Origin of the sequence: Sphingomonas sp. BK235 (assembly GCF_004345855.1) — a bacterium.
Lineage (GTDB): Bacteria > Pseudomonadota > Alphaproteobacteria > Sphingomonadales > Sphingomonadaceae > Sphingomonas.
Genome location: NZ_SLXN01000004.1, coordinates 114,352 through 171,845, shown reverse-complemented (window position 1 = coordinate 171,845; position 57,494 = coordinate 114,352). Strand labels below are relative to the sequence as shown.

Annotated in this window: 50 protein-coding genes (2 of these 50 only partly in view); 32 read left to right on the top strand and 18 right to left on the bottom strand. The window is 71.6% G+C overall.

Annotated features, from left to right (window positions below; genetic code table 11):
* The 3 genes from EV292_RS12640 to EV292_RS12635 all read right to left on the bottom strand — a co-directional run.
* Positions 1–599, bottom strand: the 5' portion of a protein-coding gene (locus EV292_RS12640; protein WP_132909580.1) for a heparan-alpha-glucosaminide N-acetyltransferase domain-containing protein. Its footprint begins 532 nt before the window's first position; 599 of the gene's 1,131 nt are visible here — the first part of the coding sequence; the start codon lies at positions 597–599; its stop codon lies beyond the left edge, outside the window.
* A gap of 563 nt (positions 600–1,162) precedes the next feature.
* A complete protein-coding gene (locus tag EV292_RS22655; RefSeq protein ID WP_165927099.1) occupies positions 1,163–1,312 on the bottom strand; it encodes a hypothetical protein in 150 nt (49 codons plus the stop codon).
* 11 nt (positions 1,313–1,323) lie between these two features.
* Complete coding sequence (locus EV292_RS12635; protein ID WP_132909579.1) at positions 1,324–1,692, bottom strand: PRC-barrel domain-containing protein; 369 nt, start codon at positions 1,690–1,692, stop codon at positions 1,324–1,326.
* Between the two features lie 124 nt (positions 1,693–1,816).
* Here EV292_RS12635 and EV292_RS22650 point away from each other — a divergent pair, with 124 nt between their 5' ends.
* Positions 1,817–2,386, top strand: a complete 570-nt coding sequence (locus EV292_RS22650; RefSeq protein WP_165927098.1) for a hypothetical protein — start codon at positions 1,817–1,819, stop codon at positions 2,384–2,386.
* 396 nt (positions 2,387–2,782) lie between these two features.
* A complete protein-coding gene (locus tag EV292_RS12615) occupies positions 2,783–3,487 on the top strand; it encodes a class I SAM-dependent methyltransferase (RefSeq protein WP_132909577.1) in 705 nt (234 codons plus the stop codon).
* A 12-nt stretch (positions 3,488–3,499) separates the two neighbouring features.
* Here the strand turns inward: EV292_RS12615 and EV292_RS12610 are convergent, their stop codons facing one another.
* The 3 genes from EV292_RS12610 to EV292_RS12600 form a co-directional block, all read right to left on the bottom strand.
* Complete coding sequence (locus EV292_RS12610; protein ID WP_132909576.1) at positions 3,500–5,578, bottom strand: TonB-dependent siderophore receptor; 2,079 nt, start codon at positions 5,576–5,578, stop codon at positions 3,500–3,502.
* A 197-nt stretch (positions 5,579–5,775) separates the two neighbouring features.
* Positions 5,776–6,078, bottom strand: a complete 303-nt coding sequence (locus EV292_RS12605; protein WP_132909575.1) for a hypothetical protein — start codon at positions 6,076–6,078, stop codon at positions 5,776–5,778.
* Positions 6,075–7,592, bottom strand: a complete 1,518-nt coding sequence (locus EV292_RS12600; protein WP_132909574.1) for a fumarate hydratase — start codon at positions 7,590–7,592, stop codon at positions 6,075–6,077. Before EV292_RS12600 ends, EV292_RS12605 begins: the two co-directional genes overlap by 4 nt.
* Before the next feature lie 605 nt (positions 7,593–8,197).
* Here EV292_RS12600 and EV292_RS12595 point away from each other — a divergent pair.
* The 4 genes from EV292_RS12595 to EV292_RS12580 all read left to right on the top strand — a co-directional run bounded on the left by EV292_RS12595 (position 8,198) and on the right by EV292_RS12580 (position 16,842).
* A complete protein-coding gene (locus EV292_RS12595) occupies positions 8,198–10,831 on the top strand; it encodes an EAL domain-containing protein (RefSeq protein WP_132909573.1) in 2,634 nt (877 codons plus the stop codon).
* 119 nt (positions 10,832–10,950) lie between these two features.
* Entirely contained in the window at positions 10,951–13,545 is a 2,595-nt protein-coding gene (gene pepN / locus EV292_RS12590; RefSeq protein ID WP_132909572.1) for an aminopeptidase N, read from the top strand.
* Positions 13,546–14,193: 648 nt separating this feature from the next.
* Entirely contained in the window at positions 14,194–15,513 is a 1,320-nt protein-coding gene (locus EV292_RS12585; RefSeq protein WP_132909571.1) for a dicarboxylate/amino acid:cation symporter, read from the top strand.
* Positions 15,514–15,957: 444 nt separating this feature from the next.
* Positions 15,958–16,842 carry a hypothetical protein gene (locus tag EV292_RS12580; protein WP_132909570.1) on the top strand — a complete coding sequence of 295 codons (885 nt, stop codon included), beginning with the start codon at positions 15,958–15,960 and terminating at the stop codon, positions 16,840–16,842.
* Between the two features lie 15 nt (positions 16,843–16,857).
* Here EV292_RS12580 and EV292_RS12575 read toward each other — a convergent pair whose 3' ends face one another.
* The 5 genes from EV292_RS12575 to rpiB all read right to left on the bottom strand — a co-directional run bounded on the left by EV292_RS12575 (position 16,858) and on the right by rpiB (position 20,681).
* Positions 16,858–17,937 carry a TrmH family RNA methyltransferase gene (locus EV292_RS12575; protein WP_132909569.1) on the bottom strand — a complete coding sequence of 360 codons (1,080 nt, stop codon included), beginning with the start codon at positions 17,935–17,937 and terminating at the stop codon, positions 16,858–16,860.
* Between the two features lie 298 nt (positions 17,938–18,235).
* Positions 18,236–18,700, bottom strand: a complete 465-nt coding sequence (gene nrdR / locus EV292_RS12570; protein WP_132909568.1) for a transcriptional regulator NrdR — start codon at positions 18,698–18,700, stop codon at positions 18,236–18,238.
* Between the two features lie 32 nt (positions 18,701–18,732).
* Positions 18,733–18,930 carry a hypothetical protein gene (locus tag EV292_RS12565; protein ID WP_132909567.1) on the bottom strand — a complete coding sequence of 66 codons (198 nt, stop codon included), beginning with the start codon at positions 18,928–18,930 and terminating at the stop codon, positions 18,733–18,735.
* A 12-nt stretch (positions 18,931–18,942) separates the two neighbouring features.
* Positions 18,943–20,250 (bottom strand): serine hydroxymethyltransferase, encoded by a 1,308-nt coding sequence (gene glyA / locus EV292_RS12560; RefSeq protein ID WP_132909566.1) that lies wholly within the window; start codon positions 20,248–20,250, stop codon positions 18,943–18,945.
* Positions 20,247–20,681 (bottom strand): ribose 5-phosphate isomerase B, encoded by a 435-nt coding sequence (rpiB, locus tag EV292_RS12555; RefSeq protein WP_132909565.1) that lies wholly within the window; start codon positions 20,679–20,681, stop codon positions 20,247–20,249. The genes glyA and rpiB overlap by 4 nt, the downstream gene beginning before the upstream one ends.
* Positions 20,682–20,855: 174 nt before the next feature.
* Between rpiB and EV292_RS12550 the strand changes: the two genes are divergently transcribed.
* Positions 20,856–21,356 carry a hypothetical protein gene (locus tag EV292_RS12550; protein ID WP_207913421.1) on the top strand — a complete coding sequence of 167 codons (501 nt, stop codon included), beginning with the start codon at positions 20,856–20,858 and terminating at the stop codon, positions 21,354–21,356.
* A gap of 630 nt (positions 21,357–21,986) precedes the next feature.
* On the opposite strand, the gene EV292_RS12545 is transcribed toward EV292_RS12550, so the two are convergent.
* Together EV292_RS12545 and EV292_RS12540 are read right to left on the bottom strand one after the other, a co-directional pair.
* Entirely contained in the window at positions 21,987–22,853 is an 867-nt protein-coding gene (locus EV292_RS12545; RefSeq protein ID WP_132909564.1) for a CoA ester lyase, read from the bottom strand.
* A complete protein-coding gene (locus EV292_RS12540; protein WP_132909563.1) occupies positions 22,850–24,049 on the bottom strand; it encodes a penicillin-binding protein activator in 1,200 nt (399 codons plus the stop codon). The genes EV292_RS12545 and EV292_RS12540 overlap by 4 nt, the downstream gene beginning before the upstream one ends.
* Here EV292_RS12540 and rsmI point away from each other — a divergent pair.
* Positions 24,048–24,905, top strand: a complete 858-nt coding sequence (gene rsmI / locus EV292_RS12535) for a 16S rRNA (cytidine(1402)-2'-O)-methyltransferase (RefSeq protein ID WP_132909562.1) — start codon at positions 24,048–24,050, stop codon at positions 24,903–24,905. The genes EV292_RS12540 and rsmI overlap by 2 nt on opposite strands.
* A 335-nt stretch (positions 24,906–25,240) precedes the next feature.
* On the opposite strand, the gene EV292_RS12530 is transcribed toward rsmI, so the two are convergent.
* On the bottom strand, positions 25,241–26,170 hold the full coding sequence (locus EV292_RS12530; RefSeq protein WP_165927097.1) for a hypothetical protein: 930 nt from the start codon (positions 26,168–26,170) through the stop codon (positions 25,241–25,243).
* 249 nt (positions 26,171–26,419) lie between these two features.
* On the opposite strand from EV292_RS12530, the gene EV292_RS12525 reads away from it, so the two are divergent.
* The 8 genes from EV292_RS12525 to pal all read left to right on the top strand — a co-directional run bounded on the left by EV292_RS12525 (position 26,420) and on the right by pal (position 33,941).
* Positions 26,420–27,721 (top strand): UDP-glucose/GDP-mannose dehydrogenase family protein, encoded by a 1,302-nt coding sequence (locus tag EV292_RS12525; protein ID WP_132909560.1) that lies wholly within the window; start codon positions 26,420–26,422, stop codon positions 27,719–27,721.
* 104 nt (positions 27,722–27,825) lie between these two features.
* Positions 27,826–28,821: an MBL fold metallo-hydrolase gene (locus EV292_RS12520; protein ID WP_132909559.1), complete on the top strand. Its 996-nt coding sequence runs from the start codon at positions 27,826–27,828 to the stop codon at positions 28,819–28,821.
* A gap of 59 nt (positions 28,822–28,880) precedes the next feature.
* Positions 28,881–29,381: a YbgC/FadM family acyl-CoA thioesterase gene (locus EV292_RS12515; protein WP_132909558.1), complete on the top strand. Its 501-nt coding sequence runs from the start codon at positions 28,881–28,883 to the stop codon at positions 29,379–29,381.
* Complete coding sequence (gene tolQ, locus EV292_RS12510; protein ID WP_132909557.1) at positions 29,378–30,070, top strand: protein TolQ; 693 nt, start codon at positions 29,378–29,380, stop codon at positions 30,068–30,070. Before EV292_RS12515 ends, tolQ begins: the two co-directional genes overlap by 4 nt.
* Before the next feature lie 12 nt (positions 30,071–30,082).
* Entirely contained in the window at positions 30,083–30,514 is a 432-nt protein-coding gene (tolR, locus tag EV292_RS12505; RefSeq protein WP_132909556.1) for a protein TolR, read from the top strand.
* A 7-nt stretch (positions 30,515–30,521) separates the two neighbouring features.
* On the top strand, positions 30,522–31,496 hold the full coding sequence (locus EV292_RS12500) for a cell envelope biogenesis protein TolA (protein WP_132909555.1): 975 nt from the start codon (positions 30,522–30,524) through the stop codon (positions 31,494–31,496).
* Between the two features lie 383 nt (positions 31,497–31,879).
* Positions 31,880–33,358 (top strand): Tol-Pal system beta propeller repeat protein TolB, encoded by a 1,479-nt coding sequence (tolB, locus tag EV292_RS12495; RefSeq protein WP_243693753.1) that lies wholly within the window; start codon positions 31,880–31,882, stop codon positions 33,356–33,358.
* Between the two features lie 67 nt (positions 33,359–33,425).
* On the top strand, positions 33,426–33,941 hold the full coding sequence (gene pal, locus EV292_RS12490) for a peptidoglycan-associated lipoprotein Pal (protein WP_132909553.1): 516 nt from the start codon (positions 33,426–33,428) through the stop codon (positions 33,939–33,941).
* Between the two features lie 128 nt (positions 33,942–34,069).
* Here pal and EV292_RS12485 read toward each other — a convergent pair whose 3' ends face one another.
* The gene (locus EV292_RS12485; protein WP_243693752.1) at positions 34,070–34,930 is read right to left on the bottom strand and encodes an oxygenase MpaB family protein; all 861 of its coding nucleotides are present in this window, start codon (positions 34,928–34,930) and stop codon (positions 34,070–34,072) included.
* A 24-nt stretch (positions 34,931–34,954) separates the two neighbouring features.
* Complete coding sequence (locus EV292_RS12480; RefSeq protein ID WP_132909552.1) at positions 34,955–35,458, bottom strand: MucR family transcriptional regulator; 504 nt, start codon at positions 35,456–35,458, stop codon at positions 34,955–34,957.
* A gap of 224 nt (positions 35,459–35,682) precedes the next feature.
* On the opposite strand from EV292_RS12480, the gene EV292_RS12475 reads away from it, so the two are divergent.
* The 13 genes from EV292_RS12475 (at position 35,683) to EV292_RS12415 (ending at position 50,754) form a co-directional block, all read left to right on the top strand.
* Positions 35,683–37,104 (top strand): amidohydrolase, encoded by a 1,422-nt coding sequence (locus tag EV292_RS12475; protein ID WP_207913420.1) that lies wholly within the window; start codon positions 35,683–35,685, stop codon positions 37,102–37,104.
* A 38-nt stretch (positions 37,105–37,142) separates the two neighbouring features.
* Positions 37,143–38,399: an amidohydrolase family protein gene (locus tag EV292_RS12470; protein WP_132909780.1), complete on the top strand. Its 1,257-nt coding sequence runs from the start codon at positions 37,143–37,145 to the stop codon at positions 38,397–38,399.
* A 313-nt stretch (positions 38,400–38,712) separates the two neighbouring features.
* A complete protein-coding gene (locus tag EV292_RS12465) occupies positions 38,713–40,668 on the top strand; it encodes a heme lyase CcmF/NrfE family subunit (RefSeq protein ID WP_132909551.1) in 1,956 nt (651 codons plus the stop codon).
* A complete protein-coding gene (locus EV292_RS12460; protein ID WP_132909550.1) occupies positions 40,665–41,258 on the top strand; it encodes a DsbE family thiol:disulfide interchange protein in 594 nt (197 codons plus the stop codon). The genes EV292_RS12465 and EV292_RS12460 overlap by 4 nt, the downstream gene beginning before the upstream one ends.
* Positions 41,255–41,656, top strand: a complete 402-nt coding sequence (locus EV292_RS12455; RefSeq protein WP_132909549.1) for a cytochrome c-type biogenesis protein — start codon at positions 41,255–41,257, stop codon at positions 41,654–41,656. Before EV292_RS12460 ends, EV292_RS12455 begins: the two co-directional genes overlap by 4 nt.
* Before the next feature lie 507 nt (positions 41,657–42,163).
* The gene (gene cysQ / locus EV292_RS12450; protein ID WP_132909548.1) at positions 42,164–42,982 is read left to right on the top strand and encodes a 3'(2'),5'-bisphosphate nucleotidase CysQ; all 819 of its coding nucleotides are present in this window, start codon (positions 42,164–42,166) and stop codon (positions 42,980–42,982) included.
* Between the two features lie 13 nt (positions 42,983–42,995).
* On the top strand, positions 42,996–43,892 hold the full coding sequence (cysD, locus tag EV292_RS12445; RefSeq protein ID WP_243693751.1) for a sulfate adenylyltransferase subunit CysD: 897 nt from the start codon (positions 42,996–42,998) through the stop codon (positions 43,890–43,892).
* 43 nt (positions 43,893–43,935) lie between these two features.
* On the top strand, positions 43,936–45,843 hold the full coding sequence (gene cysN / locus EV292_RS12440) for a sulfate adenylyltransferase subunit CysN (protein WP_132909546.1): 1,908 nt from the start codon (positions 43,936–43,938) through the stop codon (positions 45,841–45,843).
* Between the two features lie 151 nt (positions 45,844–45,994).
* On the top strand, positions 45,995–47,410 hold the full coding sequence (locus tag EV292_RS12435; RefSeq protein ID WP_132909545.1) for an MATE family efflux transporter: 1,416 nt from the start codon (positions 45,995–45,997) through the stop codon (positions 47,408–47,410).
* A gap of 129 nt (positions 47,411–47,539) precedes the next feature.
* Positions 47,540–47,827 carry a co-chaperone GroES gene (gene groES / locus EV292_RS12430; protein ID WP_132909544.1) on the top strand — a complete coding sequence of 96 codons (288 nt, stop codon included), beginning with the start codon at positions 47,540–47,542 and terminating at the stop codon, positions 47,825–47,827.
* A gap of 55 nt (positions 47,828–47,882) precedes the next feature.
* On the top strand, positions 47,883–49,526 hold the full coding sequence (gene groL / locus EV292_RS12425; protein WP_132909543.1) for a chaperonin GroEL: 1,644 nt from the start codon (positions 47,883–47,885) through the stop codon (positions 49,524–49,526).
* Between the two features lie 192 nt (positions 49,527–49,718).
* Positions 49,719–50,276 carry a Uma2 family endonuclease gene (locus tag EV292_RS12420; RefSeq protein WP_132909542.1) on the top strand — a complete coding sequence of 186 codons (558 nt, stop codon included), beginning with the start codon at positions 49,719–49,721 and terminating at the stop codon, positions 50,274–50,276.
* A gap of 10 nt (positions 50,277–50,286) precedes the next feature.
* Positions 50,287–50,754 (top strand): DUF3429 domain-containing protein, encoded by a 468-nt coding sequence (locus EV292_RS12415; protein ID WP_243693750.1) that lies wholly within the window; start codon positions 50,287–50,289, stop codon positions 50,752–50,754.
* A gap of 16 nt (positions 50,755–50,770) precedes the next feature.
* On the opposite strand, the gene EV292_RS12410 is transcribed toward EV292_RS12415, so the two are convergent.
* Positions 50,771–51,811 (bottom strand): mannose-1-phosphate guanylyltransferase/mannose-6-phosphate isomerase, encoded by a 1,041-nt coding sequence (locus tag EV292_RS12410; RefSeq protein WP_279432424.1) that lies wholly within the window; start codon positions 51,809–51,811, stop codon positions 50,771–50,773.
* 206 nt (positions 51,812–52,017) lie between these two features.
* Here EV292_RS12410 and EV292_RS12405 point away from each other — a divergent pair, with 206 nt between their 5' ends.
* On the top strand, positions 52,018–52,824 hold the full coding sequence (locus EV292_RS12405; protein ID WP_132909539.1) for a DUF815 domain-containing protein: 807 nt from the start codon (positions 52,018–52,020) through the stop codon (positions 52,822–52,824).
* A 196-nt stretch (positions 52,825–53,020) separates the two neighbouring features.
* A complete protein-coding gene (locus EV292_RS12400) occupies positions 53,021–56,128 on the top strand; it encodes a TonB-dependent receptor (protein ID WP_243693749.1) in 3,108 nt (1,035 codons plus the stop codon).
* 104 nt (positions 56,129–56,232) lie between these two features.
* On the opposite strand, the gene EV292_RS12395 is transcribed toward EV292_RS12400, so the two are convergent.
* The gene (locus EV292_RS12395) at positions 56,233–57,090 is read right to left on the bottom strand and encodes a sugar phosphate isomerase/epimerase family protein (protein WP_132909538.1); all 858 of its coding nucleotides are present in this window, start codon (positions 57,088–57,090) and stop codon (positions 56,233–56,235) included.
* A gap of 122 nt (positions 57,091–57,212) precedes the next feature.
* On the opposite strand from EV292_RS12395, the gene EV292_RS12390 reads away from it, so the two are divergent.
* Positions 57,213–57,494, top strand: partial view of a transglutaminase-like domain-containing protein gene (locus EV292_RS12390; RefSeq protein WP_132909537.1) — the beginning only. Its footprint extends 516 nt past the window's final position; only the first 282 of its 798 coding nucleotides appear in the window; its start codon is at positions 57,213–57,215; its stop codon lies beyond the right edge, outside the window.

Below are 57,494 nucleotides of genomic sequence, written 5' to 3'. Positions count from 1 at the left end.
CGCGCCGTGACGCCGCCGCCGAGCGCGATCAGGTCGCGCTGGTGGAGCACGGCCCAGAGCGGGTGAAGCGGGTGGTCGCGCGCGAGCACCAGCGGGTCGAGCAGATTGTGCCCCAGCACCAGCATGGCCGCGACCGCGATCAGCGCCGCGCGCGGCAGCCACACCAGCGCCGCCAGCGCGATCATCGACCAGCCGATCGCCCAGATCACCTGGAGGTAGATCATCGTCGGGGTGAAGGAGAAGCTCCACGCGAAGCCGACCAGCGTGACCTCGAGCACCAGCAGGAACAGCCCGCGCTCGAGCAGGAAGCGCGCGGTCGCGAGGCGCGGGCGCGCGGCGCCGTAGAGCCACGCCGAGACGCCCGCGAGCGCGATGAACACGGGGGCGCACAGATGCGCCGCGAGCCGCGCCGCGACCAGCCCGGGCGTGGCGGCGGCGAGGTCCATCGGATCGCTGACCGGCGCGCTGAGGAAGAAATATTCACGCGCATGGTCCGCCAGCATCAGCAGCATCACCAGGCCGCGCAGCGAGTCGATCGAGGGGAGCCGCCCCGCGATGACGCGGGGCGCCGACTGCGCGGCGGCGGTGAGCTGATGCATCCGATGTGCAATGTTATATTATCTTGTGAAAGGCAAGGGTATGTACGGGGCGGTGCGGCGCCGCTTCGCCGCTAAGCGCCGATGAGAGGCCCCGTGATCGCTCGCGCGAAGATGCGTTGATCCGCACCAAGAGATTCACTGCCGCGGAAGCAGCCTACCCCTCGTCATCCCGGGCTTGACCCGGGATCCATGACGCCGCGAGCGTCGCCAGCGTTGCTCGCGCGGAACGATGGATCCCGGCGCAAGGCCGGGATGACGATGAAGGAGGGACACGCCAGGTTCGGGGGCCGCGCTCGTGGATTCCGGCGCAAGGCCGGGATGCCGATGAAGAAGGGGCATGCCAGGTTCGGGGGCCGCGCTCGTGGATCCCGGCGCAAGGCCGGGATGACGACGAAGGAGGGGCACGCCAGGCTTTGAATCCACGCCCGTGAATGCCGGATCAAGGCCGGGATGTCGGGAGGGGTGTTACGCGATTACCCTATTCCAGCACAGTACGTCACCCGCGCCCCCGCACCGCCCCGCACCGCCCCGCAGGAACCGCGGTCACGCGCGCGGCGCCCGGCTCACGTCGCCGCGTCGTCGTCGCTCGGCTCGGCATCCGTCGTCTGGGGCGGGCGTCGGTCGGGGTCGTTGGCGGGGGAGGCGGGGTCGCTCAGCAGCTCCTCGGTCGCCTCGCTCACCGCGCCCTCATCGTCGCGCCGGCGCTCGGTCATCATCCTGCTCCTCACTCGGCCGCGAGATTTTCCCCGCGCACCTGATAGTAACTCGCCACGCGATCGGCATAGGCCTGGTCGAACACCGGCGCGTTATTGGCCCAGCTCGGCCCGCCCTCGAGCAGGCGGCGATCGATCGTGACCACGTAGCGGTCGCGCACGGGGTCGAACTGGAGCAGCGCGAAGGGCAACGGATAGAAGCTCTTGCCCATGCCCAGGAAGCCGCCGAGGCTGAGCACCGCATGCGTCGCGCGGCCCGAGGCCTTGTGGACCATGAAGGCGTGGACCGCGCCGAGATGGTCGCCGTCCCGGCTGTCCACCTTCATCGTCTCCGCCAGGTTCGACTGGACGAGGATCTGGGTGGGCGCGTCTTCGGCCATCGGTGGCTCCATCAACAATCGTTACGCGAACAACCGCCAGCGCGCCGCGCCGGTTCCGCGCCGCGACGCGCGTGCGGTCGAGCGCGCGGTTGAGCGCGCGCGCGGCTTCCGGCATAGCCGCCGCGTGGCTTCCCCTTTCTCCCCGCGCCTGCGCCCCGCGCTGGTCCTGACCGCGCTGGCGCTCGTCGCCGGCTGTGTCCCGCCCGCCGCGCCGCCGCCGCCCCCCGCCCCGGCGCCCGCGCCCGCGCCGCCCCCCGCCCCGGCGCCCGCGCCCGCGCCGACCCCCGCGCCCGCGCCGCCGCCCGCGCCGCTCGCCGCCGACTGGCAGGACTGGCCGCGCACCCCGGGCGACTGGCGCTATGCGCGCGACGCGTCGGGCGCGACCGCGAGCTTCGGGGCCGCCGGCGCGCGTGTCGCCACCGCGCGCTGCGACCGTGCCGCGCGCACGGTGACGCTGACCCGGATCGGCGGCACGGCCGCGCCGCTGACGGTCCGCACCAGCGCGACGACGCGCGTGCTGCGCGCGGTCGCCGCGCCCGACGGCGGCGCGGTGGCGCTGGCGGCGAGCGACCGGCTGCTCGACGCGATGGTGTTCAGCCGCGGGCGTTTCACGCTGGAGCAGCCGGGGCTGGCGCCGCTGGTGCTGCCGCCCTGGGCGGAGCTGGCGCGCGTGATCGAGGACTGCCGCGGCTGAACCGAAACGATACGACGGCGCGCGGCGGCGAGAGAGAATCGTACATTCCGCCCCGCAAGACAAGACTTGTATCCGAGTCGCGCGGCGCTCACATTGATCGTGCGGTTCGCGAGAGCCGCGCTCGTTATCAACCAGCGAAAGGAGGTGATCCGATGTCTCATGGTTCAGCAATGGGGTCGGTTCAGTTCGTTCGGGGGACGCGCTTCTGAGGGAACGGTCTGCCTCGGGGGTATCCTCCCCCAGACAACGAGGTAGATCGGGCTTTCGGAGGCCTGCATGGTCTCCCGGGCTGGAGCTCTCCGGCCGCTGACCATGTTTAGGGGTTGTCGGGCATCGCTTCGGTGGTGTCCGGCAACCTCTTCTCATTTCTGGCATCTCGGAGCGGGAGGGAGGCGGATGGGCTGGCTCGCACGGGGGCGCCACGCGGCGCGGCGGCTGCGGCTGGTCGTCGCCACCGAAGGGCTGGCCGAGACGGTGCGCCGGCTCGCGCGGCGCACGCGACGCGACGCCGGGCTGGGCGATTATCTCGCGGTGAAGGCCGCGCGCGACGCCGCGTTCGACGCGCGGCATGACAGCGACACCGGCGGCGTCCAGCGGCTCTACACGCTCGCGATCGACAGCCCCAACGCGCGCCACGGCATCGACCATGTCGCCTCCGACCCGGACGTGTTCGCGGCGGCGCTGGCGCTGCTCGACGGTGACCTGTCGCGCTTCCATTTCCTCGATCTCGGCTCGGGCAAGGGGCGCGCGCTGCTGCTGGCGTGCGACTATCCGTTCCGCGCCGTCACCGGGGTGGAGTTCGCCGCCGAGCTCCACGCCACCGCGACGCGCAACCTCGCGCGCCGCGGCGATCCGCGCGCGACCGCGCTGCTGGGCGACGCCACCGCGGTCGCGCTCCCCGACGGCGACCTGCTCGTCTATCTCTTCAACCCGTTCGAGGCGGCGATCGTCCGCGCGGTGGCGCGGCGGCTGGCAGCGCTGCCGCCCGAGCGCGACATACGGCTGCTGTACGTCACCCCGCGCCACCGCGACGCGCTGGCGGCGGAGGGCTGGCGCGTCGTCGCGGGCGCGGGCGAGGCGGTGCTGTTCCGCCGCGACTGAGCGCGGCGCTTTTCACAGCGCGACGCCGAGCGACACCATCACGTTGCGCGGCGCGGCCGCGAAACAATCGCCGCGCGCGAGGCAATTGGCATAGCTGCGCCGATCGAACAGATTGGTGGCGTTGACCGCGATGCGCCAGCGGTCGATCCGATAGTCGGAGAGCGCGTCCACCAAGGTGTTGGCGGGGGTCACCAGGGTCCAGCTCGCGTTGCGCGACACCTGTTCACCGATATAATGCACGCCGCCGCCGAGGCGCCACGTTCCCGGCCCCGCCGCGATCGTCTTGGTCAGCCACAGCGAGGCGAGATGGCGCGCCGCGGCGTCGAACGTGGCGTCGCGCCCGGTGAAATGGTTGACCGCATAAGCGACGCTCAGCTCATAGTCGCCGGGAAGCGTCCGCCGCGCCTCGATCTCGCCGCCGTGGATCAGCATCGTCCCGGCCTGGACCTGCTCGTCGGGGACATGCGGGTCGGGGACGAGCCGATGATCCTCGGCGATGCGGAAGGCCGCGAGCGTGACCAGCGTGGCCGCGTCGGGCTGCCATTTGATGCCCGCCTCGTGCTGATGGCCGGTCTTGGGGACGAAGGGCGTCCCGGTCGCGGTCACGCCGGGGAGCGGCTCGAAACTCTCGTTGTAGCTGAGATAGGGCGTCACCCCGCCGCCCAGATCGGCGGAGGCGCCGACGCGCAGCGTCGTGGCGCGGTCGACCCGCGTGCCCGGCGCGGTCGTGACCGGGCCGTCGTGGCGCGCCGCCGCACCCTCGGTGGACACGCGGTCGTGACGAACCCCGACCACCAGCGAGGCCCGATCCCACAGCCGCAGTTCGTCCTGCGCGTAGGCGCCGAGCTGACGGTCCGATTCCGCATAGCGCTGCGGGCGTCGCCGCGGTGCCGGGCGGATTGCCGCGCGGTCCACCGCGTACAGATCGATCACCTGCCGGCTCAGGCCGAAGCGGCGATAGGCGGCGTGCCAGCCATAGTCCGCCCCGGCGAGCAGCTGGTGCGTCACCGGTCCGGTGGCGAGCCGCCAGCCGAGATTGGCGTCGCCCGCCAGCACCTGGATCCCGCCGTGCGACCCATAAGCGTCGAGCGGGATGCGGCGCCACGTCCCGTCGGGCAGATAGGGGTCGGTCGGCCGCGCGTAGCTGTCGGGATAATGGGTGCGATATTCGACCTCGCCCGAGGTGTAGCGCGCGCGCAGCGCGAGCCGTCCCGCGTCGCCGAGCCGTTGACTGGCGATCGCGCCGATCTGGCGCGCGGTGCCGTCATAGCGATCGTCGCCGGGCACGCCGAGGAACAGGAAGCGCGGCAGCGGCGCGCGCCCGTGATTGTCGCGCATCGTCCCGATCACGGGGAGGAAGTTCGAGATCGAGCCGGTGCGGTCGTGCTGATAGCTGGCCAGCAGCGCGATATCGGTCCCCGCGGCGGGACGCCACGCCAGCGAGGGGGCGACCAGCAGGCGGTCGTCGGGCACGTGCGGCGCATAGCTGCCGGCGCCGCGGGCACGCACCACCAGCCGCGTGCCCAGGGTCGCGCCCGTCACCGTCTCGACGTCGGCGAGCAGCTCGCCGCGCCCGAAGCTGCCGCTGATCCACTGCACCTCGCCGCGGTCCTGCAACTGCGGCGACTTGCTGGTGAGATTGACCACGCCGCCGATCGAGCCGCGGCCGAACAGCATCGAGGCGGGACCGCGCAGCAACTCCACCTGCGAGAAGGCGTAGGGATCGGGCGTGATGTTGACGAAAAAGGCGTAATGATCGTGCATCCCGTCGCGCAGCAGCGAAGGGTCGACCCCGCGGATCTTGACCGGGTCGAAGCGCGTGTCACGCGACGCGGCCCCCTGCGCGCCCGCGACATATCTGACGGTATCGGCGACCGAGATCGCACCCTGGAGCAGATAGGTCTCCGCCGGGATCACCGTGATCGACTGGGGCACGTCGACGATCGGGAGCGTGGACCGAGTCAGCGTCGTGATCGCGTCGCGCCGGCCGCGCACCTCGATGTCGTCGTCAGACGTCGCGCCCTGCGCCTGCGCCGATGCGGTCGACGGTAGCGCGATGATCGCCGCGGCGAGGCAGATGATCCGTTGCATAGAGCTCCCCCGTGGTGGAGCCGGATGCTGTATCGTTACTGCGGATCGTTAGCAGGAGGGAGGCTGGCCCATGATGGCGACGGCCCTCCTAATCGTCATCCCGGCCCTGAGCCGGGATCCATCCTTCCGCGAGAGCAACGCCCGCGGCGCTCGCGGCACCATGGATCCCGGGTCGAGCCCGGGATGACGAGGGTCAGCTACTTCCCCGGCCATGAACCTTTTACGTGCGGAGCGATGATGCCCCAACCCTCGGGCACGCCGAAGCGGTTGCCGGGCAGCGCGCGGATCAGCGACTGGAAGCCGATCACCCCGCTCGCATCGACCGCGACGCTGCACCGCACGTTGCCCGGGGCGGCGACATAATGGTCGAGGACATAGGCAGGATCGCTCGGTCGCTCTCGCCCGGTCGCGGCGATGATGGCGCGCAGCACGCCGCTCATCGCCGCGACGTCGGCCGCGACGGCCGCGCGGATCGTGACGGGGCCGCCGGTGTCGCTCACGCCGGCTGGAGCAACCCCTCCCGCGCGATCTTCTCGCGCCACACCAAGGGCGCGAGCTGGTGGACGTTCTGCCCCTCGGCGTCGACCGCGACGGTGACGGGGAAGTCGCTCACCTCGAACTCGTAGATCGCCTCCATGCCGAGGTCCGCGAAGCCGACGACCTTGCTGCCCTTGATCGCGCGCGCGACCAGATAGGCCGCGCCGCCGACCGCCATCAGATAGGCGCTCTGGTGATCGCGGATCGCCTCGGTCGCGGCCGGGCCGCGCTCGGCCTTGCCGACCATCGCGAGCAGGCCCTGCTCGAGCATCATGCGCGTGAACTTGTCCATCCGCGTCGCCGTGGTCGGCCCCGCCGGCCCGACCACTTCCTCGCCGACCGGGTCGACCGGCCCGACATAATAGATCACGCGGCCCTTGAACGCGACCGGCAGCTCTTCGCCGCGCGCCAGCATGTCGGCGATGCGCTTGTGCGCGGCGTCGCGCCCGGTGAGCATCTTGCCGTTGAGCAGCAGCCGGTCGCCGTGCTTCCACGTCTGCACCACCTCGGGGGTCAGCGTGTCGAGGTCGACGCGGATCGCGGCGCTGTCGGGCTGCCAGTCGACCTGCGGCCAGTCGGCGAGCTTGGGCGCCTCCAGGTACACCGGCCCCGAGCCGTCGAGCGTGAAGTGCGCGTGGCGGGTCGCGGCGCAGTTCGGGATCATCGCCACCGGCTTGGACGCGGCATGCGTCGGCCAGTCGAGGATCTTGACGTCGAGGATGGTCGAGAGCCCGCCCAGCCCCTGCGCGCCGATGCCGAGCGCGTTGACCTTGTCGAACAGCTCGATGCGGAGCGCTTCCAGGTCGTTCTTCGGCCCGCGCGCCTTGAGCTGGGCCATGTCGATCTGGCCCATCAGTGACTCCTTGGCGAGCACCATCGCCTTCTCCGCGGTGCCGCCGATGCCGATGCCGAGCATCCCCGGCGGGCACCAGCCCGCGCCCATCTGCGGCAGCATCTCCAGCACCCAGTCGACGATCGAGTCGCTCGGGTTCATCATCTTGAACTTGGACTTGTTCTCCGAGCCGCCGCCCTTGGCCGCGACGTCGATGTGCACCTTGTCGCCCGGCACCATCTCGACGTGGAGCACCGACGGCGTGTTGTCGCGCGTGTTGCGGCGCGTGAAGGCGGGGTCGGCGAGGATCGAGGCGCGCAGCTTGTTCTCGGGGTGGAGATAGGCGCGGCGCACGCCCTCGTCGACGACCTCCTGGAGCGAGCGCGGGCTCTCCAGCCGGCAGTCCTGCCCCCATTTGACGAAGACGGTGACGATGCCGGTGTCCTGGCAGATCGGGCGGTGCCCCTCGGCGCACATCCGGCTGTTGGTGAGGATCTGCGCCATCGCGTCCTTCGCGGCGGGGCTCTGCTCCGCGGCATAGGCCTCGCCCAGCGCGCGGATGTAGTCCATCGGGTGATAGTAACTGATGAACTGGAGCGCGTCGGCCACGCTCTCGATCAGGTCGGCTTCGCGGATCGTCGTCATGCGCGCGGCTGTACGACGCTGCCGGGGGAGGGGCAACCATTGGGGCTGGGGGCGATGGGGCGCCTTGGGCGGTGACGATCCGGGCCGCGTACGAGTGATCCGCCCTTTGCAGGGGGCGCGTCCAACACCCCCCCCCCCGTCATCCCGGACTTGTTCCGGGATCCACCGTGCCGCACTTCCTGACGGCGTTGCTCTCGCGGAAGAGTGGATCCCGGAACAAGTCCGGGATGACGGAAGGTGCAGGCCGGGATGACGGAAGGTGCAGGCTGCGATGACGGAAGATGCAGGCTGCGATGACGGAAGGTGCAGGCTGCGATGACGGAAGGTGCAGGCTGCGATGACGGAAGGTGCAGGCTGCGATGACGGAAGGTGCAGGCTGCGACGACGGAAGATGCAGGCTGCGATGACGGCAGGTGCAGGCTGCGACGACGGAAGGTGCAGGCTGCGACGACGGAAGGTGCAGGCTGCGATGGCGGAAGGTGCAGGCTGCGATGACGGAAGGTGCAGGCTGCGATGGCGGAAGGTGCAGGCCGTCGCGAACGCCCCCGCCCCACACCCCGCGCGGCGCAAAGGAAAACGCAAGAATGTCGCGGTAGGACAAGCTCATGCGCCCGCCCGCCCCCGACCGAGACGAACCGCCCAGCGGCGTGCGCGCGCTCGCCGAGGCGCTCGGGCTCGCGCCCGCGTCGGACGCGCTGGTCGACGAATCGCGCCGCGCCGCGCTCGCCGCCAGCGCCGCGCTGTGGCCCGCCGCCGCGGCGGTGCTGCTGCTCGCGCCGCTCGGTCTCGGGGCGCTCGCCGGGCACGGGATCGTGGCCGCGCTGGCGTGGCGCAGCGGCCCGGCGGCGCTGCTCGCGCTGGGCTGCTGGGCGGTCGCGGCGCACCCGCGCGCGGCGGCGAGCCCGACCCACTGGCGAATCGCGACGATCGCCGCCGGCGGCAGCGCGATCGCGCTGCTGCTCGCGCTGCTCACCACCACCGCCGCGACGCTCCCGCGCGCGCTCCACCCCGCCGCGGCGGTGGCGGGCGGTGCCGCGCTGATCGCGCTGGCGCTCGCGCTCCAGCCGCTGCGCGCCGCCACGATCGCGCTGGTGGTGACGCTCGCGCTCGCCGCGGTGGCGCTCACCGGCGCCGCGCCGCTGCCGTCGGCGCTCGCGCTCGGCACCGCCGCGGCGGTGGTGCTCGCGGTGGGACGCGCCGCGCTCGTCCGCAAGCGCGCGCTGGCCGAGCGGCAGCAGCGCCGCGACGCCGAGCGGCGCGACAGCCGCCTCGTCGCCGAATATGAGGCGCACGGCGCCGGCTGGTTCTGGCAGAGCGACCGCCGCGGCCGGCTCACCTATCTCTCCGACAAGGTCGCGCGCGAGCTGCGCACGCTCGGCATCGAGCCGATCGGCGCCGCGCTCACCGACGTGTTCCGCGTCGACTCGGCCTGGGTCGAGACCGAGCGGACCTTGAGCTTCCACCTCTCGTCGCGCACCTCCTTCACCGACTACTCGGTGCGCCCGGCCGCGGGGGGCAGCGGCGCCGAGCGCTGGTGGTCGATCTCGGGCCGCCCCGCGCGCGACGAGCTCGACCGCTTCCAGGGCTTCATCGGCGCGGGCTCGGACCTGACCGAGCAGCGCCGCGCCGAGGCCGAGATCAAGCGGCTCGCTTTGTTCGACGCGCTCACCGGCATCGCCAACCGCCAGCGCATGCGGCTCGCGCTCGAGCAGACGCTGGCGCAGGCGCAGGCGGGCGGCACCCACCCGACCGGCCTGTTCCTGCTCGACCTCGACCGTTTCAAGGCGGTCAACGACACGCTCGGCCACCAGGTCGGCGACGAGCTGCTCAAGGAAGTGGCGCAGCGGCTGCAGCGCACCATCGGCGACGCCGGTCTGGTCGGGCGGCTCGGCGGCGACGAGTTCAAGGTGATCGTCCCCAACGAGGGCGACCGCGACCGGCTCGGCGCGCTGGCGCAGCGCGTGATCGCGGCGCTGTCGCTGCCCTATCATATCGACCGCTCGACGCTGTCGATCGGCTGCTCGGTCGGCGTCGCGATCGCCCCCGCCGACGGCGCGGGGCAGGAGGAGCTGGTGCGCAACGCCGACCTCGCGCTCTACGCCGCCAAGGCCGACGGGCGCGGCGTCCACCGCTTCTACCGCGAGGAGCTGCTCCACGGCGCGCAGAACCGCAAGCGGCTGGAGGACGACCTGCGCCGCGCGCTCGCCGCGGGCCAGTTCCGCCTCGCCTACCAGCCGGTGGTGTCGACCGCCGACGCGCGCATCATGGGCTATGAGGCGCTGGTGCGCTGGGATCATCCGCAGCGCGGGGCGGTGAGCCCGGCCGAGTTCATCCCGGTGGCGGAGGAATGCGGGCTGATCGAGGCGATCGGCGGCTGGGTGCTCGACACCGCCTGCGCCGAGGCGGCGGGCTGGCCCGATCATGTCCGGGTCGCGGTCAACGTCTCGCCGATCCAGTTCGCCAACCCGCGGCTGCCGGCGCTGGTGGCGGGCGCGCTCGCCGCGACGGGGCTGGCGCCGCACCGGCTCGAGCTGGAGATCACCGAGGGCGTGTTCCTCAACGAGGATGCCTCGTCGGAGCAGATGTTCCGCGCGCTCAAGGCGCTGGGCGTGCGACTCGCGCTCGACGACTTCGGCACCGGCTATTCCAGCCTCGGCTATCTGCGCAAGGCGCCGTTCGACAAGATCAAGATCGACCAGAGCTTCGTGCGCGGCGCGATCCAGCCGGGCAACCGCAACGCCGCGATCATCCGCGCGATCGTCAGCCTGGCCGAGACGCTCGGCATGGAGACCACCGCCGAGGGGGTGGAGCAGCAGGACGAGATCGTGCTGATCCGCGGCCTGGGGTGCAGCCATATCCAGGGCTATGTCTACGGTCGCCCGGCCGACGCCGGCACGGTGCGCGCCCAGCTCGACGCGGCGGAAGGCTATGCGGTGCCGATCGGGCACAAGACCAGCCGCGCGCCGCGCTACCGCGTGCTGCGCTCGGCGCGGCTCGAGCTGGCGGGCGAGCGCGCCGAGGTGCGCGTGCGCAACATCTCGCCGGCGGGGGCGATGATCGACGGCGTCGACCTGCCCGCGGCCGCGATCGGCTATCCGGTCGCGCTGGAGCTGGAGGACGGGCTGGCGCTGACGGCGACGGTGCGCTGGGTCGACGACGAGGGGCGCGCCGGGCTCCAGTTCGACGCCGCGTTCGATCTGGAGTGGCTCAACCAGCCGGTGCCGCGCCGCGCGGCCTGACGGGGGGCGACCACGCCGCCGGCGCGTCGGACCGGCGGTGACGCGCCGCGCGCGCCGCCATCGCCGCCGACCCGGCGCTTTCCCATGGAACCCGTTGCGCGCGCGACTATAGTCGTCGCATGGACGTCCGACCCACCGCCGCCGCCCCCACCGTCACCTATCGGCGCGATTACGCGCCGCCGCCGTGGCTCGTCCCCGAGGTGGCGCTCGACGTCGCGCTCGATCCGGCGCTGACGCGGGTCCGCGCGCGGCTCGACGCGGTGCGCAACGGCGCGCACGACCAGCCGCTGCGGCTCGACGGCGCGGGGCAGGTGCCGCTGTCGGTCACGATCGACGGCGTCGCCAGCAGCGCGTGGCGGATCGAGGGCGAGCAGCTCGTCGTCCCGCTCGCGGGCGATCGTCACGTGGTCGAGACCGAGGTGGAGATCGCGCCCGATCGCAACACCCAGCTGATGGGCCTCTACGCCTCGGGCGGGATATTGTGCACGCAATGCGAGGCCGAGGGCTTCCGCCGCATCACCTGGTTCCCCGACCGCCCCGACGTGCTCGCCACCTATCGCGTGCGGATGAGCGCCGACCGACGCCGTTATCCGGTGCTGCTCGCCAACGGCGATCCCGTCGCCAGCGGCGAGGCGGCGGACGGCACGCACTGGGCCGAGTGGCACGATCCCTTTCCCAAGCCCTCCTACCTGTTCGCGCTGGTGGCGGGGGACCTCGCGGTCAATCGCGACACCTTCACCACGCGCTCGGGACGCGAGGTGCAGCTCGGCATCTGGGTGCGCGCCGCCGATCTGCCCAAGACTGCGCACGCGCTCGACGCGCTCAAGCTCTCGATGGCGTGGGACGAGCGCGTCTACGGCCGCGAATATGACCTGGACGTGTTCAACATCGTCGCGGTGGACGATTTCAATTTCGGCGCGATGGAGAACAAGGGGCTGAACATCTTCAACAGCCGCTACATCCTCGCCGATCCCGACACCGCGACCGATTACGATTACGACGCGATCGCCGCGGTGGTGGCGCACGAATATTTCCACAATTGGTCGGGCAATCGCGTCACCTGCCGCGACTGGTTCCAGCTCAGCCTCAAGGAAGGCTTCACCGTCTATCGCGACCAGTCGTTCAGCGCCGATCAGGGCTCGCCCGCGGTCAAGCGGATCGAGGACGTGCGCGGGCTGCGCGCGGCGCAATTCCCCGAGGACGCCGGGCCGCTCGCCCACCCGGTCCGCCCGGAGAGCTATATCGAGATCAGCAACTTCTACACCGCCACCATCTACAACAAGGGCGCCGAGCTGATCCGCATGCTGGCGACGATGCTGGGCGACGCCGCCTTCCGCGCGGGCGCCGATCTGTATTTCGACCGGCACGACGGCACCGCCGCCACCTGCGAGGACTTCGTCCGCTGCATGGAGGAGGCGAGCGGCGCCGATCTCGCGCAGTTCCGCTTGTGGTACAGCCAGGCGGGCACGCCGCGTGTCTCGGCCAGCGTCGCGCACGAGCCGGGCAGCGGGCGCGCGTTGCTCCATCTCGCGCAGAAGGTGCCCGACACGCCGGGACAGAGCGGCAAGGCGCCGCAGGTCCTGCCGCTGCGGGTCCGGCTGTTCGGCAGCGCGACGGGGCAGCCGCTCGGCGCGGAGCGGCTGGTGATGCTGCGCGACGCCGCCGAGAGCATCGCCTTCGACGACGTCACCGAACGCCCGATCGTCTCGCTCAACCGCGGCTTCTCCGCGCCGGTGATCGTCGAGAGCGACCGCACCGCCGCGGACCTCGCCTTTCTCGCGCGCCACGACGACGATCCGTTCGCGCGCTACGAGGCGATGCAGCAGCTGATGCTCGACACGCTCGTGGCCGCCACGGTGGAGGGCACGGCGGACCATCGCGCGGTGGTCGAGGCGGTCGCGGACACGCTCGACGATCCCGCGCTGGACCGCGCCTTCGTCGCCGAGGCGGTGCTGCTGCCGTCGGAGAATTTCATCGGCGACCAGCTCGCCACGGTCGATCCCGAGGCGGTGTTCCGCGCGCGCGAGGCGCTGCGCCGCGACCTGGCGCGCGCGCTCGACCAGCGCTGGCGTGCCGCCTGCGACCTCGGCGAGCGCGCGCCCTACGCCTATACGCCCGCGGCCAAGGGGGTGCGGCGGCTGCGCAACGTCGCGCTCCACTACGTCCAGGCGGGGGGCGCGGCGGATGCGCCCGCGCTGGCCTGGGCGCAGTTCGCCGCGGCGGACAATATGACCGATCGCCAGGGCGCGCTCACCGCGCTGGCGAGCGGCCATTCCGACGAACGCGCCGCCGCGCTCGCCGCTTTCTACGCGCGTTATGCCGACAATCCGCTCGTGCTCGACAAATGGTTCCAGACCCAGGCGCTGGCGTCGCGCGACGACACGCCCGCGCTGGTCGCCGAGCTGGCGGGGCATCCCGATTTCTCGCTCGCCAACCCCAATCGCGCGCGCGCGCTGGTGGGCGCCTTCGCGGTCAACCAGCGCGCCTTCCACGTCGCGGGCGGGGCGGGCTATCGCTGGCTCGCCGACCAGTTGCTCGCGCTCGACCCGCTCAACCCGCAGACCTCGGCGCGGCTGCTGCCGCCGCTGGGGCGCTGGCGCCGCTTCGATCCCGCGCGCGCCGCGCTGATGCGCGCCGAGCTCGAGCGGATCGTCGCCACGCCGGGAATCAGCAGGGATCTGTTCGAACAGGCGTCGAAGAGCCTCGAGGGCTAGCCACACCCTGTCGCGCTCCTGCGCCGGCGGGACCACCTCGTCATCCCGGGCTCGACCCGGGATCCACCGTGCCGCATACGCCTAGATCATTGTTTCTGCGGCACCATGGATCCGGCCTCAAAAGGCGGCTTAGTCTTTCATCATCGTCATCCCGGGCTTGAGCCGGGATCCATGATGCCGCGAGAGCAACGCAGGCGGCTCGCGCGGCGCGATGGATCCCGGGTCGAGCCCGGGATGACGAGGTTCTAGCAGTCTCGCCAAGGTCTCGCGCGAGCAGGAGGCCGGTAATACGAGCGCTATCCTCGCGACCCCGGGGGTTCCGGCGTTCGCCGGAGGACGCTTCAGCGTCGATGGCTCAGCCTTGGCGCGACGACCATGAAGCTCGCGGCGCCTCGCGCCCGCGCGCACGGTCGATGGGCGCCGCTCGTCCGCGTCGGGGTGGGGCGAGATCGCGCGAAGTTCGGCACGCCGCCCCCGCCGGCGCGGCGGATTCCCGCACGGCGCGCACCCCCCGACACCGCGACCGTCGCGTGTAACCCGTGCTTTTCCGCCATTTTCGTGGCGCCGCCGCGGCGGTGCTGACGCGCCACCGCGACGCGCCTATCCTGCCGCCACGAGACGTCCGAACGCCGGACGCAGGAGAGGTTCATGACCGTCATCCCCGCCGCCGCGCCGCCGCCCGCGCCGCGTCCCTTCTACCAGCACCTCTATGTCCAGGTGCTGATCGCCATCGTCGCGGGCGCGCTGCTCGGCCATTTCCACCCGACGCTCGGCGCCGCGCTCAAGCCGCTGGGCGACGCCTTCATCAAGCTGGTGAAGATGGTGATCGCGCCCGTCATCTTCCTCACCCTGGTGAGCGGCATCGCGGGGCTGAGCGAGCTGCGCTCGGCCGGGCGGATCGCGCTCAAGGCGTTCGGCTATTTCCTGTTCTTCTCGACGCTGGCGCTGGTCGTCGGGCTGGTCGTCGCCAATGTCGTCCAGCCCGGCGCGGGGATGAACGTCGATCCCGCCACGCTCGATACCGGTGCGGTGAAGGATTATGCCGCCAAGGCGCACGAGACCTCGCTGGTCGGCTTCCTGCTCGCGATCATCCCCACCACGCTCGTCTCCGCGCTGGCGCAGGACAATATCCTCCAGGTGTTGCTGGTCGCGATCCTGTTCGGCGTGTCGATCAGCCTGGTCGGCGAGCCGGCGCGGCCGTTGCTCGACGTGATCGAGCGGCTCAACCTCGTCGTCTTCAAGGTGGTGGCGATCCTGATGCGGGTCGCGCCGATCGGCGCGTTCGGCGCGATCGCCTTCACCGTCGGCAAATATGGCGCGGGCAGCCTGGTCAATCTCGGCGGGCTGGTGCTGACCTTCTACGCCACCTCGCTGATCTTCGTGCTGGGCGTGCTGGGCGTGGTGGCGCGGCTGCACGGTTTCTCGATCCTGCGGCTGATCGCCTATCTCAAGGGCGAGCTGCTGCTGGTGCTCGGCACCTCCTCGTCCGAGCCGGCGCTGCCGGGGCTGCTCACCAAGCTGGAGGCGGCGGGGTGCGATCGCGGCGTGGTCGGGCTGGTGGTGCCGACGGGCTATTCGTTCAACCTCGACGGCACCAACATCTATATGACGCTGGCGGCGCTGTTCATCGCGCAGGCGTGCAACGTCGACCTCACGCTCGGTCAGCAGCTGCTGCTGCTCGCGGTGGCGATGCTCTCGTCCAAGGGCGCGGCGGGGGTGACCGGCGCGGGCTTCATCACGCTGGCGGCGACGCTGTCGATCGTCCCGACCGTGCCGGTCGCGGGCATGGCGCTGATCCTCGGCGTCGACCGCTTCATGAGCGAGTGCCGCAGCCTGACCAATTTCGTCGGCAATGCGGTGGCCGCGATCGTGGTGGCGCGCTGGGAGAACAAGCTCGACCGCGACCAGCTCGCCGCCGCGCTCGACGGGCGCGCCGACGCGCGCGCGCTGCCGCAACCAGCCGAGTGATCTGAACCACTTAGCCGGCCGCGCGCCCGCGCGGCGCGGCGCGGCGACCGCGCGGGCGTCGGCGATCACGCCGGCGCCCAACCATCGTGCGCGGCGAAAGCGCGCGTCGTCAGCGGCTTGCCCGGCAGGTCGCGCGCAGCGCCCACATGAGAGTTCTGTAACCAACCAGATTGGGTACCCAAAGAGCATGACATGCCGCGCGCCGATCGTATAATGTTGTTGTTCCACGAATCGAAGTCGATGGAGCCGGCTCGGACAGCGTTGCCATGCAGGGCGGCACCGCTGTTCCATCGAAAGGGCCGACGCCCGTCTGGTTCGATCCAGGGAAGAACTGTCTTCACGGCGATGGTTACTGGATCTGAAAGGACTAGCTCGGTGCCGAATTACGCGTCAGCCGCGCAACCACAGCCGGACTTGCCCCCAGCGCACCACGGGCTTCGCCTCATGCTCCCCGTCCACACCAAGGTGCGGCTGATCGCCGAGCTGCACACCAGCATCAACATGGCGGTGCTGCGCCCGCTGCGCGGCAACGTCGACCGCTTCCTCGTGCTCGCGCTGCTGATGCGCACCGCGCTGACCAAGCCGGGGCGCGACGGCGCGATATCGATCCACTCCGCCGCGCTGTCGCTCGGCCGCCCGTTCGAGACGGTGCGGCGGCATATCTCCGCGCTGATCGACACCGGATTGTGCCACCGCATCGACGCCGGAGTGACGATCTCGCCGCGCTTCTGGCGCAGCCCCTATGTCCAGGGCAAGATCCGCTACGCCAGCGACTGTTTCGTCCGCTTCGTCGCCGACGCGAGCGCGCAGGGCGCGATCGAGCCGCCCGCGATGCGCGCGGTGGGCGGCTTCCAGCTCACCGACGGGCTGTGCGCGGTGCTGGACCTGATGCTCGCGCTGGTCGACCAGAATCGCAACCTCTTCCCCGAGGCGGTCGACGTGGCGATCTTCTCCGCCATCCTCCATGCCAACAGCCAGCGCTTCGCCGCCGAGGGCGCCGGGATCGGCGGCCGGATCGACCCGACGGCGGGGTTCCGCCCCAGCCACGCGGTGCGCGTCGCCGCGATCGCGCGCGCGCTGTCGCTGCCCGATACCACGGTGCGGCGGCGGATCGCCGCGATGACCGGGCCGAGCGGGCCGCTGATGCGGACGCGGTCGGGCACGTTGGTCGACCCGGCCTGGCTCGAGCGCGCCAGCGCGATCGCCAATGAGGCGCGGCACGGTTCGATGCCGCTGATCCTCAACCGCGTCGCCGCCTCGGGCTTCCCGTTCCACGCGCCCGCGACCGCTTATGTCCGCGGCCGCCCCGAGAGCCCGCGGATCGACTGACGCCGGTCCGGGCGGTCAGTCGCGGCGCGGGCGCGGCGCCAGGGCGGAGAGCACTCCGCGCATCGTGCGCACTTCCTGGCTCGACCAGGCGGGCTTGGTGAGCATGGTCCGCAGCGTGCGACGCGACGCGGGCGCGCGATCGGCCGGGAAGAAATAGCCCGCGGCGTCGAGCAGCGCGTCGAGCTGCGCGATCATGCCGTCCAGTTCCTGCTGCGGCGCGGGGGCGTCGATCTCGGTCTCGGGCGGGCTGGCGAGCGTCTCGCCCTTGGACCATTCGTAGGCGACGAGGATCACCGCCTGGGCGAGGTTGAGGCTGCCGAACGCGGGGTTGATCGGCACGGTGACGATCGTCCGCGCCACCGCGACGTCGTCGGTCTCGAGCCCCGATCGCTCGGGGCCGAACAGGATGGCCGACCGGCCCGCATCGGCGTGGATCGCGCGCGCGGCGACCTCGGGGGTGACGACGGGCTTCGTGACGCCGCGCTTGCGCACCGTGGTGGCATAGACATGCGCGCAGTCGGCGACCGCCTCGGCGACGCTGTCATAGACCAGCGCGCGCTCGAGCACGACGTCGGCGCCCGAGGCGGCGGGGCCGGCCTGCGGGTTGGGCCAGCCGTCGCGTGGGGCGACCAGGCGCAGCTCGGTCAGCCCGAAGTTCAGCATCGCGCGCGCGGCCTTGCCGATATTCTCGCCGAGCTGCGGGCGGACGAGGACGATGACGGGGGGTGGGGTGGGGCGCGCGAGCGTCTCCTCCTGGTTCATCGCCTGCTCCTCTCCCGTTCGGTTCGAGCCAGCGTCGAGCGCAGCCGAGACGCGTGGTCGAGAACGCGCCGCCTCCGCGATCACCTCCCAATCGGCGCGGAACAGCGCCTCCTTCTTCTTGCGCGACCAGTCCTTCACCTGGCGCTCGCGTTCCAGCGCCTCGGCGCGTGTGGGGAAATCCTGCGACCACATCAGCTCGACCGGTCGGCGGTCGTGCGTGTAGCCGGGGATGGTGCCGGCCTGATGCTCGGCGACGCGGCGCTCGAGATCGTCGGTGTGCCCGGTGTAGTAGCTGCCGTCGGCGCAGCGCAGGATATAGACGTGGAAGCTCATCGCCCGCCTATGTTCTCGACGGGCGCATCTCGGCAAGCTCGATGCTGCTCGAACCGAACGGGGATGGGGAAGCGGCAGGCGCGTCGGGAAGCGACGGGGGCGGGGCGAGCATCGATCGCTGACCGGCGCGGAGGCAGGCGCCCGCCCTCGCTCCTCGCGCCTGTTCTCGACGGGCGCATCTCGGCAAGCTCAATGCTGCTCGAACCGAACGGGGAGGGGAGAACGGCAGGCGCGTCGGGAAGCGACGGGGGTGGGGCGAGCATCGATCGCTCTCGGCCGCGGAGGCAGGCGCCGGCCCTCACCCCTCGCGCCCCGCCTCCTCGACGGTGCCGGCGAATTCCTCGAAGTCGCGCGCCTCGCTGAAGTCGCGATAGACGCTGGCGAAGCGGATATAGGCGACCGAATCGAGCCCCTTGAGCCCGTCCATCACCATCTCGCCGATGCGCTTGGCCGAGACCTCGGCGTCGCCGCTGGTCTCGAGCTGGCGCTGGATGCCGCTCACCAGTTTCTCGAGCTGGATCGGCTCGACCGGGCGCTTGCGCGCCGCGATCGACACCGAGCGGAGCAGCTTCTCGCGGTCGAACGGCTCGCGGCGATGCTCGCTCTTCACCACGGTCAGCTCGCGCAGCTGGATCCGCTCGAAGGTGGTGAAGCGCGCGGCGCAGCCCTCGCACTGGCGCCGACGCCGGATCGCCGCCCCGTCGTCGGTGGGGCGGCTGTCCTTCACCTGGCTCGCGTCATGGCCGCAGAACGGGCAGCGCATCTCAGTCCTTCACCCGTCCCGCTGCGCGGCGCTCACAGACCGCTTTTCTTGGTGCCCTTGTGATAGGCATAGGCCGCGCCCGCGATCGCGCCGAACACCGGGCCGATGAAGGGCACCGGGATGGCGACCACTGCGCCGAGCGCGCCCCATTTGGCCATGCTCTTGCCCAGCCCGGGCGTGCCCTGGACGTTGCTCTGCACCTCGCGGGCCTTCTCGTCGATCGACGCCATCGGCGAACCTCCTTACTGATAGATCGGGAAACGCGCGCACAGCGCACGCACGCGGTCCCGAACGCTCGCCTCGACCTGCGGGTCCCCCGCCTCGCCCTTCTGCGCCAGCCCGTCGAGCACGTCGGCCACCATGTTGCCGATCTCGCGGAACTCGCCCGTGCCGAAGCCGCGCGTCGTGCCCGCGGGCGAGCCGACGCGGATGCCGCTGGTCTTGACCGGGGGCAAAGGATCGTTGGGGATGCCGTTCTTGTTGCAGGTGATGCCCGCGCGTTCCAGCGCCTCGTCGGCGTCGCGGCCGGTGACGCCGAGCGGGGTGAGATCGACCAGCGCGAGATGCGTGTCGGTGCCGCCCGAGACCAGGTCGGCGCCGCGCTCCTTGAGCGTCGCCGCCAGCACCTTGGCATTCTCCACCACCGCGGCGGCATAGCCGCGGAACTCGGAGCGCAGCGCCTCGCCGAACGCCACCGCCTTGGCGGCGATGACGTGCATCAGCGGGCCGCCCTGCAGCCCGGGGAAGACCGCCGAGTTGATCTTCTTGGCGATCGCCTCGTCGTCGGTCAGGATCATGCCGCCGCGCGGGCCGCGCAGCGTCTTGTGCGTGGTGGTGGTGACGACGTGGGCGTGGCCGAACGGGGTCGGGTGGACGCCGCCCGCGACCAGACCCGCGAAATGGGCCATGTCGACCATGAAGGTCGCGCCGACCTGGTCGGCGATGGCGCGGAAGCGCGCGAAGTCGATGTGGCGCGGATAGGCCGAACCGCCCGCGATGATCACGCGGGGCTTGTGCTCGGCGGCGAGCCGCTCGACCGCGTCATAGTCGATCAGGTGCGTCTCGGCGTCGACGCCGTACTGCACCGCGTTGAACCACTTGCCGCTCAGCGCCGCGCGCGCGCCATGGGTGAGGTGACCGCCGGCGTCGAGGCTGAGCCCCAGGATCGTGTCGCCCGGCTTGGCCAGCGCGAGCATCACCGCGCCGTTGGCCTGCGCCCCCGAATGCGGCTGGACGTTGACGAAGCCGCAGCCGAACAGCTGCTTGGCGCGGTCGATCGCGAGCTGCTCGACCTCGTCCGACGGGTGGCAGCCCTGATAATAGCGCTTGCCCGGGTACCCTTCCGCATATTTGTTGGTGAACACCGAGCCCTGCGCCTCGAGCACCGCGCGGCTGACGATATTCTCGCTCGCGATCAGCTCGATCTGGGTCTGCTCGCGGGTCAGCTCATGTTCCACGCCGGCGAACACCGCGGGGTCGGCCTCGGCCAGGCCGCGGTCGAAGAAGCCGCTCGGCGCGGCGCTGAGGGGGGTGGCGGGGTTGGTGCTCATACGGGCTCCTTGAGCATGTCGACGCGGGCGGCATGGCGCCCGCCGAGGAAATCGGTCGCGAGGAAGGTGGCGACGCACCGTTTGGCCATGTCGAGACCGATCAGCCGCGCGCCCAGCGCGATGGCGTTGGCGTCATTGTGGCTGCGTGCGAGCGCGGCGGACAGCGGCTCGCTGACGAGCGCGCATCGTACCGCGGGGTGGCGGTTGGCCGCGATCATGATGCCGATGCCCGAGCCGCACAGCGCGATGCCGCGCTCGGCCTGCCCGGCGGCGAGCGCCTCGGCGAGCTTGCGGCCGTAGTGCGGATAGTCGACGCTGGCGGTGCCGTCGGTGCCGAGGTCGAGCACGGCATGGCCCTGCTCGTTGAGCCAGGCCTTGAGCTCCTGTTTGAGCGCGAAGGCGGCATGGTCGGTGGCGATGGCGACTCGCACGGGAAGACTCTCCGGGCACGGGCGGGCGATCGCCCGCGACGCGTGCCGCGTGCCCCCGGGGGGCCGCGCAGTCAAGCGGCAATGGCGCCGCGCCCTGACCGGCAGCGCCGCGATGCGCCCGGGCGCCGCGATGGCCGGTGGGAACGGCGCGCGCCGCTGGTGAGTTGAGCGCGCATGAAGATGCCCGCGCTCGCCACCGCCGCCGCCCTGCTTCTCGCCGGATGCGGCGGCCCGGCACCGGGCAATGAGGGCTCCGGGGCTGCGGCCGACGCAACCGCCGCCCCGGAGGTCGCCACCACATCGGTGCCCGCGGCCAATGTGATCGCGCCCGAGGCCACTGCCGGTGTCCCCGATGCTGCCGGTGCCCCCAATGCTGCCGGTGCACAGCGCGCGCGGGGCGACTATCTCGGCCGGTGGCGCGGCGTGGAGGGGCTCAATCTCGTCGTCACGCCGCGCGCCGGGAGCGACGCGGCGGTGACGCTCGCGATGCAATGGAGCCTCGACGACAAGGGCAGCTATGACGGCACCGTCACCGCGGACGGGATCGCGTTCGAGCGCGAGGGCACCAAGGAGCTGCTCCGCCCCAGCGACGGCGCCGCGACCGGGCTGAAATATCTCGACGGCAAGAAGGATTGCCTGACGGTCAAGGCCGGCGAGGGCTATTGCCGCGACTGAGCGCGCCGGCACGACGTCCGGAGCGAGGCCTGATAGGGGGTTGAGCGCCTGTCCGTCCTTGGCCCGCGCCGAGGCGATCCCTTCCCACCAGCGCCATCCCGAACCCGGTTCGGTTCCCACGAATACGAGTCAAAAGAGGCCCGTTGTCGAGGAGGTGGCTCGCCCTGATCGTCATCCCGGGCTCGACCCGGGATCCACTGGCGCCGACCCAAAAAGCGGCTTTCTCTTCCCTCATCGTCATCCCGGCCTCGCGCCGGGATCCATACTTCCGCGAGAGCAACGCCCGCTGCTCTAGCGGCACCATGGATCCCGGGGCGAGCCCGGGATGACGGGGGCAAGCCGCTTCCGCGACAATGAACCTTTTGGGTCCGACCCATGGTGCCGCGAGGGACATCGGTGTTGCGCTCGCGGAAGCATGGATCCCGGCGCAAGGCCGGGATGACGGTGATGAAAGAAGCTGTCCTTCATCGCGGCGGATCAGCCGCTTGCGGTTCAGCGACCGCTCAGACCAGCCGCGCCGCCCGCCGTTTCTCGGCCCGCACCCACTCGTCCGCGGGAGCAACATTCCCCGCGTGCGCGACCCGGATCCCGCGCCGCGCCAGGGATGATCGCGCGGAGGTCAGGCGCGTCTCAGTCGCCTCCCGTGATCGCGCGATGAAGCGCGATCACGCGCTCCGCCTCGGCGAGATGGAGTCGCTCCACCATCTCGCCCTCGACGCGGATCACGCCGAGCGCGGCATGGTCGGGCAGCGCGAAGGCGGCGACGATCGCCTCGGCGCGCGCCACCGCCGCGGGGGAGGGGGCGAAGGCGCGGTTGGCCGGGGCGATCTGTGCCGGGTGGATCAGCGTCTTGCCGTCGAAGCCCCAGCGCGCGCCCTGCGCGCACGCGCGCTCGATCGCCGCGGTGTCGTCGATCGTGTTGGTGACGCCGTCGAGCGCCGCGACCCCGCCCCACCGCGCCGCCAGCACCAGCTCGGTCAGGATCGGCCAGAGCGGCGCGCGATCCTCGCCCGGGCTACAGCGCAGCTCGCGCGCCAGGTCATTCGGCCCGAGCACCAGCGCGACCAGTCCGACCTCCCGCGCCGCCGCCGCGATCGCGCGCAGCGCGGCCACGCCCGCCACCGTCTCGATCATCGCCCATAAGGCGGGTCCGTCGCCCAGCGCGGCACGTGCGGCGCGCAGCGAGTCGGCGTCCGCCACCTTGGGGAGCAGCACCGCGTCGAGCGCCGCGCCGCGCAGCGCGGCGAGATCCTCCGCGCCCCAGTCGGTGTCGGCGGCGTTGACGCGCACGACGCGCTCGCGGTGTCCCCAGCCGCCCGCCGCCAGTGCCGCCACCGCCGCGGCGCGCGCCGCGGGCTTGGCGGTCGGCGCGACCGAATCCTCCAGGTCGAGGATCACCGCGTCGCAGGGGAGCGTCGCCGCCTTGGCGATCGCGCGCGGGTTGGCGGCGGGGAGGAACAATGCGCTGCGACGCGGGCGCGTCGCGCCGGCGCTCACTTGCCCGCGAACCCCGTCGGCGCGGGCGAGACCGCCACCGCGCCGCCGGTGCGCAGCTCCTTCACCTCCAGCGCGCGCTCGGCGACGCCGTCGCGGCCGAAGCGGAACGCGCCGTCGATTCCCGCGAAGCCGTCGGCGTCGCGCAGCCGCGGCTCGGGGAAGGCGGTGCCCGGCCGCCAGTCGCGCGCGATCCGCACCACCAGCAGCACCGAATCATAGCCCAGGCTCGACAGCCGATAGGGCGCGGCGTTGAAGCGCGTGCGATAGTTGCGCGCATATTGGCGGTACAGGTCGTCGGGCACGCTGGCGAACCACGATCCGCTCAGCGCGGGCGCGGCGGCGCCCTTGTCGGCGTTCCACAATTCGGTGCCGAGGATCTGCGCCGACGGGCTGGTGCGGCGGAGCAACGGCACCGCCGCGGTGGCGGAGCCGGCGCTGTCCGCGATCAGGATCGCGTCGAAGGGCGCGTCCTTGGCCATGCGCTGCACCGCCGCGCCCAGCGCGCCCGGCCCGCGATCATAGGTCTGGAGCGAGACGACGCGCCCGCCGGCCTGCTCGACCGCGCGCAGGAAGGCGGTGGAGGCGCGGCTGCCGTACAGCGCATTGGGGACCAGCCCGCCGAAATTGTTCATCCCGCGCGAGCGGGCATAACCGACGACGCGATCGATCGACTGGGCGGGCGCATAGCCCAGCACATAGGTGCCGTTGCCCGCCACGCCGGTGTCGTTGGAGAAGGACAGGACCGGCACCTTGGCGGCGCGCGCGATCGGCGCCACCGCGCGCACGTCCTCGGCGAGCAGCGGCCCCAGGATCAGCTGCGCGCCGTCCGCGATCGCGCGCGACGCGGCCTGCGCCGCGCCGGTGGCGGTGTCGTAGCTGGTGATCCGCACCTGCGCGTTGCGCGTGTCGAGCAGCGCCAGCTGCGTGGCGTTGGCGAGGCTGCGCCCCACGCCGGCGTTGCTGCCCGACAGCGGCACCAGCAGTGCGACCCGGTGCCGCTCGGTATCGCGCGGCAGGCCGCTGACCACCTCGGGCGCGGCGTCGCGCGGCGGCGGCGCGTTGGTTGGCGCGCGCGGCTGCTCGACGGGGGCGCGCGGCACCACCGTCGAGCAGGCCGCGAGCAGCAGCGCGCCGGTGACCGCGACCAACCGGCTCACTACGCTCGACCATTGCGGCCGCCCGATCGCCTCTGCCATGACAACTCCCGTGAACTCTCTACTCCCCGGGCTCTACATCGTCGCCACCCCGATCGGCAATCTCGGCGATCTCTCGCCGCGCGCCGCCGAGGTGCTCGCCGCCGCCGCCGTCATCGCGGTGGAGGACACGCGCGTCACCGCCGGGCTGCTGCGCCATATCGGCGTCAAGCGGCCGATGCTGCCCTATCACGATCATAATGCCGCCGAGATGCGCCCGCGGCTGATCGAGCGGATGGCGAGCGAGGTGGTGGCGCTGGTGTCGGACGCGGGGACGCCGCTGATCTCCGATCCGGGCTACAAGCTGGTGCGCGAGGCGCGCGCGGCGGGGCGCCACGTCGTCACCGTGCCCGGCGCCTGTGCCGCGGTGGCGGCGCTGACGCTGGCGGGGCTGCCGACCGACCGCTTCCTGTTCCTCGGCTTCCTGCCGCCCAAGGAGCAGGCGCGCGCCGAGGCGATCCGCGAGGTGGCGGCGGTGCGCGCGACGCTGGTGCTGTACGAATCGGGGCCGCGGCTGGCGGCGTGCCTCGCCGCGCTGGCGGCGGAGCTGGGCGCGCGCGAGGCGGCGGTGTGTCGCGAGATCACCAAGAAGTTCGAGGAAGCGGTGACGGGCGATCTCGCCGCGCTCGCGGCGCGCTACGCCGAGGCGCCGCCCCGCGGCGAGATCGTGGTGGTGGTGGCGCCGCCCGCGCCGCCCGCGCCCGCGAGCCTGGACGAGGCCGAGGCGGCGCTGCGCGACGCGCTGACGCGGCTGCCCGCGTCCAAGGCGGCGGGGGAGGTGGCCAAGGCGCTCGGGCTCGACCGCCGCGCGCTCTACGCGCGCGCGCTCGCGCTCAAGGGGGAGGCTGTCGAGGATTGAGGCGGAAGGGGGGCGAAGGCAGATGTCGGGCCAGCTGGAGGTCTCTCCTCGAGCCGGGTTCCTTGTTCCAGGCGCGCCACATCGGTGACCCTCGCGGCACCATGGATCCCGGGTCGAGCCCGGGATGACGAGGGCGGCGGGCCGCTCCCACCACCGTCATCCCGGCCCTCGCGCCGGGATCCATCCGCCCGCGAGAGCGAGCCCAGCGATTGTAGCGGCGCCATGGACACCCCGGTCGAGCGGGCAATGGCGAGAGACGAGCGCCTGATCCCGCTCGTCACACCGTCGTGCTGGGACGCTCGCCGGAGCATGACCACCGCCGACGGTCCTACCTCTCAGGGCGCGGCGCTCTCGCGCACGATCGCGCTGGTCATGCGCGCGCGCTGGGCGCCCTGGCGCGCGGTGGCGGGGCCGAGGTACAGCCCGCGCAGGAAGCCGCGGTCGAACGCGGTCAGCGCCGCGGGCGCGGGGGCGTCGGGATCGAACAGCCGGAGCATCGTCGGCAACCCCGTCCCCGCCGGCTGCAGCGCCCCCGCCAGCAACCGCAGCGCGGCATAGTCGCCGAGCTGCTGCGGGGTTTTGCCGATCGCGGCGCGGCGCTCGACGATCAGCACCGCGCCCACCACGTCCAGCCGCACCGGATGGTCGATCCGCGTCACGTCGGCGTTGCGGAACACCGGCGGGCCGGGCTCCGGGCCGGCGGGTTCGCCGCCGCGGGTGCGTAGCTCGGTCAGCCGCCAGGCGAAGGCGGGGCCGGTGGCGCGGAGCAGCGCGCGCCGCACCGGCCAGCCGACGCCCAGCAGCGCGCGATGGCCGCGCTTCACCATCCGGCTGACCTGCGCGTGCGCGTCGTCGACGAACAGGATCATCGTATTGGGGGTGCAGCGCCTTCCCGCCAGCCTGATGCCCACGGCCTCGGCATCGTCCAGCACGCGATTGGCGATCGTGCCGTTGACGTCGCGCGGCAGCCCCGCCACCGCGACGCACAGCGGCTGCTGATAGCGCGCCAGCGGCTGGTTCTGCGATTCCGGCCCGATCAGCGTGCGCACCTGGTTGCTGATGACGCGGCGCGGCGGCGCGGCGACGATGATGTCGCCGTTCGCCGCGACGCGCTGGTGCTCGGGCGCCACCGCGACGAGCGGCTCGGCCGAAGGAGCGGGGGCGGCGGGCGCAGCGGCGGGATCGCGCGGGGCGGCGGGCTGTTGCGGCAGCGCGGCGGGGGCGATCGCGCCCGCCAGCGCCAGAGCGAGGTGTAACGGCATCACCGGCGCACTCCCCAGGCGGATGGCGCGACGCTAGCGCGGCGGCGGCGCGCTGACCATCGCCTTCGCCTCCGTTTCGGTGGGGCAGCCGATCGTGCCCGGCCGCGGTGTTTCACCGCGCTACCGCCCCGAATCCGACCACTTGTATGCTGCACTGCACATGAGAAGACTTGTCATGGCCGCGCGCGAGTGGGTAGCGCGTCGCCGAGGGACGCGCGCTGCACAGCGCCAAGAGAATGAGGAGCGACCATCTTGCGCATCACCATGATCGGTTCGGGCTATGTCGGGCTGGTGTCGGGCACCTGCTTCGCGGACTTCGGGCATGACGTCGTGTGCGTCGACAAGGACGCGGGCAAGATCGAGCGGCTGCTCGCGGGCAAGATGCCGATCTACGAGCCGGGTCTGGAGGATCTGGTGGCGCGCAACGTCCAGGCGGGGCGGCTGCGCTTCACCACCGACCTCAAGGAGGGCGTGACGGGCGCGGACGCGGTGTTCATCGCGGTCGGCACCCCGTCGCGCCGCGGCGACGGCCACGCCGATCTGTCCTATGTCTATGCCGCCGCCAAGGAGATCGGCGAGGCGCTCGACGGCTATACCGTGATCGTCACCAAGTCGACCGTCCCGGTGGGCACCGGCGACGAGGTCGAGCGGATCATCGGCGAGGCCGCGCCCGACGCCGATTTCGGCGTGGTGTCCAACCCCGAGTTCCTGCGCGAGGGCGCCGCGATCGACGACTTCAAGCGTCCCGACCGCATCGTCATCGGCTCCGAGGACGATCGCGCCACCGAGGTGATGCGCCAGGTGTACCGCCCGCTCTACCTCAACGCCGCGCCGATCCTGGTGACCAAGCGCCGCACCGCCGAGCTGATCAAATATGCCGGCAACGCCTTCCTCGCGACCAAGATCACCTTCATCAACGAGATCGCCGACCTGTGCGAGAAGGTGGGCGCGGACGTGAAGGACGTCAGCCGCGGCATCGGGCTCGACAATCGCATCGGCTCGAAGTTCCTCCACGCCGGGCCGGGCTATGGCGGCTCGTGCTTCCCCAAGGACACGCTGGCGCTGCTCAAGACCAGCCAGGACTATGACGCGCCGCAGCGCATCGTCGAGGCGGTGGTCGCGGTGAACGACAATCGCAAGCGCGCGATGGGGCGCAAGATCGTCCATGCGATGGGTGACGACGTGCGCGGCAAGACGGTCGCGGTGCTGGGACTGACCTTCAAGCCCAACACCGACGACATGCGCGACTCCCCGGCGATCTCGGTGATCCAGACGCTGCAGGACGCCGGCGCGACGGTGAAGGCCTATGATCCCGAGGGCACCGAGCAGGCGCAGAAGGTGCTGGACAACGTCACCTATTGCACCGGCCCCTATGAGGCGATCGAGGGCGCGGACGCGCTCGCCATCGTCACCGAATGGGACCAGTTCCGCGCGCTCGACCTCGACCGCGTCAAGTCGCTGCTCAAGGCGCCGGTGCTGATCGACCTGCGCAACATCTACAATCCCGACGAGATCGCCGCGGCGGGGTTCCAGTACACCAGCATCGGGCGCTGACGCTTACGGGGCGGGTCTCGCCGAGGCCCGCCCAGCTCAGACCCGACACGCCGAGCGGCCGTGCGCGGTTCCGTCGCCGGCTGGCAGCGGCTAGCGTCGCGCGCATGGCGCACAATCCTTATTACGACGGGCCGTCGAGCGATCATTACGACGGCACGCGCTTCTTCAACCCGGGCGCGCCGCCCGCGCGCGGCACGCTGCGCGCGCTGCTGCGCTGGAAGCTCGCAGGCGCCGCGGCGCGCTGGCCGCGCGCGGTCGCGGTCACGCCGGCGCTGCCCGCGGCGCGGGTCGACCGGCTGCGCGTCACGATGGTGGGCCATGCCGCGCTGCTGATCCAGGTCGCGGGGCGCAACCTGCTCACCGACCCGCTGTGGTCGGAACGGGCCAGCCCGGTACGCTTCGCGGGGCCGCGCCGCGTCACCGCGCCGGGGATCGCCTTCGACGATCTGCCGCCGATCGACGCGGTGCTGCTGAGCCATTGCCACTACGACCATCTCGACGTCGCGACGCTGCGCCGGCTCCACGCCGCGCACGCGCCGCTGATCGCCACCCCTCTCGGGGTCGACGCGATCGTGCGCGCCGCGGTCCCCGGCGCACGCACGATCGCGGGCGACTGGTGGCAGCGGCTCGCGCTCGACGACGCGATGACCAGCACGCTCACGCCAGCGCTCCACTGGAGCAATCGCAGCCCGCGCGACGCGCGCATGTCACTGTGGGCGGGGCACGCGCTCGAGGTGGCGGGGCAGCGGCTGTGGTTCGCGGGCGACACCGGCTATGGCGACGGCGCGCTCTTCACGCAGATCGGCGCGCGGCTCGGCGCGCCCGATCTCGCGCTGATCCCGATCGGCGCCTATGAGCCGCGCTGGTTCATGGCGCCGCAGCACGTCGATCCCGCCGAGGCGGTGCGGATCTTCGCCGCGGTGGGCGCGCGGCGCGCGCTGGGGATCCATTGGGGCACGTTCCAGCTCACCGACGAGGCGCGCGAGGCGCCGCGCGACGCGCTCGCCGCGGCGCTGGCGGCGGCGGGGATCGCGCCCGACCGCTTCGTCGCGGCCGCGCCCGGCGGAGTCTATGACGCGCCCGCCGCCGTGCCGCGCTGACCCACGTCATCCCCAAGCGGGGTTCCCACCCCCCGGCGCATCGGTTACCAGCCTCAGCCATGACGGCGGGCGGCCAGGATCAGCCAGCGGAGGGGCGGTTCGCGGGGAGGGTGCATCTCTTCCCGCTGCGCGTCTATTTCGAGGACACCGATCTCTCCGGCGTGGTCTACCACGCCAATTACCTGCGCTACATGGAGCGCGCCCGTTCCGACATGCTCCACGTCGCCGGGATCGACCAGCGCGCGCATCATGAGGCGGGCGGCGGCGCCTATGCCATCGCCGACCTGCACATCCGCTACGCCGCCCCCGCGCGGCTCGGCGACGCGCTGCTGGTGGAGAGCGAGGTGGCGCAGGCGCGCGCCGCCAGCGTGGTCATTCATCAGACAGTCAGGCGCGGCGCGGAAATGCTGGCGCGGGCAGAGGTCACCGCCGCGCTGGTCGGCGCCGACGGTCGGCCGCGGCGCCAGCCGGCAGCCTGGCTCGAGCAGTTCCGCCGCCTCGCCGCCACCGCCGCGGCGGATAGCGCGTCGGCCGACACCACAGGGGAAGAGACGCCGTGAATCCGATATTGCAGACCGACGCCGCGACCCTGTCGCCGATCGCGCTGTTCCTCCAGGCCGATTGGGTGGTGAAGGGCGTGATGCTCGGGCTGCTGCTCGCCAGCATCTGGACCTGGGCGATCATCATCGGCTTCTGGCTCAAGCTCGGCCGCACCAAGCGCAAGAGCGCGCAGTTCGAGCGCGACTTCTGGAAGGCGGACGACATCGACGCCTTCTACAAGAGCAACGGCCAGAGCGACCTGCCGTCCGCGCGCGTGCTCGCCGCCGGCGTCACCGAGTGGCGCCGCTCGACCCACGGCAATGTGATCGATCGCGACGGCACGCGCGAGCGGCTCGGCACGGTGATGGGCGCGGCGGTGGCCAAGGAGATCGACGACATCTCGGACCGGCTCAACGTGCTCGCCACGGTCGGCTCGGTGGCGCCGTTCGTCGGGCTGTTCGGCACGGTGTGGGGCATCATGCGCAGCTTCACCGCGATCGCCAGCCAGCAGAACACCAGCCTCTCGGTGGTGGCGCCGGGCATCGCCGAGGCGCTGTTCGCCACCGCGATCGGGCTGTTCGCGGCGATCCCCGCGGTGATTGCGTACAATCGCTTCGGCCATGCCATCAACCGCATCGAGGCGCGGCTCAACCGCTTCGCCGACGGCTTCCACGCCACGCTGTCGCGCCAGCTCGACGGCGAGCGCTGAGGGCTAGCGCACATGGCGATGAACCTCCCCTCCAGCCGCGGCAAGGGCCGCAAGGCGCCGATGGCGGAGATCAACGTGACGCCGCTGGTCGACGTCATGCTGGTGCTGCTGATCATCTTCATGGTGACCGCGCCGCTGCTCACCCAGGGCGTGCCGGTGAACCTGCCCGACAGCCGCGCCAAGCCGCTCGACCAGGACCAGCAGCCGACCGAGATCTCGCTCGACGAGCAGGGCCGGATCTTCGTCGCCAAGGAGGAGGTGCCCGCCGACGCGCTGGCGTCGCGGCTTGCCGCCATTGCCGCCACGGGCAAGGACGGCCAGCCGCCGCAGGTGTTCCTGCGCGCCGACCGCGGGCTCGACTATGGCCGCGTGATGCGCGTGATGGGCGAGCTCAACCGCGCCGGGCTCAACCGCGTCGCGCTCGTCACCGTCGGCGAGGACTGACGCGGACGTGGAACGCGCCGAGAAGATCGGGCTGGGAGTCGCGGCGGCCGGGCATATCCTGCTCTTCGGCCTGCTGTCGGTCGGCTTCCTCGATACGCCCAACCCGATCAAGCTGAAGCAGAACCCGGTCGAGGTCAGCCTCGTGCAGGACGTCGGGCTCGAGGCCGCCGCGCCCGCCGCGACCGAGCCGCCGTCGCAGCGCGTGTCGCCCGAGGCGGGCGAGCCGGTCGACTCGCCGCCGCCCGCCGCGGCGCCGCCCGCGCCGGTGCCCGCCCCCGCGCCGGTCCCCGAGCCGCGCCCGGAGCCTAAACCGGAGCCGAAGCCCGCGCCGCCGAAACCGGCGCCGCCCAAGCCTGCGCCACCCAAGCCGGCGCCCGCGCCCAAGCCCGAACCCAGGCCGCAGCCCAGGCCCAAGCCGGCCCCGGCGGCGGAGAAGGCGCCGGCCAAGTCCGCGCCGACCAAGCAGCAGAGCGCCGCGAGCGCGCCGAGCAAGGCCAAGGCGCCCGCCGCCGCGGCCAAGGGCGCGGGGAAGACCGAGACCGCCAAGGCCGAGCGCCCCAAGGGCGGCCGGCTCGGCAGCGACTTCCTCAAGGGCCTCACCGCGGAGAAGAGCAGCGCCAAGGAGAGCGACGCGCCGCCGTCCGCGGCGCGGGTCGACGCGCGCGCGCTGGCGGGGATCCAGCAGGCGATCGCGCGCCAGATCCAGCCCTGCGCCGACCGTCAGGTCGATCCCGGCCCGGGCGCCAACCAGATCGTCACCACGCTCAACCTGCGGCTCAACCGCGACGGCACGCTGGCGGCGGTGCCGACAGTGGTGCGCCAGTCGGGCGTCGACGACGACAACCAGCGCTACGCGCGGCGCGTGGTCGATCTCGGCGTGGCCGCGTTCAAGGGCTGCTCGCCGCTCAAGCTGCCGGCCGAATATTATGCCACCGCCAACGGGGGGTGGAGCAACATCAACTACAATTGGAAACTGCGGTGATGCGACTCCGACTCTGCGGTTCTACGCCCTTCCGCCGGGCCTCTTCTTACGCCGTCACCCCGGTGGAGGCCGGGGGCCAGTCGGCAGGGCAGACCGGCACCCCATTCACACCGTCATCCCGGACGTGTTCCGGGATCCAGGGTTCCGCAAGCGCCTCGGCCGCTGCGTTCGCGGCACGGTGGATCCCGGACCAAGTCCGGGATGACGGCAGGGGGACGGGGCGCGTCCCTCCGACGGATGCCGGTGCCCCAATGGGAGGGCAGCTCGCGGCCCCATCCACCCCGTCATCCCGGACGTGTTCCGGGATTCAGGTTTCCGCGAGCGCCTCGGCCGCTGCGTTCGCGGCACGGTGGATCCCGGAACAAGTCCGGGATGACGGGGGTGTGCTGGGCGAGCGTCGTGTGCGCACCGCCGGCCACATGCCCGCGCGCACCACCGGCCGTACGCCCGCGCGTGCCGCCGCCGGCCTCACCGCGCTGCTCGCCTCGGCCGCCGCCTTCCTCGCCACCCCCGCCGCGGCGCAGCTCGTCCCGCCCGCCGGCACCCCCGCCGCGCCCGCGCCGGCGCAGCAGCCCGGCGCGCCCGTCGGCCAGACCCCGCCGCCGCTCGAGGTCGACGTCACCGGCGGCATCTCGGCGCCGATGCCGATCGCGATCCCGCCGATGCCGACCCAGGCGGTGGTGCAGACCCCCGCCGGCCCGACCGACCGGCTCGGCCGGCAGCTCAGCGAGATCGTCGCCAACGACCTGCGCAACTCGGGGCTGTTCAACCCGCTGGCCGGCGCCGCGACGCGCGCGATCGCCTTCCCCGAGGTGACCGCGCCCGCTTATGATTACTGGGGCGGGTCGGGCGCGCAGGCGCTGGTGCAAGGCTATATCCGCGCCAACGGCGACGGCACGCTGACGGTCGGCTGCTACCTCTACGACGTGTCTGCGCGCACCGAGCTGACGCGTCAGGGCTTCGTCGTGCCGCCGTCGGACTGGCGCCGCGCCGCGCACAAATGCGCCGACATGGTCTACACCCGCCTCACCGGCGAGGGCGCCTATTTCGACAGCCGCGTCGTCTATGTCAGCGAGACCGGGCCCAAGGCCAACCGCATCAAGCGGCTCGCGATCATGGACCAGGACGGCGCCAACAGCCGCTTCCTCACCGCGGGCTCGTCGATCGTGCTGACGCCGCGCTTCGCGCCCAACCAGCAGTCGATCGTCTATATGAGCTATGTGGGACGGACCCCCGCCATCTATGTCTACGAGCTCGGCTCGGGGCGGCAGCGGCTGGTGGTGCAGAACGTCGCCACCACCTTCGCGCCGCGCTTCTCGCCCGACGGGCGCTATATCCTCTTCTCGATGGCGCAGGCGGGCAACACCGATCTGTACCGCGTCCCGGCCGCGGGCGGCACGCCGCAGCGGCTGACCAACTCGCCCGGCATCGACACCGGCGGCAGCTACTCGCCCGACGGCTCGCGCATCGTGTTCGAGAGCGACCGCTCGGGCGGGCAGCAGATCTACGTGATGAACGCGGACGGATCGAACCAGCAGCGCATCAGCTTCGGCGGCGGGCGCTATGCCACGCCGGTGTGGAGCCCGCGCGGCGACCTGATCGCCTTCACCAAGATCCAGGGCGCGTTCCGCATCGGCATCATGAGCCCGAACGGCTCCGGCGAGAAGCTGCTGACCAACAGCTGGCAGGACGAGGGCCCGTCGTGGAGCCCCAACGGCCGCGTGCTGATGTTCTTCCGCCAGGGCCGCGGCAACGCCGGCAAGGCCGATCTGTGGTCGGTCGACCTCACCGGCGTCAACGAGCGCCGCGTGCCGACGCCGCTCGACGGCTCGGATCCGGCCTGGGGGCCATTGCGCCCGTGAGCGGAAGCGGCGACACTTCATCCGATACGCAACGATCAAAACACTGGCGAACAAGGGAGAACACGCGATGGCACGTTTGACGACCACCCTGTTGATGGCGACGGCTCTGGTGGCCACCGCGGCCTGCTCGAAGAAGCGCCCCGACGTGCTGCCGCCCGCCCCCGGCGGCGCACCCGAGGCGCCGCCGGCGCCCGCGACCGACCCCAACGGCGGGATCACGCCGGGCTCGGCGGCCGATTTCAAGCGCTCGGCGCAGAGCGACACGGTGCTGTTCGGGCTCGACATGTACGACATCGACGGCACCGCGCGCGGCATCCTCGACAGCCAGGCGGCGTGGCTGACGCGCTACCCCAATGTGCGCATCACGGTGGAGGGCCATGCCGACGAGCGCGGCACGCGCGAGTATAACCTCGCGCTGGGCGACCGCCGCGCCAATGCGGCGAAGAACTATCTGGTGGCGCGCGGCATCGCGCCGGCACGGATCACCACGATCAGCTACGGCAAGGAGCGCCCGGTCGCGCTCGGCTCGGACGAGGAGAGCTGGGCACAGAACCGCCGCGCCGTCACCGTCGTGGTGGGCTGATCGGGGCGGGGGCGGCGACCCGTCGCCGTCCCCGCGACCGAAGACGATCTCGCGCGGCGCCGCGCACTCACCTTCCGGCGCAGCGCGTCAACGATCAAGGCGGCGCGGCGACGAGGCCGCGCCACCCCTCACGCCACTTTGAGCGCCCAGCGCAGCACGCGGCTCATCCCGCGCGCGCCCGCGCGGATCGCGGGGCGCGCCGCGGCCGGGGTGGCGCGTCCGTGCAGCGCGGCGGCCCAGTCCGGCAGCAGGTCCACCGCCGCCGCGCCCGCCAGCGCCAGCGCCGCCGACCCCGCCGCATCGTCGCCGGGCGCGAGCAGCGCCGCCGCCACCTCGCGCGTGCGATGGTCGGCGCGCAGGTCCGGCAGCACCCGCGCGTAATAGGCCGCCACCGCGGCGCGCGAGCGCGGCACGTCATGTGCCCCCAGCCGCTCCGCCAGCGGCGCGGTATCGGCGAGATAGCGGTCCTGCTCGGCCGCGCCCAGCGTCGGGTCGCGATAGCGTCGATAGGCGCGCAGGAAGCTGTCCACCTCGGCGACATGGATCCAGGTGAGCAGATCGGGATCGTCGGCGCGATAGCCGGTCCCGTCGGGCAATGTCCCCGCGACGCGCGCGTGGACGCGGCGCACCTGCGCGATCGCGCGCTCGGCGGTGTCGGTCGCGCCGAAGGTGGTGACCGCGATGAACCCCGCGGTGCGGCGCAGCCGCGCCAGCCGGTCGTCGCGGAAGCCGCTATGGTCCCACACGCCCGCGAGCGCGCGCGGGTGGAGCATCTGGAGCAGCAGCGCGGAGATGCCGCCGATCATCATCGCGGAGAAATCGGCGTGGATCGCCCAGGCGGGCGAGTCGCGCGCGATCAGCCCGGGATCGTCGGGCGCGCGCGCGAGGTCGATCGCGTCGCTGCCCACCAGGGCGTGGAGACGCCGTGCGAGCGCGCCGCGGGCGCGCTCGACCAACGGCGACGGCGGAGCGGTGGCGGCGTCACGCACGGCCCCGCTCCGCCGCGGCGGGGCTCAGGCCTCCGCCGGCGCCGCCTTGCGACGGCCGCGCGGGGCCGGCGCCGGGGTCGCCTCGTCACCGCCGCCGCGACGCGCGCCGGGCTTGCGGCCGAGGCCGATCTTCTTCGCCATGTCGCGGCGCGCCTGCGAGTAATTCTCGGCGACCATCGGATAATCGGGCTTCAGGCCGAAGCGCTGGCGATACTCGTCCGGGGTCAGGCCGTGGCCGGCGAGGTGGCGGCGCAGCGTCTTGTACGGCTTGCCGTCGATCAGCGAGATCAGATGATCCTTCGACGCGAGCGACTTGCGCACGGAAACCGCGGGTGTGTACTCGCTCGCCGGCTCTTCCGACGCGGCCGTCGAAGTGCTGGACGACAGGTTCGACACGGCGTCGTGCATCGTCCGCAGAAACGCCGGAACGTCCTCGCCCGAGGCGCGCGTGTTGGGATTGGACAGCCAGGCGATCGTCAGTTCGGTGGCGAGCTCGACCACATTGGTGCTGGCGGTCTCGTCGGTCATCATAACGCTCCTCGAAATGGTATCGTGGCGTCTATACAGCGCTCCAGGCGCCGTCAACGCGTCGGAGACAATAGTTCTAACATGTATTTACGCAATGCGACACGTGAAAACTTGTGCGCGGCAATGTCGGGCCGAACCGTCCCAATTTCGCACGACGCTTGACCGCTCTACGTGGGCGGCTCCATGATCGTACGCGCCGAACAGACAAGCATAAGGGGGTTCGCATGAAGCTGGGTCGTGCGCGAGGCGCGTTGATGTGCGCGGTCGCGATGGTGCTGCCGCTCGCCGCGTGCGCGAGCGACGGCAAGGACCGCCCCAGGAGCACCGCCGCCAAGGCGCCGCCGGTGAAATACGCGCGCGATCCTTACCCTTCCACCTACCACGCTTATCCCGGCGTGCCGACGCTGGTGCGCAACGTCACCGTGTTCGACGGCGAGGGCGGGCGGATCGATCGCGGCGCGGTGCTGCTCGCGGACGGCAAGATCGCCGCGGTGGGTCAGTCGCTCGACGCGCCCGCGGGCGCGACCGTGATCGACGGCGCGGGCAAGTATATCACCCCCGGCATCGTCGACATCCACAGCCATCTCGGCGACTATCCCAGCCCGCAGGTGCAGGCGCTGTCCGACGGCAACGAGGCGACCGCGCCGATCACCGCCGACGTCTGGGCCGAGCACAGCGTGTGGCCGCAGGACCCCGGCTTCGGCCGCGCGCTCGCCAACGGCGGGGTGACGACGCTGCAGATCCTGCCGGGCTCGGCCAATCTGATGGGCGGGCGCAGCGTGGTGCTCAAGAACGTCTACGCGCGCACGATGCAGGCGATGAAGTTCCCCGGTGCGCCCTACGGCCTCAAGATGGCGTGCGGCGAGAACCCCAAGCGCGTCTACGGCGGCAAGAACCGCGCGCCGTCGACCCGCATGGGCAATGTCGCGGTGGATCGCCAGACCTGGGCCAAGGCGGTGGCGTACAAGCGCAAGTGGGACAAATACGAGAAGGACGGCGGCGATCCGCCCGACCGCGACATCGGCATGGACACGCTGCGCGGCGTGCTCTCGGGCGAGATCATGGTGCAGAACCACTGCTACCGCGCCGACGAGATGGCCATCGTGCTCGATATGGCCAAGGAGTTCGGCTACCACGTCACCGCCTTCCACCACGCGGTCGAGGCCTACAAGATCGCGGACCTGCTCAGGGCCAGCGGCACCTGCGCCGCGGTCTGGGCCGACTGGTACGGCTTCAAGATGGAGAGCTACGACGGGATCGGCGAGAATCTCGCGATCCTCGATCACGCGGGCGCGTGCGCGATGATCCACTCCGACGACGAGAACGGCATCCAGCGGCTCAACCAGGAGGTCGCGAAAGTACTCTCCTCGGCGCGCCATGCCGGGATCCAGGTGAGTGACGAGGCGGCGTGGAAGTGGCTCTCGCTCGGGCCGGCCAAGGCGCTCGGCATCGACGCGCAGACCGGCAGCCTGCGCCCCGGCAAGATGGCCGACGCGGTGCTGTGGAACGGCAATCCGTTCAGCGTCTACACCAGGCCCGAGAAGGTCTGGGTCGACGGCGCGCTGCTCTACGATTCGAGCGACCCGAAGCGCCGCCCGGTGAGCGACTTCGAGCTCGGCCAGCCCGGTTCGGGAGACGTCAAGTGACGCGCGCGGTGCTCCTCCTCGCCGCCAGCGTGCTGGCCATGCCCGCCGCGGCGCAGACGATCGCGATCACCGGCGGCACCGTCGCGATCGGTGACGGCTCGGCGCCGATCGAGCGCGGCACCGTCGTGATCGCCGACGGCCGCGTCGTCGCCGCGGGCGCGGGCGTGGCGGTGCCCGCGGGCGCCGAGCTGGTCGACGCCACCGGCAAATGGGTGACGCCGGGCGTGGTCTCGGCGATGACCGACCTGTCGCTGGTCGACGCCGACGGCGTGTCCGAGAGCAATGACGCGGGCGCGAGGAACTCGCCGTACAAGGCCTCGATCGACGTGTCGGTCGCGGTCAATCCGTCGGGGGTGAAGGTCGCCAACGAGCGGCTCGGCGGCGTCACGCGCGCGATCGTCGCGCCCGACGCGGGCGGGTCGATCTTCGCCGGGCAGGGCGCGGTGATCGACCTCGGCAGCGACCCCGATGCGCTCACCCGTGCGCGCGCGTTCGAATATGTCGAGCTGGGCGAGGACGGTGGCAAGCTCGCCGGCGGCAGCCGCCCCGCGGCCTGGGCGCTGCTGCGCGACGCCTTCCAGCAGGCGCAGGACTATCGCCGCGACCCCAAGGGGTTCGACGGCCGCTCGCGCGACTCGCTGGTGACCCGCGCGGACGCCGAGACGCTCGGGCGCGTGCTCGACGGGCAGCTGCCGCTGCTGGTCCATGTCGAGCGCGCGGCGGACATCCGCCAGGTGCTCGGGCTGACGCGCGACTATGCGAAGGTGAAGCTGGTGCTGGTCGGCGTCGCCGAGGGCTGGCTGGTGGCGCGCGAGATCGCCGCGGCGCGCGTGCCGGTGATCGCGCACGCGCTCGCCGACCTGCCCGCCAGCTTCGAGAGCCTCGCCGCGACCGAGTCGAACGTCGGGCGGATGCGCGCGGCGGGGGTGCAGGTGGCGCTGTCGTCGACCGGGGCGTCGGGCGGCGACCATGTGCTGCGCCAGTTCGCCGGCAACCTCGTGGCGATCACGCGCGTGCCGGGCGCGACCGGGCTCGACTGGGGCCAGGCCTGGGCGTCGATCACCAGCGGCCCCGCCGAGGCGATCGGGCTGGGCGGCGAGATCGGCTCGCTGCGTCCGGGGCGGCGTGCGGACGTCGTGCTGTGGGACGGCGACCCGCTCGAGCTGTCGTCGGTGCCGGTGGCGACCTGGGTCGACGGCCGCGCGCAGCCGATGCGCTCGCGCCAGACCGAGCTGCGCGACCGCTACCTGACCCCGACCGAGGGCGCGCTGCCCAAGGCGTACGAGCGGCGGTAGGCCCAAACCGTCTTCGGCACGGGAAGGGTCGTGCAGGTCGCCATGTCCCCCGGATATGGCTGGAATTGCCGGGGGCAACTCCACCTTCACGACAGCCGCAGGCTGGTGGAGGGGGCTCTCCGCGATCGAGCCGGCGTGTGCGGGGCGAGCCCCCTCCACCACGACGCTGCGGGTGACGGTCCCCCTTCCCATGCCGGGAGGATCCCAGCGCTCCTTTGCCCGTGTCTCTCAACGGCGCGCCACCTCGATCCGCCTCGACGCTCCGCCGCCGCGCCGCTAAAGCCCTGCGCGTGTCGCCCGCGTTTCTCCCAGCATGACCGCCGAGACCGGCCTCGTCGCGCTCTGGCTCGCCGCCGCGCTCGCGCTGGCGCAGCTCGTCCTCGGCGCGCTCGCGCTCAAGCAGGGCGCCGACGCCGCGCGCGCGGCGCCGACGGTGCGCGCGGTCGCCACCGTCCAGGGCGCGCTGTCGCTGATCGCGATGGCGGCGTTGATCGCGGCCTTCCTCGCCTCGGACATGTCGGTCGCGCTGGTCGCCGCCAACAGCCACTCGATGAAGCCGACGCTCTACAAGTTCGCGGGCGCGTGGGGGAACCACGAGGGCTCGATGCTGCTGTGGGTGACCATCCTCGGGCTTGCCGGCGCGGCGGTGGCGCGGCTGGAGCACCGCCTGCGCGCGGACACGTTGGTCGCCACGCTGGCGGCGCAGGCGACGATCGCGCTGGGCTTCTACGCCTTCCTGCTGTTCGCCTCCAACCCGTTCGCGCGGCTCGACCCCGCGCCCGCGGACGGCGCCGGGCTCAACCCGCTGCTGCAGGACCCCGGGCTCGCCTTCCACCCGCCGACGCTCTATGCCGGCTATGTCGGCCTGTCGGTGGCCTTCTCCTTCGCGGTGGGCGCGCTGGTGACGCGCGACGTCGGCGCGGCCTTCGCGCGCGCGATGCGCCCCTGGGTGCTCGGCGCCTGGATCTTCCTGACGCTCGGCATCACCGCGGGCAGCTACTGGGCCTATTACGAGCTCGGCTGGGGTGGCTGGTGGTTCTGGGACCCGGTGGAGAACGCCAGCCTGATGCCGTGGCTCGCCGCGACCGCGCTGCTCCATTCGGTGAGCGTGCTGGCGACGCGCGATGGCCTGCGCGCCTGGACCGTGATGCTGGCGGTGGTCGCCTTCTCGATGAGCATGATCGGCACCTTCCTGGTGCGCTCGGGCATCCTCACCAGCGTCCACGCCTTCGCGGTCGACCCGCGCCGCGGCGCCTTCATCCTGGCGCTGCTGGTGATCTACATCGGCGGCGCGCTGCTGCTGTTCGGCCTGCGCATCGGCACGGTGCGGCAGGGCAAATTGTTCGAGGCGGTCAGCCGCGAGGGCTCGCTGGTGGCGAACAACCTGCTGCTCACCGTGATCCTCGGCATCGTGCTGATCGGTACCTTCTACCCGATTGTCGCCGCGGCGATGGGGGTGCAGCTCTCGGTCGGCCCGCCCTTCTTCGATTCGACCGCGGGGCCGGTGGCGCTGCTGCTGGTGGCGGTGCTCGCCGCCGGGCCGGTGATGCGCTGGCGCCGCGACGAGCCGAGCGAGGTGGCGCAGCGGCTGTTCCCGGCGATCGCCGCCACCTTGTTCGCGGGGGTCGGCGCCTTCGTGCTGGGCGGGCCGATCGCGCCGCTGCCGCTGCTCGGCATCGCGCTCGGCGTCGGCCTGGCGGTGGCGAGCGTCGCGCCGCTGGCGAAGCGCAACCTGCGCCGCGCGCCGCTCCAGCTCTGGGGCATGGTGGTGGCGCATCTCGGCGTCGCGGTGTCGCTGATCGGCATGGCGGCGAGCACCGCCTATACGCAGGAGCGGCTGGTCGCGGTCGGCACCGGCGACCCCGCGCGCGTGGCGGGCTTCACCGTCCGGCTGGAGGGCGTGCGCCCGCTGGTGGGGGACAATTGGACCGCGCTCGAGGGCCGGCTGGCGGTGACGCTCGACGACGAGCCGGTGGCGGTGCTGCGCCCGCAGGTGCGCTATTTCACCACGCCAGTGACGACCACCAACGAGAGCGCGATCCTGACGCGCTGGGACGGGCAGCTTTACGCGGTGCTCGGCACGCTGGGCGAGGACGGGCGCTGGCAGCTGCGGCTGTGGTGGAAGCCGATGGTGACGCTGATCTGGTTCGGCGGCTTCCTGATCGCTTTGGGCGGCGCGCTGGCGCTGATGGGGCACCAGTGGCGGCTGTGGCAGCAGCGCCGCCGCGCCGACGCGCTCGCCGAGAGCGCCGCCTGGGGCGCGGCGTGAGCGCGGGGGCGGATCGGGAAGGCGCGACCGGCGCCGGGCCGCGCCACGCGCGCTGGCTGCTGTGGCTGCCGCTCTGCGCCTTCGGCGTCGTGCTGGCGGTGGTGCTGTGGGGGCTGTGGCGCCCGGCCGACCGCACGGTCTACTCGGCGATGGTGGGCAAGCCGCTGCCTTCCTTCACGCTGCCCGCGATCGCGCCGGGCAAGCCGGGCGTGACCGACGCCGACTTCCGGCGCGGCGCGCCGCGGCTGCTCAACGTCTTCGCCAGCTGGTGCGTGCCCTGCGTCGCGGAGGCGCCGCAGCTGCTGACGCTCAAGGCCGCGGGCGTGCCGATCGACGCGGTGGCGATCAAGGACACGCCCGCCGACGTCGCCGCCTTCCTCCGGCGCCACGGCGATCCCTATGCCAGCGTCGGCAGCGACCCGCACAGCCGGCTCCAGCTCGCGCTCGGCTCGTCGGGCGTGCCCGAGACCTTCGTGGTCGACGGGCAGGGCATCATCCGGCTCCAGCATGTCGGCGACATCCGCGCCGAGGACGTGCCCGCGCTACTCCAGGCGCTGGCGGCGGCGCGGACTCCGGCGGCGGTGCGATGAGGCGCGCCGCGGCGTTGGCGCTGCTGCTGGCGGCGGTGCCGCTGGAGGCGCAGACCGCGCTGCCCCCGCTCGCTTATACCCAGTTGCGCGACGCCGAGCAGGAGCGCCAGGCGCGCGCGCTGATGGAGACGTTGCGCTGCCTCGTCTGCCAGGGCCAGTCGATCGCGGATAGCGACGCCGACATGGCCGGCGAGATGCGCGCTTTGGTGCGCCAGCGCGTGGCGGCGGGGGAGTCGCCGCGCGCGGTGCGCGACTGGCTGATCGCGCGCTACGGCGATTACGTCAGCTACGACCCGCCGGTGTCGCGCGCGACGCTGCCTTTGTGGCTGGCGCCGCTGCTGCTGCTCGCGATCGGCGTGATGGTGGCGCGGGGCTCGTTCCGGCGGCGCGGGCGGTAGCGGCGGGCGCTACCGCGCCACTGGCGTCATCCTGAACTCGTTTCAGGATCCACGGGTCCAGACCTAAAAGGTTCATTGTCGCGGAAGCGACTCGCCCCCGTCATCCCGGGCTCGACCCGGGATCCATGGTGCCGCGAGAGCAGCGGGCGTTGCTCTCGCGGAGGAATGGATCCCGGCGCGAGGCCGGGATGACGGTGAGGGAAGAGAAAGAGGTCTCCCTCATTACAGCGTATCACCCGCGAAGAGCAGCGGCCGATCAGGCGGCCGAAGATGCAAGCCACCTTTTGGGTCCGGACCAACGGCGCCGCATACCCGGATACGGCGGCGCCTGCGGGACGGTGGATCCTGAAACGAGTTCAGGATGACGCCGGCGAGGGGGACGCCTCATGCTCACCCCGCGCTCCTCGGCTCGGCACAGCCGGCTTGCCGCCGCCCAACCCCAACTTGCGGAGGATCGCGCTTATTCTTGCTGGTCGCGGCGCGCGTGCCACGCCACATACGACATCCATGACCGACATCACCGACCGTCCCGCGCTGCTCGCCGCGATCGTCGCGCTCGCCGAGGCGGGGGGCGATATCGTGTGGCGCCACTTTACCGCCGGCTGCGCGGTGATGCACAAGAGCGACGACAGCCCCGTCACCGCCGCCGACCGCGACGCCGAGGCCGCGATCCTCGCCGGGCTCGCCGCGATCGCCCCCGCGATCCCGGTCGTCGCCGAGGAACAGGCCGCCGCGGGCGATATCCCCGCGGTCGCGGACGCCTTCTTCCTGGTCGACCCGCTCGACGGCACCAAGGAGTTCGTCCGCCACGGCGAGGATTTCACCGTCAATATCGCGCTGATCGAGCAGGGGGCGCCGACCATGGGCGTGGTCTACGCCCCTGCGCGCGACGCGCTCTATTGGGGCGACGTCGCGCAAGGCGCCGCCTGGACCGCCGCGCGCGCGCCCGGCGGCGCCCGCGGCGCGGCGCAGCCGATCCGTGTCCGCACCTGCGGCGGCAAACCCTGTGCGGTGGCGTCGAAGAGCCACGCCATGCCGGGGCTCGACGAATGGCTCGACGCCGGCGGGGTGAGCGAGCGCGTCGCGGTCGGCTCCAGCCTCAAGTTCGCTTTGGTGGCGTGCGGCGAGGCCGACGTCTACCCGCGCACCGGCCCGACGATGGAGTGGGACACGGCCGCGGGCGACGCGGTGCTGCGCGCCGCGGGCGGGCGCACGCTCGACGTCGATGGCGCGCCCTTCACCTACGGCAAGCCGGGCTATCGCAACGCCGGCTTCGTCGCCACCGGCGGCTACCAGCCCGCACCGCTGCGCCCCTACCTCCGCTGAGAGCCGCCCGACGATGACGCTGACCCACCTCGACCGGCTTGAGGCCGAGAGCATCCATATCCTGCGCGAGGTGGTCGCGGTCGCGGAGCGGCCGGTGATGCTCTACTCGATCGGCAAGGACAGCGCGGTGATGCTCCACCTCGCGCGCAAGGCCTTCTATCCCGCGCCGCCGCCCTTCCCGCTGCTCCACGTCGACACGACGTGGAAGTTCCAGGCGATGTACGCGCTGCGCGACCGTGCCGCGCGCGAGGCGGGGATGGAGCTGATCGTCCACCGCAACCCCGAGGCGCTGGCGCGTGGGATCAACCCGTTCGATCACGGCGCGCTCCACACCGAATTGTGGAAGACCGAGGGGCTCAAGCAGGCGCTCGACCTGCACCGCTTCGACGCCGCGTTCGGCGGCGCGCGCCGCGACGAGGAGAAGAGCCGCGCCAAGGAGCGCATCTTCTCCTTCCGCAGCGCGACGCACCGCTGGGACCCCAAGGCGCAGCGCCCCGAACTGTGGCAGCTGTACAACGCGCGCCACGCCAAGGGCGAGAGCATGCGCGTCTTCCCGATCTCCAACTGGACCGAGCTCGACGTGTGGCAATATATCGCGCGCGAGAAGATCGAGATCGTGCCGCTCTATTTCGCCGCGCCGCGCCCGACGGTGGAGCGCGACGGGCTGCTGCTGATGGTCGACGACCAGCGCTTCCCGCTGGCGCCCGGCGAGGTGCCGGTGGAGCGCTCGATTCGCTTCCGCACGCTCGGCTGCTATCCCTTGAGCGGCGCGGTGGAGAGCGAGGCGGCGACCTTGCACGACGTGATCCGCGAGATGCTGCTCACCACCACCAGCGAGCGCCAGGGCCGCGCCATCGACCAGGACGCCGGCGCGAGCATGGAGCAGAAGAAGCAGCAGGGGTATTTCTGATGGGGGATCGGGCGACGCGGAGTGGCAACTCGGAACCCCGCGCATGACCAGCTACCAGCCCGACGCGCTGATCCGCGCCGACGTCGCCGCCTATCTCGCGCGGCACGAGGAGAAGTCGCTGCTGCGTTTCCTCACCTGCGGCTCGGTCGACGACGGCAAGTCGACGCTGATCGGCCGGCTGCTCTACGACAGCAAGCACGTCTTCGAGGACCAGCTCGCCGCGCTCGAGGATGACTCCAAGCGCGTCGGCACGCAGGGCGGCAACATCGACTTCGCACTGCTGGTCGACGGGCTCGCCGCCGAGCGCGAGCAGGGCATCACGATCGACGTCGCCTATCGCTTCTTCGCCACCGAGAACCGTAAGTTCATCGTCGCCGACACGCCGGGCCACGAGCAGTATACGCGCAACATGGTCACGGGCGCCTCCACCGCCGACCTCGCGGTGATCCTGGTCGACGCGCGCAAGGGCGTGCTGACGCAGACGCGGCGCCACTCCTATCTCGCGCAGCTGCTCGGCATCCGCCACGTCGTGCTGGCGATCAACAAGATGGACCTGGTGAGCTACGACCAGGCCGCGTTCGACCGCATCCGCCTGGCCTATCGCGCCTTCGCCAGCGAGATCGGCATCACCGACTTTCGCGCCATCCCGGTGTCGGGGCTGGGCGGCGACAATATCGCGACGCGCAGCGCGCACATGGACTGGTATGACGGTCCGACGCTGATCGAGCACCTCGAGCAGGTGCCGGTCGACGCCGACCGCGCCGCACGCGCGCCGTTCCGCTTGCCGGTGCAATGGGTCAACCGCCCCGACCTCGACTTCCGCGGCTTCGCCGGCACGATCGCGGGCGGCGCGGTGCGCCCCGGCGACGCGGTGCGGATCGTCCCCTCGGGGCGCACCACCACGGTCAAGCGCATCGTCGCGCTCGGCGGCGACCGCGACCACGCCGAGGCCGGCGAGGCAGTGACGCTGACGCTCGCCGACGAGGTCGACTGCTCGCGCGGCGACGTCATCGCCGCCGCGGACGACCCGCCCGAGGTCGCCGACCAGTTCGAGGCGACGTTGGTGTGGATGGCGGAGGAGGCGATGCTGCCGGGGCGCAGCTACGCCTTCCAGCTCGCCACGCAGAGCGCCTCGGCGGTGCTGCGCCAGCCCAAATATCAGGTCAACGTCAACACGCTGGAGCAGACCGCGGCGCGCACGCTCGAGCTCAACGCGATCGGCGTGGCGACCTTGTCGCTCGACCGGCCGATCGTGTTCCAGCCCTATGAGCAGAGCCGCGAGCTGGGCGGCTTCATCCTGATCGACAAGGCCACCAACGCCACCGTCGCGGCGGGGATGATCCGCTTCGCGCTGCGCCGCGCCAGCAATGTCCACCGCCAGCCGACCGACGTCTCGCGCGAGAAGCGCGCGTCGCTCAAGAACCAGCGCCCCGCGGTGCTGTGGTTCACCGGCCTGTCGGGGGCGGGCAAATCGACCATCGCCAACCTCGTCGAGAAGAAGCTGGCGCGGATGAACCGCCACACCTTCCTGCTCGACGGCGACAACGTGCGGCACGGACTCAACCGCGACCTCGGCTTCACCGACGCCGACCGGGTGGAGAACATCCGCCGCATCGGCGAGGTGGCGCGGCTGATGACCGACGCGGGGCTGATCGTGCTGACCGCCTTCATCTCGCCGTTCCGCGCCGAGCGCGACATGGTGCGCGCGATGCTGCCCGAGGGCGAGTTCGTCGAGGTCCATGTCGACACGTCGCTGGCGGCGGCGGAGGCCCGCGACGTCAAGGGCCTGTACGCCAAGGCGCGCGCCGGCCAGCTGGCGAACTTCACCGGGATCGACAGCCCCTACGAGCCGCCCGAGGCGCCCGAGCTGCGCGTCGACACCGCGGCGGAAGATGCCGAGGCCGCGGCCGAGCGGATCGTGGCGTGGCTGCTGGCGCGCGAGGAGGGGTAAGGATCGGCCGTGTCCCCCGCATCCTCCCCGGCACGGGGAGGATGCGGGGATGCTTCGCTCCGGGGTCTGATCGCCCCCTCGTCAAGCGCTGCCCCAGCGTGGCGCATCCCGCGCGTGCGCGGCGGCGAAGAATCCTCTACCGCACGCCGCGATGCACGGCGCCGCCACCCTCCACCCGCTGACCGAGCGCGCGCCCGCGACGTGGCAGCGCGAGCTGCGCGCGCTCGCCGCGCTCGCCGGGCCGCTGGTCGGGGCCAACCTGCTCCAGATGGCGGTGTTCGCGGTCGACGTCGTGTTCGTCGCGCGGCTCGGCCCGGTCGAGTTCGCCGCCGCGACATTGGGCGTGTTCCTGTTCAACCTGCTCGCCTTCGCGCTCGTCGGGCTGGTCGGCGCGGCCGAGCCGCTGATCGCCGCCGCACTGGGGCGCCGCATCGGCGCGGTGCGGCAGGTGCGGCGCTCGTTCCGCATGGCGTTGTGGCTCGCCGCGGCGGGTTCGCTCGTGGTGATCGCGCTGCTCAACCTCGCCGAGCCGATCCTGCGCCTCGCCGGGCAGGACGCCGCGGTGGCGGCGCGCGCGGGCAGCTTCTGCCGGCTGCTGTCGCTCGCCGCGCCCTTCGCGGTGGCGGCGGCGCTGATGCGGCTCACCGCCGCCGCGCTGGGGCGACCGGGCTGGGCGCTGGTGGTGACGCTGCTCGCGCTCGGCGTCGCGGTGACCGCCAACTGGTGCCTCGTCTTCGGTAACGCCGGTTTCCCCGCGCTGGGGCTGGAGGGCGCCGCGATCGCGAGCGTGCTCACCTCGCTCGCCACCGCGGCGAGCTACGCGGTGATCCTGTCGACCGACCGCCGGCTGCGCCGCTTCCACCTGTTCGGCAATTGGTGGCGGACCGAATGGCCGCGGATGATCGAGATCGCCCGGCTCGGCGCGCCGATCGCGCTCGGCTGGATGGCGGAGGGCGGGCTGTTCGGCGGCGCCGCTCTGCTGATGGGGCTGATCTCGGTCACCGCGATCGACGCGCATGCGGTGGCGCTCAACATCGCCGCGATCGCCTTCCAGGTCCCGTTCGGGCTGGCGCAGGCGGCGACGATCCGCGTCGGCCTCGCCTACGGCGCGGCGGACCCGCGCTGGGTCGGGCGCGCGGGCGGGGTGGCGATCGTGTCGGGTATCGCGGTGATGGTGGTCAGCGCCTCGATCCTCTGGGCGGTGCCCGGGCTGCTGGTGCGCGCCTATGTCGACCCGGCGCGCGAGGTCGCGGTGGCCGCGCTGGCGGTGCAGCTGCTCGGCGTCGCCGCGGTGTTCCAGCTGGTCGACGGCGCGCAGGCGGTCGCGGCGGGCGTGCTGCGCGGGGTGCAGGACACGCGCGTGCCGATGATGATCCAGGTGTTCGGCTATTGGGTGATCGGCTTCGGCATCGCCGCCTTGCTCGGCTTCACCTTCGGCTGGGGCGCGATCGGCATCTGGTGGGGGCTCGCCGCCGGGCTCGGCGTCGTCTCGGCGCTGCTGATCTGGCGCTGGTCGGCGCGCGCGCGGCTCGGCCTGTTGCCTGACCCGAGTGCACGCACGGCCTGACGCACGGTTCCCGAAAAATCGCGCGCCCCCGGTTGACCGCCGCGGGCACGCCCCACATATGCGGGGCGCTGGCACTCGCCCCAGGGGAGTGCCAAAAATCTGTCACATGCCTTCAGAGAGGTAAGAGCAATGAACTTTCGTCCGTTGCACGACCGCGTTCTCGTCCGCCGCGTCGAGGCGGAAGAGAAGACGGCCGGCGGGATCATCATCCCGGACACCGCCAAGGAGAAGCCGCAGGAGGGCGAGGTCGTCGCCGCCGGCACCGGTGTCAAGGCCGAGGACGGCAAGGTCACCCCGCTCGACGTCAAGGCCGGCGACCGCATCCTGTTCGGCAAGTGGTCGGGCACCGAGGTCAAGGTCAACGGCGAGGACCTGCTGATCATGAAGGAGTCGGACATTCTCGGCGTCATCGCCTGAGACCGTCCCGGCGACTCAACTTTCTCAACATTCGTTCATCTGAAAGGGTAGCCACATGGCAGCCAAGGACGTGAAATTCGGCCGCGACGCGCGTGAGCGCATCCTGCGCGGCGTCGACATCCTCGCCGACGCGGTGAAGGTCACGCTGGGCCCGAAGGGCCGCAACGTCGTGATCGACAAGAGCTTCGGCGCGCCCCGCATCACCAAGGACGGTGTGTCGGTCGCCAAGGAGATCGAGCTCAAGGACAAGTTCGAGAACATGGGCGCGCAGATGGTGCGCGAAGTGGCCTCGAAGACCAACGACATCGCGGGTGACGGCACCACCACCGCCACCGTGCTGGCGCAGGCGATCGTCCGCGAGGGCATGAAGTCGGTCGCGGCCGGCATGAACCCGATGGACCTGAAGCGCGGCATCGACCTGGCGGTGACCAAGGTCGTCGCCGACATCCAGGCGCGCTCCAAGCCCGTCTCGGGCTCGCAGGAAGTCGCGCAGGTCGGCATCATCTCCGCCAACGGCGACCGTGAGGTCGGCGAGAAGATCGCGGAAGCGATGGAGAAGGTCGGCAAGGAAGGCGTCATCACCGTCGAGGAGGCCAAGGGCCTCGAGTTCGAGCTGGACGTCGTCGAGGGCATGCAGTTCGACCGCGGCTATCTGTCGCCGTACTTCATCACCAACCCGGAGAAGATGTCGGTCGAGCTCAACGACCCGTACATCCTGATCCACGAGAAGAAGCTGTCGTCGCTCCAGGCGATGCTGCCGATCCTCGAGGCGGTGGTGCAGTCGGGTCGTCCGCTGCTGATCATCGCCGAGGACATCGAGGGCGAGGCGCTCGCCACGCTCGTCGTGAACAAGCTGCGCGGCGGCCTGAAGGTCGCGGCCGTCAAGGCGCCGGGCTTCGGCGATCGCCGCAAGGCGATGCTCGAGGACATCGCGATCCTGACCAAGGGCGAGGTCGTCAGCGAGGATCTCGGCATCAAGCTCGAGAGCGTCACGCTCGGCATGCTCGGCACCGCCAAGCGCGTGACGATCGACAAGGACAACACCACCATCGTCGACGGTGCGGGTGATGCGGAGTCGATCAAGGGCCGCACCGAGGCGATCCGCCAGCAGATCGAGGTGACCACCTCGGACTATGACCGTGAGAAGCTCCAGGAGCGTCTGGCCAAGCTGGCCGGCGGCGTGGCGGTGATCAAGGTCGGCGGCTCGACCGAGGTCGAGGTGAAGGAGCGCAAGGACCGCGTCGACGACGCGCTGCACGCGACCCGCGCCGCGGTCGAGGAAGGCATCGTCCCGGGCGGCGGCACCGCGCTGCTGTACGCGTCGAAGGCGCTCGAGGGCCTCACCGGCGAGAATGACGACCAGACGCGCGGCGTCGACATCGTCCGCAAGTCGCTGACCTCGCTGGTCCGCCAGATCGCGCAGAACGCCGGTCACGACGGTGCGGTGGTCTCGGGCAAGCTGCTCGACGGCAACGACACCTCGCTCGGCTTCAACGCCGCGACCGACACCTACGAGAACCTGGTCCAGGCCGGCGTGATCGACCCGACCAAGGTGGTGCGCACCGCGCTGCAGAACGCCGCGAGCGTCGCGGGCCTGCTGATCACCACCGAGGCGACCGTCTCGGAGCTGCCCGAGGACAAGGCCCCGGCCATGCCCGCCGGCGGCGGCATGGGCGGCATGGGCGGCATGGACTTCTAAGCCGCTGACGGTCCCGCGCCGGCTTGGTCGGCGCGGGATCGGCTTCGGCGCGGACAGCCGGTCGGCAGCGCCGATCCGGTCTGACGTCCCGGACAGCGGCTTTGCCGCTGCCGTCCAAGCGTACAGCAAAGGGCCGGCGGAGCGATCCGCCGGCCCTTTGTTTGCGTGGCGAGCGGGGCTATATTCGTCGTTATGGCGACCGATGCCTACTACCAGCCGATCACCGCCGACCAATTCCTCGCGATGGATTTCGGCACCGATCGGAAATTCGAACTCAGCAACGGCGTCATTCAGATGATGACGGGCGGCACGGAGCTTCACGCCTGGGTGCAGGGTAATCTCGTTGCCTGGTTGCGTCAGGCGCTGCGAGGAAGCGGATGTCGCAGCTATGGCTCGGAAATGGGTGTCCGTGTCGGCGAGCATGACGTCCGCTATCCGGATGTCAGCATCCATTGCGGCAAACGGCCGGATCATGGCGAGAATGTTCGGGCGCTCGATCGTCCGGTCGTGATCATCGAAGTCCTGTCGCCGAGTACGGCAACGTTCGATCAAGGGACGAAGCTGGAGGAGTATCGTAGCATCGATAGCGTACTCCAGATCGTTTTCGTCGACCCGATCAATCAACTGATAAGGACGCACCGGCGTCTCGCCACGGGAAACTGGCTGATCAGCGATTATGCTGCAACCGGCATCGAATTGCCGATGCTCGGCATCACCATCCCGCAGGAAGAGATCTTCGCGCGCGACTGAACGCGCGGCCGTGCGTTCGGCGCGCATAAACCAGCGTGCCCGCATTCCCACCGACAGCATCGTGTTCGGCTATGGCCCGATGCTCCCGCTCGTCGCCGCGGGAGTCGGCGCCTGGGCACTGGCGCCGGGCTGGGGCGTGATCGCGGTGCGGCTGGCGATCGTCTGGGGGGCGCTGATCCTGTCGTTCATCGGCGGGGTGCGGCGCGGCTTCGGCTTCGCGACCCCCGGCGCCGCGACCGCCGTCGAGATCGCCGCGGCGGTCGCTTATGTCACGATCGCCGGCCTCGCGCTGGTGGTGCCGTTCGTCAGCACCGCGCTCGCGCTGCTGGCGGCGGGCTATGCGCTGGCGGCGCTGCTCGACCGGCGCGCCGCGCTCCGCGGCAACGCGCCGGCGCATTTCGCGCGGCTGCGCCCGCCGCAGCTCCTGCTGGGCTGCGCCGGGCTGGCGGCATGCTGGGTCTGGGTGATGACGGCGTAACGCGTGCGCGCGGCGCTCAGCGCTTCATCGCCTCGAGCAGCAGCTTGACGTCCTGGCTGCGCCCGCGCGGCAGGATCAGGATATCGTTGCCGCTCGCGACCACGATCAGATCCTCCACCCCGACCATCGCCACCTTGGCGCCGTCGCTGCGCACCAGGCAGTTGCGCGTGTCGAGCATGATCACCTCGCCCGCGACGACGTTGCCGCCATCGTCGCCCGCGCTGATCGCGTGGAGCGCGTCCCAGCTGCCGACGTCGCTCCAGCCCATCGCCACCGGCACCACCGCGACGCGATCGGCCTTCTCCATCACCGCATAGTCGATCGAGTCGGACGGCGAGGCGGCGAAGGCGGCGGCGTCGGGATAGATGCGCGTGCCGTCGCGCCGCGCCGCATCGAGCGAGCCCTTCACCGCGGCGAGGATATCGGGCCGATGCGCCTCCAGCGCGGCGAGATAGGCGTCGGCGCAGAACAGGAAGATGCCGCCGTTCCAGGCATGGTCGCCCGCCGCCACCATCGCCTCGGCGACGTCGCGCGCCGGCTTCTCGACGAAGCGCGCGACGCGGTGGACGCCGGCGGCGATCTCCTCGCCCACCTTGATATAGCCATAGCCCGTCTCGGGCGCGTCGGGGGTGATGCCGAACGTGACCAGCCAGCCCTGCTCGACCAGCGGCAGCGCGGCGTGGATCGCGGCATGGAACGCCTCGCGGTCGGCGATGACATGGTCCGATGGCATCACCAGCAGCGGGCTCTTGCCCTTCGCCACCAGCGCGGCCAGCGCGATCGCGGGGGCGGTGTTGCGCCCCGCGGGCTCGAGGATCAGCGCCTGCGGCGCCGCGCCGATGCCGGCGAGCTGCGCCTCCACCTCGTCGGCGTGCGCGGCATTGGCCACCACCACCGGTGCGGCGAAGGAGTCGCCGTGCGCGCGCGCGGCGGTGAGCTGGAGCATGGTCTGTTCGGCGGTCAGCGCGAGCAGCTGCTTGGGCTTCTCCGGCCGCGACATCGGCCACAGGCGGGTACCCGATCCACCCGAGAGGATCACCGGCACGATCTCGGTCAACGCTGTTCCCTTTCCCCGGGATGCGCCAGGCGCACCCGCTTTGTCGTGACAACACCCCGGTGGGCGCTTGGCTCCTTTACGGGGCATGTTGCGGTGCGGCAACGCGACAAAATCGCGTAACTGTTCCAAATCCATGAACTTGACCATGGGCAGCACAAGGCGCGCGCCGGGTTGAGCCGCGTCGCCGCGGCGGCTAGCCCGCGGCGATGGACCCGCTCGATCGCATCGCCGCCGCGCTGGAGCGGCTCGCGCCGCCGCCCCCCGCCGCCGCCGACCCGCTCGCCCACCCCGCTTATGTCTGGCGCGAGGGAGTGCTGGTGGCGGCGCGCGCCTTCGTGCCGCTCGACCTCGCGCTGCTCCAGCGCGTCGACGCGCAGCGCGACGCGCTGGTGGCGAATCTGGAGCGGCTCGCCGCCGGCCATGCCGCGCAGGACGTGCTGCTGTGGGGCGCGCGCGGCACGGGCAAGTCGGCGCTGGTCAAGGCGGCGGTCGGCGCGGTGCAGGCGGCGGGGGGCGCGCTCGCGCTGGTCGAGGTCGCGGCCGAGCGGCTCGCGACGCTGCCGCGGCTGTTCGACACGATCGCGGCGCAGCCGCGCGCCTATGCGATCTTCGTCGACGATCTCGGCATCGACGCGGCGGGGGAGGCGCGCGCGCTGCGCTCGCTGCTGGAGGGCGGGGCGGAGGCGCGGCCCGCCAACGCGCGCCTGCTCGTCACCGCCAATCGCCGCCACCTCGTGGTGCGCGAGCATGAGGCGACCGAGCGCGCGATCAACCCGCGCGACGCCGACGACGACCAGCTCGCGCTCGCCGACCGGTTCGGGCTCAGCCTCGGCTTCCACGCCGTCGATCAGGATCACTACCTCGCGATCGTGCGGGCCTATGCCGAGCGCCACGGCCTCGGCTTCGACCCGGCCGAGGCGGTGCAATGGGCGACGCGGCGCGGCGGGCGATCGGGGCGCGTGGCGTGGCAATATGTCGTCGAACTCGCGGGCCGTTCGGGTATCTCGCTGTGATTGCAGCAGGAATTTAGGGCAGCAGGGGTGACGAACCGTGCGCGGTTCGCGCCAAAGCGAACGATTGCTTAGGTTTACAATACGTTAACGAACGCGTCATCTTTCGGGACCGCAGCGGGGCGATCGACTCCGCGCGGACCGGGACGACAGACGCCCGCGCGCACTCCCGCGCCGCCGGCGCATCAGGGAGGCCATCGTGTCCGATCATCGCCTGTTCTCGCGCACGTCGCTGCGCCACGGGGTCGCTTGCTCCGCGCTCGCGCTCGCCAGCCTGACCGTCCTCGCCGCCGCGCCGGCGCACGCGCAGACCGCGTCGCCCACCACGCCGACCGCGCCGCAGAACGCGCAGCCGCCCGCGCCGGTAGAGCAGAGCCCGGTCGAGCCCGCCGCCGGCCCCGACGCGCCGGCGGGCGGCGATATCGTCGTCACCGGATCGATCCTGCGCACGACCGATCGCGCCAGCCCCTCGCCCGTCACCACGGTGAGCGCCGAGGCGCTCGACCAGCGCGGCGTCACCACGGTGCAGGAGGGCATCCAGCAGCTCACCTCGAACAACGGCCCCGCGCTGACCAACTCCTTCTCGGCCAACGGCGCGTTCGCGGGCGGTGCCTCGGCGGTGTCGCTGCGCGGCCTGTCGACCAACTCGACGCTGGTGCTGTTCGACGGCCTGCGCGCGGCTTATTACCCGCTGTCCGACGACGGCACGCGCAACTTCGTCGACCTCAACACCATCCCCGACGACATCGTCGACCGGATCGAGGTGCTGCGCGACGGCGCCTCGTCCAGCTATGGCGCGGACGCGATCGCGGGCGTGGTCAACATCATCACCAAGCGGCAGTACAAGGGCATCGGCGGTCGCGCCGAGGCCGGGATCAGCGACCGCGGCGACGCCTCCAACCAGCGGCTCAGCCTGATCGCGGGCACCGGCGACATCGACGACAATGGCTATAACGCTTATGTCAGCGGCTTCTATTTCCGCCAGAGCGCGCTCTACAACCGCGACCGCCCGTATCCGTACAATAGTTCCGACCAGCGCCGCATCTGCAACGACGGCGAGTGCGGCCCCAACAATGTCGTCAACGGGCTCGACGGCGACGGCAATTACACCTTCTCGGAATCGGTGTTCAACACGGGGGGCACGCTCTACGTCCGGCCGTACAACGCCGCCAACACCACCGCGCAGGGCCGCTATCAGGCGCTCAACCCGGCGCTGGGCTGCACGCGCGGACCGAGCTACACTCTGTCGCCCGCCGATCTCGCCGAGACCGCCAATGCGGCGGCGCCCACCTCGGTCTGCCAGGACGATATCGTCAACAACGACGGCGTGATCTCGCCCAAGATCGAGCGCTTCGGCGGCTCGGCGCGGTTCAGCGCGCGCGTCGGCGACGATGCCGAGGCCTATGCGATGTTCAACTTCCAGCAGAGCCGCGTCGGTTATGCGGGCAACCTCGGGATCATCCGCGCCAATGCCAATGCGGGCATCGACTTCCCGCGCTTCACCACCAGCGGGACCGGGGGCGCGTTCGCGCCGGGCTCGTTCGCGCTGACGCTGCCCGTCTATGTCTGCGCCAATGGCGTGGGCGCGGCCAACGGCATCGACACCGGCTGCAACGCGGGCAACGGCCAGCTCAACCCCAACAATCCCTTCGCCGCCAGCGGGCAGGTGGCGCGGATCGTCGGGCGCATCCCCAGCATCCGCCAGTATGACGAGACGCGCAGCCGCGTGTATCGCGCCGCGCTCGGGATCAAGGGGCAGGTCGCCGACACCTGGGACTATGCGGTCGACGCCACCGCGATGCACACCGACCTGCGCCGGCTGCAGCGCGGCTATGTCCGCATCGACAACCTGCTCACCGCGATCGCGCGCGGCAGCTATGATTTCGTGAACCCGTTCAACAATTCCGAGGACCAGCAGAACTTCCTCTCGCCCGACAATATCAACAACGCCGAATCCGACATGGTGCAGGTGCAGGCCACGCTCGGCCGCTCGCTCGCCACGCTGCCGGGCGGGCCGCTCCAGCTCGGCCTCGGCGTCGCCTATCGCTACGAGTCGATCAACTCGCCCAGCGCGAATCCCGATTACAACGGCCCGACCGACCGCTATTTCGTGCTCAACGCCTTCGGCATCGACGGCAGCCGCTCGGTCTATTCGGGCTTCGCCGAGCTGAACGCGCCGATCGTCGACCAATTCCTGGTCAACGTCTCCGGCCGCTACGACAAATATTCGAGCGGGCAGGACGCCTTCTCGCCCAAGGTCGGCGCCAAGTTCACGCCGTTCCGCCAGCTCGCGATCCGCGGCACCTATTCGCGCGGCTTCCGCATCCCCAGCTTCGGCGAGGCCAATTCGCTCCCGACCAGCGGCTTCGTCAACGCCTCGCCCTCGACCTATTCGGACGCGTTCCTCGCGCAATATGGCTGTAGCCAGGCGAGCTTCACCTCCTGCCCGGCCTATATCCGCAACTCGTCCTACGGACAGACGACGCGCGCCACCCCCGACCTGAAGCCCGAGAAGTCGCGCAGCTTCACCGCGGGGGTGATCGTGGAGCCGATCCCGCAGGTGACGCTGACGGTCGATTACTTCAACATCAAGAAGACCGACGCGATCGCCGCGGCGGACAACCAGGCCGCGATCGACGCCTATAACGCGGGGCAGAACGCGCCCCCGGGCTTCGGGCTGGTGCCCGACGTGGGCGATCCCAATTTCCCGACCGCGCGGCCGCGTCTCGCCTTCGTCGAGGCCAGCTACGTCAACGAGAACACGATCCGCTCCGAGGGCATCGACTTCGGCGCCTCGGGGACGTTCGACCTGGGCGAGGACATCAGCTTCTCCTCGGTGGCGCAGGCGAGCCTGATCCTCGAACTGTCGACCGAATTCGCCGACGGGTCGAAGCAGACCTATCAGGGGACGCTGGGCAATTATAACCTGACCGCCGGCTCGGGCACGCCGCGCTGGCGCGGGTCGTGGCAGAACACGCTGACCGCGGGCGCCTATCAGCTCAGCGCCACGGCGCAATATTTCGACGGCTACAATCTGTCGGCGGAGGACCAGGGCGGCACGCGCGGCGATTGTTCGCTCAACCCGGGCTATGTCCCGTGCGACGTGAAGAGCTACATCACCGTCGACCTGACCGGCAGCGTCAAGATCAACGACCGCGCGACCTTCTACGTCAACGTCGTCAACCTGCTGGACGACCTGCCGCCGATCGACCCGGCGACCTATGGCGCCAACCTCTACAATGCGGTGCAGGGCGGCACCGGCATCTTCGGCCGGATGGTCCGCGCGGGCTTCAAGGTGGGGCTGTAAGCGTCGCGCCGCGTCGTCCCGGCCGCGGGCCGGGACGACGCCGGGGCCGGCCGATCGGCCGGGATCGCTCGGGCGGATGACGCGTCATCCGCCCGACCGGCGTGTCAGACCGTGCAGGTGCGCACCGCGGCGCGCAGCGCGGGCAGGGGATCGCCCGCGGGGACGAACTCGTGCGCGAGATAGCCGTCGAACTTGAGGTCGGCGAGCGCGCGCGACACCGCGGTCCAGTTCACTTCCTGCGTGCCGTCCAGCTCGTGGCGCCCGGGGACGCCCCCGGTATGGACATGCCCGATCCAGCGGATGTTCTCGCGGATCGTGGCGATCAGGTCGCCCTCCATGATCTGCATGTGATAGGCGTCGTACAGCAGCTTGGCGCGCGGCGAGCCGACCGCCTCCATCACGCGCGCGCCCCAGGCGGTATGGTCTGCCATGTAATCGGCATGGTCGCGCTTGCTGTTGAGCAGTTCGAGACAGATGGTGACGCCGTGGTCCTCCGCGATCGGGGTCAGCCGCTTCATCCCCGCGATCGTGTTGGCCGCGCCCTCCTCGTCCGACATGCCGCGGCGGTTGCCCGAGAAGGCGATGACATTGGGCACGCCCGCCTTGGCCGCCTGCGGGATGCCGGTGCGGAAGGCGCGCTCGATCGCGTCATGGTTCTCGCGCCGGTTGAGCCCGTTGGGGATCGTCATCTCGTCCGCGGCATAGCCCATCGTGCAGCGCAGCCCGTGGCGGCGCGGCACGTCGTAATCCTTGGGCTGGAGCAGATCGATCCCCGACAGGCCGATGCTCGCCGCGAAGGTGCAGAGCTGGTCGAGCGGGATCTTCTCGTAGCACCAGCGGCTGACCGATTGCTTGAGCCGGCCCGCCGAGGGGCGCGGCGCGGCGCTGCCGCCCGAGCCGCCGAGGCTGCCCGCCGCGGCGAGCGTGAGGGAGGAGCCGATGAGATGTCGCCGTGTGACCATGCGCGCATCGTATCGTGCCGCGCGCCGGGGGCAAGCCGTCGCGTCGCGCCGCGCGGCGGGCGCCGCCCGCTACGCCGCGCCCACCCCTCGCACCCGGGCGGCGGCGTCCCCATCTGGCGGGCATGAACGACGACCTGACCCGCCTCGGCCTGATGGACGAGGACGATATCGCGCTCGACGAGGCCGCGCTGCTGCTCGCGCTGGCCGATCATCCCGGCGCCGATGCCACCGTCGCGCAGGACCTGCTCGAGGCGATCTCGATCCGCCTCGACGTCGCCGGCGCCGACGCCGAGACCGCGGCCGAACGGGCCGGCGCGCTCGCCGAGGTGATCGGCGGCGAGTTCGGCTTCGTCGGCGACACCGCGAGCTACGACGACCCCGCCAATGCCGATCTGCTCCAGGTG

Bases quoted from the DNA above. Each gene is read 5' to 3' on its own strand.
- EV292_RS12520 (WP_132909559.1), top strand. From the start codon at position 27,826: ATGGCGCACAATCCTTATTACGACGGGCCGTCGAGCGATCATTACGAC.
- EV292_RS12480 (WP_132909552.1), bottom strand. From the start codon at position 35,458: ATGACCGACGAGACCGCCAGCACCAATGTGGTCGAGCTCGCCACCGAA.
- EV292_RS12405 (WP_132909539.1), top strand. From the start codon at position 52,018: ATGGACCCGCTCGATCGCATCGCCGCCGCGCTGGAGCGGCTCGCGCCG.
- nrdR (WP_132909568.1), bottom strand. From the start codon at position 18,700: ATGCGCTGCCCGTTCTGCGGCCATGACGCGAGCCAGGTGAAGGACAGC.
- EV292_RS12565 (WP_132909567.1), bottom strand. From the start codon at position 18,930: ATGGCGTCGATCGACGAGAAGGCCCGCGAGGTGCAGAGCAACGTCCAG.
- EV292_RS12615 (WP_132909577.1), top strand. From the start codon at position 2,783: ATGGGCTGGCTCGCACGGGGGCGCCACGCGGCGCGGCGGCTGCGGCTG.
- rsmI (WP_132909562.1), top strand. From the start codon at position 24,048: ATGACAACTCCCGTGAACTCTCTACTCCCCGGGCTCTACATCGTCGCC.
- groES (WP_132909544.1), top strand. From the start codon at position 47,540: ATGAACTTTCGTCCGTTGCACGACCGCGTTCTCGTCCGCCGCGTCGAG.
- EV292_RS12475 (WP_207913420.1), top strand. From the start codon at position 35,683: ATGAAGCTGGGTCGTGCGCGAGGCGCGTTGATGTGCGCGGTCGCGATG.
- glyA (WP_132909566.1), bottom strand. From the start codon at position 20,250: ATGAGCACCAACCCCGCCACCCCCCTCAGCGCCGCGCCGAGCGGCTTC.
- EV292_RS12540 (WP_132909563.1), bottom strand. From the start codon at position 24,049: ATGGCAGAGGCGATCGGGCGGCCGCAATGGTCGAGCGTAGTGAGCCGG.
- EV292_RS12455 (WP_132909549.1), top strand. From the start codon at position 41,255: ATGAGGCGCGCCGCGGCGTTGGCGCTGCTGCTGGCGGCGGTGCCGCTG.
- groL (WP_132909543.1), top strand. From the start codon at position 47,883: ATGGCAGCCAAGGACGTGAAATTCGGCCGCGACGCGCGTGAGCGCATC.
- EV292_RS12435 (WP_132909545.1), top strand. From the start codon at position 45,995: ATGCACGGCGCCGCCACCCTCCACCCGCTGACCGAGCGCGCGCCCGCG.
- EV292_RS12470 (WP_132909780.1), top strand. From the start codon at position 37,143: ATGCCCGCCGCGGCGCAGACGATCGCGATCACCGGCGGCACCGTCGCG.
- EV292_RS12465 (WP_132909551.1), top strand. From the start codon at position 38,713: ATGACCGCCGAGACCGGCCTCGTCGCGCTCTGGCTCGCCGCCGCGCTC.
- EV292_RS12635 (WP_132909579.1), bottom strand. From the start codon at position 1,692: ATGGCCGAAGACGCGCCCACCCAGATCCTCGTCCAGTCGAACCTGGCG.
- cysQ (WP_132909548.1), top strand. From the start codon at position 42,164: ATGACCGACATCACCGACCGTCCCGCGCTGCTCGCCGCGATCGTCGCG.
- pepN (WP_132909572.1), top strand. From the start codon at position 10,951: ATGGACGTCCGACCCACCGCCGCCGCCCCCACCGTCACCTATCGGCGC.
- EV292_RS12580 (WP_132909570.1), top strand. From the start codon at position 15,958: ATGCTCCCCGTCCACACCAAGGTGCGGCTGATCGCCGAGCTGCACACC.
- EV292_RS22655 (WP_165927099.1), bottom strand. From the start codon at position 1,312: ATGACCGAGCGCCGGCGCGACGATGAGGGCGCGGTGAGCGAGGCGACC.
- EV292_RS12595 (WP_132909573.1), top strand. From the start codon at position 8,198: ATGCGCCCGCCCGCCCCCGACCGAGACGAACCGCCCAGCGGCGTGCGC.
- EV292_RS12585 (WP_132909571.1), top strand. From the start codon at position 14,194: ATGACCGTCATCCCCGCCGCCGCGCCGCCGCCCGCGCCGCGTCCCTTC.
- EV292_RS12575 (WP_132909569.1), bottom strand. From the start codon at position 17,937: ATGAGCTTCCACGTCTATATCCTGCGCTGCGCCGACGGCAGCTACTAC.
- EV292_RS12550 (WP_207913421.1), top strand. From the start codon at position 20,856: ATGAAGATGCCCGCGCTCGCCACCGCCGCCGCCCTGCTTCTCGCCGGA.
- cysN (WP_132909546.1), top strand. From the start codon at position 43,936: ATGACCAGCTACCAGCCCGACGCGCTGATCCGCGCCGACGTCGCCGCC.
- EV292_RS12515 (WP_132909558.1), top strand. From the start codon at position 28,881: ATGACGGCGGGCGGCCAGGATCAGCCAGCGGAGGGGCGGTTCGCGGGG.
- EV292_RS12610 (WP_132909576.1), bottom strand. From the start codon at position 5,578: ATGCAACGGATCATCTGCCTCGCCGCGGCGATCATCGCGCTACCGTCG.
- EV292_RS12420 (WP_132909542.1), top strand. From the start codon at position 49,719: ATGGCGACCGATGCCTACTACCAGCCGATCACCGCCGACCAATTCCTC.
- pal (WP_132909553.1), top strand. From the start codon at position 33,426: ATGGCACGTTTGACGACCACCCTGTTGATGGCGACGGCTCTGGTGGCC.
- EV292_RS12600 (WP_132909574.1), bottom strand. From the start codon at position 7,592: ATGACGACGATCCGCGAAGCCGACCTGATCGAGAGCGTGGCCGACGCG.
- tolR (WP_132909556.1), top strand. From the start codon at position 30,083: ATGGCGATGAACCTCCCCTCCAGCCGCGGCAAGGGCCGCAAGGCGCCG.
- EV292_RS12395 (WP_132909538.1), bottom strand. From the start codon at position 57,090: ATGGTCACACGGCGACATCTCATCGGCTCCTCCCTCACGCTCGCCGCG.
- cysD (WP_243693751.1), top strand. From the start codon at position 42,996: ATGACGCTGACCCACCTCGACCGGCTTGAGGCCGAGAGCATCCATATC.